This is a genomic window from Undibacterium sp. GW821-FHT07F11 (assembly GCF_059418665.1).
This window is the reverse complement of record NZ_JBWKQH010000006.1, coordinates 56670-114340: the sequence shown is the minus strand read 5'-3', so window position 1 is coordinate 114340 and position 57671 is coordinate 56670. Positions and strand designations below refer to the sequence as shown.

The following is a 57671-nucleotide window of genomic DNA, read 5'->3' as shown; positions in this document are numbered from 1 at the left end:
TGAAAATGCTGGACACAAGCACACATGCAAAATTGTTTGCAATAGCAGAAATGGCAGAAGACCTGACAGATCAAAAACTGAACATAGACTACGGTCTCGTCGCCGTGGAAATTGCCTGCCAATTGCCGCTTGGTGCAGCGCAAATCCTGTTTGCACTGGGTCGCACAGCTGGCTGGATAGCTCATGCCATGGAGCAGGTAGAAACTGGCCAGCTCATACGTCCGCGTGCCAGGTATGTTGGAAAATTCCCTGACACTGCGTCAGATTGATTCAGGTCTCTGTATCAGTTGTGTCGGCTGTATAAGCAAGGATGTCGCCAGGCTGACATGCCAGTACCTCACAAATTTTTTCCAGCGTATCAAAGCGTATTGCCTTGGCTTTACCGGTCTTTAATACGGACAGGTTTTGTGGCGTGATATCGACGAGCTCAGCAAGGGTATTCAAACGCATCTTGCGCTGAGCGAGGACGACATCCAGATTAACGGTAATGGGCATGGCGTCCTCAGATGGTCAATTCAGCTTCTTCATTGAGATCGACACCAATTTCGAGCGACCAGAGCAACAGCAGGCAGGCCCCCAGCCAGATGAGCTGGTCAAATGATTTTCCAAAAAAGTGAGCAAAGCTGCCAGTGGCTTCGTGCCCAGGATAAACGTAGCTCAATGCAATTGCAATCAACTCCACCAGAAACATGATGCCGACCAGTATCAGGTTAATGTTGAACGCTTTTTTTGCATGGAACACTGCCTTCTTGTTGAAGATTTCTCCTTCATGAAAACAGGTCAGTAATTGATTCAAGTGAACCAGTACCAGTTCTATCATGCCAAAGAAAAACAGCGAAGCAAGCACAGCTGTGACTTTTAACTCCGTACTCAAGCCCTCCCGCAGCAAGGAGAAGAAACCGTCTTCGATGGTGACTGCTTTGGCAAGGTAAGCCATTACTGTCAAATCGCCAGCAGGTGCCATCATGACGATGACAGGCAGAGCTATCGCCCCTATCGCGACGATGATCATAGTAAGCACGGTCAGAAACAGAAAATACCTGCTCAACTTGCGAATATTGGTAATCCTGGCATGTTTCTGAACTTGCATTTGCAACTCCTGATTGATTTGGTGATGTGAATTCTACGTCATAAATTTCGAAATGCAATATTTATTTATCGTTTATCGATAAATAAATGCCGTTATTTAATATCATCAAGCAGGAAACAAAAGAAAAAGGGCTGCATAAAGCAGCCCTTAACAAAAAACAGCTCAAATCACATGATTACCAGGTGTAAGCGGCCTTCGCATAGTAGTAACGGCCATTGAAACCATATGGTGAAAATGTGGAATACGGCAGCGTTCCGCCAGAATTCAAATTGCCTGCCGATGTCACCTGGTCAGGATATTTGTCAGTCAGGTTATCAACACCGGCACTGATAGTCCATTTACCCAGCTTGACGCTAGCCACCAGGTCCAGCACTGTGTTGGCGCTATAAGTCTGGTCCAGTGCGACACTGTTTTGTGGTGAGACAAAACTGCCATAGCGTGTGACCAGGCCATGGATATTCCAGTTGGCAAAGGCATAGTCAGCAGCGATACTGAATTTGTCTTTTGGTGTCGCCTCTGTGGCGCGGTTGATGGTTTGCCTGTCTATCAGCAAGAGATTGTTTTGCGTCAGAATCGCCGGATTGGCAGCGACATTTTTGACAGTTGTGTCATTGTGATTGTAGGCCACGGTAAAGCCCAGCTTGTCTGTGCCAGACAGTGGTATCTGGTAAGAGCCAACTACATCAACACCACGGGTCTTGGTATCGAGCGCATTAGTGAAGTAACGCGCTGCACCGACCAGTACACCTTGCTGCGCCAGCACACTTTGCAAAGCCGCAGGCAAGACCAGATTGCCGGAATACAGAATGCGTTTATCAATATCGATCTGGTAAGCATCTATGCTCAGGGTCGCATTCCTGCTTGGCTGTATGACTGCACCCAGGCTGTAATTGCGTGATTTTTCTGCCTGTAGCGGTACAGCACCAAGAGCCTTGGCAGCAGCCGTAGCGACGCCAAAAGTACCGGTATCCACCAGTTGCGATGTACCATTGATGGTGATCAGGTTAGTTGTCGAGATAGTGTAATTCTGTTGCGCCAGTGAAGGCGCACGGAAACCATTCGATGCCGCAGCACGCAAGGCAAATTCTTTGGTGAATTCAAAACGGCCAGACAATTTGCCAGAGGTGACACTGCCAAAATCGCTGTAGTTTTCATGTCGCAAGGCCAGCGAAGCACTCAATTGTTTGCTCAGTTCAGCTTCGACGTTGGCATAGATCGCTGTGCTATGGCGGCTGAAGCTGCCTGCATTCGAAGGCTGGAAACCAGAGAAACCCTGGGCACCGCTACCGAAATAAGAATTCGCTTCACCTGCACCAATTTCATATTGGTCGCGGCGATATTCTGCACCGACGGCCAGCGTCAGCGGATTTGCCAAGCCGGCAAATTCTATCTCCCGGGCCGCATCAAAGCTTGCCAGTGTCTGGGTATTTTTCAGCTTGCCGGCGTAAAACTTGGTCGGGCTGGTGGCACCCAGGCTCAGGTTGACGGTATTGTTGACATCCAGGCTGAATTCGCTGGAACCATAATTGACACTGGCATCCCAGCGCCAGCCATCAGTACGGCCTTTGACGCCGCCGACGACAGACACATCGGTATTTGTCCCGGCTTCATTCGGCAGGAAACCATTTGGGTACAGCGGAGTGCGCAAAGTCGTGCCTGTGGTGTAGGCCGTGCGCCAGGTCGCTGCAGCATCAGTGCTGCGGCGGCTGTAGTTGGCAAAGCCATACAATTCTATGTCTGTGGCCAATGCCAGCGAAGCATTTGCACCCAGGTTGGTTTGTTGCAGCCTGGGGTCACCCTGTATCTGATTGACTCTGCCGTACAAGGGTTCTAGCGGATTACGGAAATCAGCACCAGCGCGGTTGGTTTCATTCTGATTGCGCTGTTCTGCGGTAAAACGCGCCCAACCTTTGTCACCCAATGCCGTACCAAAATTGGCTGTGACGCTGCCCTGAGTACCATCACGTTTGCTGTATTGGCCCCCACCCAGTTGCACTTCACCACCATTCGCCCCTTTTTTAAGGATGATGTTGATGACACCGGCAATCGCATCTGAACCATATTGCGCCGCTGCACCATCACGCAAGACCTCTATCTTTTCAATCGAACTGATGGGGATGGTATTCAAATCAGCCGGTGAAGAACCCCGCCCTGCCGTACCATTCACATTCACCACAGCCGAGGTATGCCAGCGCTTGCCATTCACCAGCACCAGGGTCTGATCAGGTGACAGGCCACGCAATTGCGCCGGGCGGCTGGCAGATGTACCGTCAGCCACGGCAGGACGCGGGAAGTTCAAGGAAGGCAGCAAGCGGCTCAACACCGTTGCCAGTTCACCAGAGCCTGTGGATTGCAAATCTTTGGAAGTCAATATGTCGACCGGTGCTTCAGAATCAGACACGGTACGTTTGATGCTGCGTGTACCAGTCACAATTACGGTATCTGATTGTGGCGGGATGATTTCTTGTGCCTGTGCAGACATGGCAGATAAGGCGGCCAGCAAGGCTGTTACCAGTACGGCATTTCGTCGCTTTGGCAGAGTTGAGGCTAAGTTTGAAGTTGAATTCATTCGGTATCACTTTCCATGCTAATGAGCTTTAATTGAACCGATATTACTTCCTTGTGCATAGACGACAAACGATTGTTTTCAGCTAAAAGCATGAAAAAAACATATATAGCAAAAACTCTTCATCTCATTTGCCGCTCATCCTGCAAAACGCACAGGTATTCTTTCCAGCAAGCCGCTGCCATACACTTCATGCGATTTCATGTCGTCAAGATGGATATAACCTATGTGGCAGTGGCAAGTCGCTTTGCTGCAGCTTTCTTTCTTGAGCATACTGGCCAGCGGATCTGTAAAGATATTGCCTTTGCGGGTTTTGATGAAGTGGCAGCGGAACAGGTCACCATTACCTTCGATAGACACCACCTCGCTACCAGCCTTGCAGTCTTTACCCATGCTTTCATACCAGGGCAGGTTCAACCTGAACAGGTAATCGATATCTTCAAGGAAAGCGATTTCTTCTTCCGAGTAATAATCAACTTCACGCTTGTAGGCATTGATCCACATATACACATCCTGTGGCAGGCGCTGGCGCAGAGAAGTGATTTGAGGGAAATGCTGTTTTAAACCCACTACACCTACACTATGGCGTATCTGCAAGGCAGCCAGCTCATTGCATTTGCTGAGAAATTTTTCTTCCGTCACAAAGTCGGGATGGTAGGTAGTCCACAAAGCCGTGGTCCGGGTATTGCAGCGCGACAGCCATTGCGTATTCCAGGCCAGATTGGTTTGTGCCGCCACCTTGCTGACATGCGGCAGATGTGACAAACGTATCACCGCTTCCTGATACCATTTGCGCACCAGGGCTTCGCCGTAAGGCGTAATAAACACTTCCATGGGTTGGTCGGCGTTGCTGTTTTGTTCAACCCAGGCTACGAATCTGTCCAGGTCTTTTTTATCCAGCGCCTGCAGTTCACGGCTGTTTTTTTCTTTGGCAAACGGACAGTATTCGCAACTGTAATTGCAATCTGTCAGATGGCCGCGATAAATGACTTTCAGGCTCATTTGGTGACATACTCCTGCATCTTTTGTTTGACTGCGGGCGAAATAAACCAGTGACCGATAAGATCAGAATAAGCCATGCCTTCACCCTGCAATTGCATGCGCCCTGCAATTGCATGCGCCAGATTCATTTCCAGTAAGGTTTGCAGTTCAGGAAAATCCGCATACACATCCGTGCCATAAATTCCTTGGTAATGCGCAGCATCCAGCCCTTGCGCTTTCAGCAAAGACTTGATCAGATAACGACGCTTCCTGTCATCCTCAGACAGGCGTATACCATAACCCGCTGTCATGAAGTCGGCACGCTCCTTCGCAACGTAGTCATCGATGATCGCTGCCACATTCGGCTTTGATACCGCATATTCTGTCGAGTAATGCACATCTGTCGTGTAAGACCTTGCATTCGTGCCCAGACCAATCATGCCATCTTCCTGACATGAATATTCTGAACTCTCACGCAGGCCGGCAACTGGCTTGCGGAACAGACGCATGGAGTCTTGCACATAACCCTTGGCCTGCAAAAAGTCCCGTCCTATGCGGTAGAGTGTGCTGCGTATGTCTTCGTTTTGTATACTGATATGCTTCTTGAATAGTGAAGTCAATGGGCGCACATACAAGGGATACAGGAAGATTTCCGTCGGTTGAAACTGCACCGCTTTTTGCAGCGATGCCAGCCAGGTTTCTGCAGTTTGCCCGGGGATGCCATAAATCAGATCCAGATTAAATACCGGGAACTGATAGCTGCTTATTTTCTCCAATAGCGGTTCCATCACGGTTTCTGGCTGTACCCGGCCTACCGAACGCGCTTCCGATTCGATGAAACTTTGTATGCCTATGCTGAGTCGCTGCACGCCATGCTGCGACAGGAAAGTCAGTTTTTCATCATTGATGGTGTCCGGTGAAATTTCGAAGGAACCTGGCGTGTTTTTCAAATCTACGCCCAATGTACCGGTGTACACATTGAACAATTGCTCCAACTGGCTGACTTCCAGATGACTGGGTGTACCACCGCCTATGGCATAACCGGCAAAGTTGAAATCGCCGAGGCTATCTCTTACCACTTCAGCTTCCAGCCGGATCTTTTTCAGATACAGGCTGACCAGGTCTTCCTTGGGATGGGACACTGTAAACAAATTACAGAATGAGCATTTCATGCGGCAAAAAGGAATATGCGTATAGAGATACAGCGCATGCTTTTTCTCTGCTGCCCAGAGTTCTTTCAAATCCAGTTTTTCTTCAAAAGTTCTGTAGGCTGTTTTGTGCGGGTAAGAATACAGATAGCTTTGAAAACGATTGCTCTCTTCCAGATAACGGCGAAACGCATGAGCGATCTCTGTCATATCAGGCTCCCGCGCGTCATGTGAAAATCAGCATAGGGAATAGTCCAGACTTTTTCATGCCCCAGCCTATGCCCTGTATAACCGTCCTCACCGTAGGTTGTGCCATGATCAGAACTGATAATCACAAAAGTATCGCCCATTTGATTGAGCGCCTGAAACAAAGGTGGCAACTGACTGTCTATATAACGCAATGCCGCAGCATGGCTGGCCAGGCTATCACCAACTGAACCGGGCAGGTAATGGCAATTGGGTTGATGTAGTGCGGATAAATTCATAAATAAAAAAACTTTTTGATCAGGTTTTTGTTGCAGCAACTCTATGGCAAACTCAACTTGATGCCTGGTTGAGTCAGTATCAGTGACGCCAAACTCAGGCTGCCAATAACTTTCCTGGAACAGATTGGGCAAGACACAGGACAATGGATTTTGCTTTTTGAAAAAACCGACTCCACCTATGCAGATAGTGCGGTAGCCGATGTCAGAGAAACCGCTGACGATGTCTGGGGTATCGAAACAATAGCTGTTTGTTCCCGTGGTTTCACTGCCTGCGAATTTCAATGAAAATAAACGTTCATGCACGCCCGGTCTGGCTGGCGTAGGAAGAAAACCAGCGAAAAAAGCACAGTGCGATGCGTAGGTGAAAGAACCGGGAGCATGGCGTTCTTCCCAGCCTGATGGCAATACACTGGCAAGAAAAGGCGTGCGACCTGTCGCAAGCTCTTGTTGTGCGACGTCATAGCGCAGGGTATCAAGAGTAATGAAGAGGACATTGCTCTTGCCCACAATCTGGTTCATGTCATGCATGCCAGGGTCTCCTCCAGGTCATGGATACCGGATAACTGATGATCTGGTTTGACAGCGACGGTTTCATTTTCAGGATTGATAAAAACTGTTTTTAATTGCATGGCTATGGCAGGCTGCATATCATTGATGTAGTCGTCCCCTATCATGATTACGCTGGCATGATGTGCGCAACTCAAGGCATGTGAAAACAATCGCGTATCAGGTTTGGCATAACCCACTTCAGCAGAAATGAAGATATGTTCAAAGTAAGCGGTAAGGCCAGCCTGATGCAGTTTCCGCCTTTGCATATTTGCTGAACCATTGGAAATAATCATGAGCTGGTAATCTGCAGACAGACGTTCCAGCAACGCATTGAGCACGCTATCTGGCTTCACAAATTCTGGCAGTGACTTGTGATCTTCCCACAAGCTTTCTGTGCTGTAAGGAAGGCCAGGGAAACGCTGCAATACCTCATGACAAAAAAGCTTACGGTCTTTTCTGCCATGGCAGTCCAGTGCAATCATTTCTGCATGCACCTGCAACATATCTTGGTCAGAAAACGCATCCCGATTCCTGCTGATAAAATTTTGTATGTACGCATGAAAGGCCGCATCCCTGTCTACCAGGGTATTGTCGATATCAAAAAGCAGGCTGGCTTTTTTTGTCTTAAGCATGAGTCAGCCTCTGCCTTTCCAGCACTGCATTGATTTCTGCCAGATAAGTATTCTCAGCTTTGTGCAACAAGTTAGGCAGCAAATCACCAAAAGCATTAGCTTCCAGTAGCACGGGGCTTTTGCCATTCCTGGGTAACAGAATATCCAGGCCAGCATACAGCGAGCGCGGAAAAGCCTGCATGGTTTTTTCTACCAGGGTATCGATCTCTTGCCAGGTTGATGAGGGCAATTCCAGTTCATCCACTGCACAGCGCTGGTTACCCAGATGCAGATTGGTCATGGGACCACGACTGAGCCTGGCAATGGCATGTCTGCGCTGTCCTGCAATACCAACTGCCCGCAAATCATAAGAGCTGTCTTCATGCTTCGCTTTGGGTACCCAGCTTTCTACCATGGCACCTTGTGTAAATAAAAAATTCAAGATATTTTTTATTTCTTCCCGGGCAGTATATTTTTTGATTTTCAGTGAATTGTAATAACGGTCGCCATCCGGGCCATGCACAATCTCTACGGTAGAGTAAGCCTGTTCTTTGCCATTTCCTTTATTGTATTCGTAAGCGACGATGCCAGAGGCCGAAGAACTGGAATTCAACTTGATGAAGAAACGGCTGTAATTCTGTTTCTCTACAAAGGCAAGAAATTCGTCATAGCCGGAAAAGACCGGCAGGCTGGGCAGAGTAAGGGCTGGCAATATTTGTTTGTATAGCGGCTTGTTAAACATGCTGACGATATCGTCAGGGTGATTGAACCAGCTCAGCTTGACTGTCTGCTGCGTCATTGATTCCATCAATCTGGAAAACCCCTGGAACCAGAGTCGCGGATGATAAATCCTGCCGCATTCATCTTCCAGTCCGTTGGCATTTTCCAGTCCACCAAGGGCGAGTATTTTCTTTTCCACGGCAAAGTTTTCACCGGGTGACTCTACCCTTAACGTGTCGCCGTCCCTGAGTACATCAGATAGCTCGCACTCACCATTCAGGATACTAAGGTAAGGGACGACCAGGGCAGCATCCTGCCCTGCTTGCTGCAATGCTTCCTGAAAAAAATGTACACGCCGGTTTTCAGGATTGCCTATCAGTACAAAACGGGATTTCTGCATCTGACTTTATTCAGTGACAGCGGGATAACGCCATTCATCTTCAATATCTTGCTGGTCAGTGACATCGACGAGGATAGCTAATTTTTTGAATTCCTTGATCATGTCATTTGACAAATAATGGTAATGCAAATCCAGTTTCTTAAGTCCGCCTATCTTGGCACTGTCCAGCAATGCACGGCCACCATCGTCACTGAGCGTACCCATGGACAAGTCCAGCGTTTCCAGTTGCTCCAGCACGGATGCCTGTGCAATTTCAGTTGCTATCTCATTGGCGATTTCACTATCTACCAGACCCAGGTGTTTCAGTTTGGGGAACAAGCCTTTTTGCATGAAAGGACGCAGATCGTCGATCTTGCCATCAAAACCGTATTCATCAACGCCGATATACAGTTGCAGATATTCTAGATTAGGCAAGTGGGCAGTCGCAATTTTTTCTATGGCTTCTTTGGGGAGTCCACCACATTCTATGGTCAATGCTTTGAGATGTTCATGCTTTAGTGGCTGGGAAGACAGGATCAGGTCTTTCGAACCCTTGATATGCAAGCGTTCCAGCGCGGGGAAGGCCGCAAACAATTTGGTGTAATCTGCCTGGGTGATCCAGGATATCTCGCACTCTTCCGAATCCATGTCACCAACAAATAATTCTTTCAATTGTGGCAGTTTGCCGGGATTGGCGATCAAGAGATCCAGAGATTCTTGCGGACCTTCTTCATATGCTTCTTCCCAGGCGGCAATCACCAGTGACTCAACTTCTGTTGCCTGGCTACTGTCCAGAAAAGCGGTGACTTTTTCCAGCAAAGTCTTGCCTTCTTCTGCTTCGTCGTAACTGACGCCTATGCGTCGTGCTATTTTCTTGGCGCTGGCATCGGTTTTTTCTACATAACCTTTTTTGGTTTTTTCACTGATCAGCTTTTCCATTTCTTTTTGTGCTTTTTCTGGTGTATCAAAGCTGCTGATTTTTTCCTGGCCTGCCGTACCTATCTTGCCGTACTTCACATTCAAGGTATTCGCTTCAATTTCAACTTGCCAAAATTTGTAAGACTTGGAATCCTGGTATTCAAAATAATGTTTCATTGCCTGACGCCTTTAAAGTGTGCGGTTGGTCTCGCGAAAGAATGATCAACAAATCATTTTTCTTGTTGGGGGGCTGCAAAAATATCTTGTCTTTCATGCTAGATAATCAGGTTCACCCCGCACCTTGTCAAGCGAGAAAATCAATTGTTACATTGCACAGTTTTACTATTTGTTTTCCTATGAAGATGGACAAATTTCTCAGACACAATTATCTGGAAATATTTTTTATCAGGGCTGTCCTGACAAAGTAATTAGTTACCGCCGGTTATCGCTGCTGATAAACTAGCAAATGCATGCCTTCAAAAATATTTTTAAAGAAAATTAGGCACTTTTGAAGTAAACGTGTATATTCCGTCCTGTACTTGCATCAAGTCCTTAATTTGTTGGTCCCAATTCCGCATAGCTTTATCTCTCTGGCTGTTCTGTCTTTTTTCCACTGGTTTTATCACTTGCTTACAAGTCCATTTTGGGCGATTTTGCCCATGGTTTTATCAAAAGGAAAAAAACATGAGTACTCAAACAGGTATAGTTAAATGGTTCAACGATGCTAAGGGCTTCGGCTTTATCGCTCCTGATGCAGGTGGTGCAGATCTGTTCGCCCACTTCCAGGACATACAGTCCAGCGGTTTCAAAAGCCTGAGCGAAAACCAGCGTGTGTCTTTCGAGCGCACAGCCGGCCCTAAAGGCGACAAAGCCAGCAACATCCAGGTTCTGTCCTAATATCAGACCAAGGTCTTTATTGACCTTGTCGGGTGAATTCAATTTGCCCGGTCGCAGCGCTTTTGACTAATTTAGTAATACCGGCCAGTGACACCACGCAGATAGCATGGGTCACTGGGAATTAGTCAATCGCATGGCGACACCCTTCATCTGTCAGTGTTTATGTCTCGTACAAAATGCTGATGCGCAGAATGATACTTACCGGCTCTTGGTACCACGCAGATAGCATGGATTAAGAGAAAATGGTATTGTCGTTAAAGGATGCATAGTGCATCCTGTGAACAAGACCGCAGAGTAAGCTCAGCCTACTCCAAAGCGCCTTCATTCTCACCGGCTGGATTTGCATGCATATGCGAACCGGGAAATGGTGTAGTGAAGTGTTGAAGGATCTCATTCGTGGTACCTCCTGACATGGACCGAACTATAGCGGACCAGCAGGAACAGGCAAACACCCCCACATTGCACCGCGCAGATAGCACGGGTGATGTACCAATCAGTGACACCATGCAGATAGCATGGGTTGTTGTCAGTTTGCCGGAATGAATGGAATGCCCACCCCTGGTGGGCTTTTTGCGTTTACATCCAAAGAATTATTTCAAGAAGTCCTTCACTGCGGCTACCGTCGCTACGGGATCTTCTTCATGTGGCACATGGCCCAGTTTATCGAATATCACCAGCTTGCTGCCTGCGATATCCTGATTGAATTTGCTGGCATATTCTGGTGGTATCAGCCTGTCTTGCCCACCCCAGATAATCAGCGTGGGGACATGGATAGTTTTGATGCTGGTTGCATGTGAACCAGAACTGGTTTGCTGAAAGCGCTGGCCCAGGGCATGACGGTTACCTTCACGCAAAGTCATGGCGGTATACCTGTCCACCAGTGCTGGTGTAACTTTATCTGGATTGCCGTAGACGTTTTTCACACTGTTTTCCATCAAATGACGTGGCAAGAAATGTTCACCTATCCATGCCAGTTGCGGCATGCGGGCGATACGAAATCCCAAAGGTATGGAAGCAGCTTTAAAAGCATAACCACCAGCATCCACCAGTATCAGGCGCTCTACTCTTTGCGGTGCGGCGACAGCTACCTGCCAGGCGACTTCGCCACCAAGAGAATTGCCAGCAATGATGCAATGACTGACTTGCATGGTGTCAAGCAAATCGAGTATGAACTTTGCATAGGTAGGGCTGCGGTAATCAGCATCGGCCCTGGGGCCTGTCAAGCCAAAAGCCGGGATGTCCATGCTGATCACGCGGTGCTGGTCTTTCAGTTCTGCCACCCAGCCTTCCCAGGTATGCAGGCTGGCCGAGGTGCCATGTATCAGCACGATGGGCACGGGGTCATCACGCCTGCCTTCGTCACGTACATGGACAGCAATGCCATTGACGTTGATGAATTGCGATGGCGGCGGGGCCCAGCGAGCTTTCAATTCGTCCACGGGTTCATCTGGTGCCCAGAACATTACAAGGGCAATACCTGCCAGACCGAGCAGGGCCACGCACAGACCGGCTATGAAGAGGAAAAGTTTCAAGAAAAATCGCTTACCAGGACGCAACGAATTTTGCATATTTATTCCTCAGGGAGGTCTTACTTCAAAGCTGCTTCCAGTGCATTACCTGCAATTTGCATGAAAGCACGTACTCTTGCGGTATTGCGTAAATCCACATGCGTCAGCATCCATAAAGGGGATTGCAAGGCCGTGATTGGTTCAGACAAAGCCCGCAGGCCAGCCACGTCCCTGGCCACAAATTCTGGCAAAATGCTGATGCCCATGCCGGTCTTGATCAGGGCCGTGGCGCTGGGAAAATGATCAGCACGTGCCACCACGACCTGGGATGGTACATGGGCATCAACCCAGCGGTCATAACTCCTGTCCTGACCATCAAAACCTATCCAGGGAAACTCCCGTGTCAAAACTTCCAGAGGCAACAAAATCTTTGGTTTGAGTGCCGCCAGGCAAGGGGCTTCATGCCAGCCATACACACGTATCCTGACTTGCCCGAGCTGTCGCCCAACCAGGGTATCCGGTACGTCGGCTGACATGCGTATCGCCACGTCAGCTTCGCGCCGCGCCAGGTCCACTCTTTCGCGGGCGGTGCGCACTTCGACTTCAATCTGACTGTGTAATGCGTGAAATTTTGCCATTGCTGCGGGCAACAAATACATGGCAACTACATGCGCTGTCGTGACGCGCACGTGACCAGTGAGACGGGTATCGCCGCCCATGATTTCGCGCTCGGCCTGGGCGATCAGGGGTTCGCATTGTTCTGCTGCGTGCCGCAGGCTTTCGCCAGCTTCGGTACAGACGTAGCCCGTGCGTAAACGCTCAAACAGGCGCACTTCCATTTTTGCTTCTATGGCTTCTATGCGGCGCAATACCGTGGAGTGGGTGACTTTTAAAACACGGGCAGCAGCAGACAGGGAACTGGCACGCGCTACCGTCAGGATATAACGCAAATCATCCCAGTCAAGGCGCGTGGCAGGCTGTCCCGGCTTATCAGAAACACCAGCAGAAGGTAGGTTTTGTCTGTGCATTTTTGCGAATTAAAACTGCAAATTCGTCGATTTAATATGCACAGATTAGCACCTATACTGCGCCCATGACCAGAGCTGATTGCATCAACTGGCCAGCAATGTGGTCTATCAGAGACGGGAAAACAACATGGACAGCCTATCATTCATCATCAAACAGGCAGGGAAACTTCCCAGATTATTTGATCTGGTCAAGGCTGCGCGCGCAGCTTTTGATCAATGGATAACGGGTGTTAACAGCAGGATAGATGCGCGCCCCATGCCCCGCCAGCACAGGCTGGGATCATGGGAGCGCCCATATCAGCAAACAAGCAAACAGATACAGACAAACAAGGACGACAATTAACCCAGCTCTTTGGCAACCACTGCCACTGATCCCGCATCAGGCAAATGTGAAATTTGTGCCAGCATATGATCTTTGATGGTTTCATTGATTTCATCAAAACGCGCTGGTGTTATATTCAGACTGGCAGCAATGGCACGTACAGCTTGCGTTTCAGCATCGCTGAATGCGCCATCGGCAAAGCCTGTCATGACGCTGAGGGCAAGAACCATTTCACGTTCTTGCTCTGTCGCAAAATCACTTGCTGCCAGTGTGTAATCAGCGGATGCAGCCAATACATCATCGAAAGATGGGTGGCTTGCTGCGCTGATGCTGCCTTCATAGAAGCTTTTGATCAAAGCAACTTCTGCAGGATGGATGCCATCTGTTTTTGCTACCTGCAACATGGTTTTGCTGGCAGCGATGATGGCACTATCACTCAGGGATTGTGGGGCAAGAAATGGAAACATGGTTTTCTCCTGGATATAGATTGAATTTAAATCGCATTGCGCAAGACTTGCAATTGCTGCTGCACTTCTTGCGGTGTCATATTCTTGAAGCGGTCCGGCAACATGGAGCGGCGTGAGGTTTCAAACACGGCCAGCATTTCCATGAAGGCTATCATTTGTGTTTCTTGCGGTGGCATGAAGTCGGCCACGGCCATCTCAAAAATTGCTGAGGTAATTTCACCATCGCCACGCTTGGCAAATTCCAGCGCCAGCAAGGCTACTGCTTCCAGATCGGCATTTGAATAGCCGCGCAAGACATCAAACACAGGCAGGGTATTGGCCCAGTCTATTGAACATTTGACGTCGTAACGGCTAAGTATTGCTTTGACGATGTCAGCACGTTCAGTGGCAGTGTCGGCATAAAAGAAAGGTATCTTCCTGTCCAGACGGCCAGGGCGCTTGATATCGGTATCGAGTTTATCAGGACGGTTGGTCATGAGAATGAACAAGACCTTGCCGCGGTTCTCGGTATCAGACATGAATTCTTTGAGACGGGCAATCACGCGTGAACTGGTACCACCGTCAGAGTCATCTCCCTGCTTGCCAAAGCTGCGGTCACCTTCATCAATGACGACGGCTATCGGCCCCATGGCCTTGACGGCATTCAGCACACGCTCAAGATTGGCCTCAGTCGAACCCACCCATTTGGAGCGGAAATTTTTCAGGCTCACGCCTGACAATCCCGCTTCTTTCAAGAATGCCTTGATGACAAAGGTCTTGCCTGCGCCCATCGCACCAACTGCCAGCAAACCCATGGGTGATCTTGCCTTGTCGCCAGATTTAATGGCCTTGGCAATTTCCATCAATTCAGTCTTGATATGTTCGTTGCCACCGACAGCACTAAGGTCATGCTTGGGTTCGATAAACTCGATGAGGCCAGCGCATTCTTTTTCTATCAGCTCACGCTTGCGCTTGCGCACTATTTCCATCATTTCGGAATAGGGGTCAATATCGACATCTACCGAGAGAGTCTTGCCCGGGTCTATCAGGTGGGCGATTTCTTCCGGTGTCATGCCTGCCGTGATGGCTGATAGTTTTGCTGCCCGGTCTTCTGCATTGGCCTGGCCTTGCAAGAGACTGGCGATGAGTTTGGTACGCTCTGCTTCCCGCAGGCCTTGCGGGCCTTCAGCAGCAACGATGCTGCTCAGTTGTATCACACGCAGGCCAGCAGTTTGCTTCGCCAGCAATTTGACTTGCTGCTCTTCCATCTTGGGGGCGTAATGCCTGACCGCTGTTTCGCGCTCTGCTTCTTGCGGAATTGGCACTTCTACTGCAGCCACCTTGGGATTGGACATGATGGCCTGATTGATCTCGGCCAGTGACTCACACAACAAGATGACAACATTGTCTTTTTGCGCCAGTGCATCATCGAGTGACCAGCGATGCAGGGTGGTGAAGGCGATGCGGTCTTCCAGCGACATCATTTGCGGGTCGCCATTCGGGAAGATCGTGCCCGCATAAGGGAAGATCACGGCATTCGATGCATGTTCACGCATGCGCCGCTCTACCGATTCAAAGATGCCCGGCAAACCCTTGTCAGCCAAATAGCCGTACAAGACTTCCTTCTCCTCTGTCGTTGCGCCTTGCAGGAAACGCACGCCGCGGTCAAGGCTGATTTCCATGATGCGGTTTTTATTGTCCTTCAATAAAACCTGAGACAAGAATTCAGACATGCCATGGGCGACACCATCGACCAGGTAGCGGTCAAATACATTGCCATACAAGACGAAGACAGAAGCCTCGCCCGCCAGATATTTCTGCCTCAGCTGTTCTGCCCAGACGGGCAGAATGCGCTTGCTAGTGCCAGGTTCGCTCATGGATTTTTGCTCTATCACATTGACTACTTCATTAATCACTTCTTTGACCGCTTGATTACCTGCATCAATCACATTGTCTTGCCACCAGCGGCAGTACCTGCTGCCTGGCTAGCCCTGGCTTTTTTCATGTCTTCCAGTTGTTGCTTGGCTGTGACTGCACCGCTGCTCTGGCGGAGTTTTGCCAGACGCACGTCAAGGTCAGAGCTGCGCAATTCCTGACCAAGGTTGGCTTCAGCCACGGTGTTTTTAATATGGTCGCGCACATTGCTGAGGGCCTTGACTTCGGCATCTACAGACAAGCCTTCGAGCTGGTTCTGTATTGACACCCGAGCTTGCGCACTGTGCATCTGCGCCAGCATGCGGTCTTTTTCTGCCTTGAGTTTATCGATCTCGCCCTTGACTTGCAGCAGAGAATCCTTGGCATCATCGGCATCGGTCTGGGCAATTTTCATGTCATCTTGCAGGGCAGCGACGCTGGCATCGAGGGCATTTTTCTTTTGTATCAGCACGACTGCCAGATCGTCCTGGTTAGTGGCGATAGCGCCTTCCAGGTCGGCAGTGATGGATGCCAGTTCGGCTTGTTCAGCCTTCAAACGAGCTTCTACATCCTGCCTGCGGCGTATGATGGCGGCGGTAGCAGCCTTGAGCTTGGTGTACTTGCTGATCATGGAATCGATGGAATTCTGGTAGGCAATTTCCGGGTGGCGTTTTTCCACGTCGGTGATCCACAATGAGACGAAGCCTGACCAAAGATTGGATAAGCGGGCGATGAAATTACTGTCAGACATGATGTTCCTCTTTTAGGTAAATAATTGACCGTGAGTTGGCTGTGAATTAACCACGTTTATCGAACAATCGCTTCGAAGAAGGTTTTGTGATGTTTGGCAAAAGTCTGAAAACCCAGGTCCAGGCTGGCACGCATGGCTGCATGTTCCTTTTTCGGGCTATAGGTAAAGGCCAGTTCGGCACCCTTGGTGGCCCATTCAAAATGGTCAGCCTCGGCTGCGCCGCCATGACCACTATGTATCTGCAACCATTGATAGCATGAATGGCTTTGACCGGCGATATCCTGCTTTGCCTTTTTCAGGAACCGGGTCACTTCTTTTTGTTCTTTGCGCAGGTATTCATCTATCATCGAGAACTCGCGGTCAGCCAGGATTTCTGATCCCAGATGATAGCCTATCGCTGCCATGATGGCATCCCTGCTGTCTTCGCTGCCGTTGCCGTAGCCTTGTGCCACCTTGGCATTCAGGGTTTTCAGCCAGGCGGGCTCATTGAGCAGTTTATTCAGTTCTGCGGTAGTAGCAGCATAGCCTTGCTGTCTGGCAAAACGCAACAAGCCAGCCAGTGTCGCCTGGGCCAGGCAACGATGAGTATCGCGATGCACAGTATCGCGGTCATCAAACTCATCACGCGCGGCATCAAAGAAAAAACTCGCCACAAAGACACTGCGGTCATTCAGCAGGCGCTCTGCGATGGTCTGGTCAACAAAAGTGGTACGCGAACGCCCTATCTTGCCAGATAGCGAAGCCACGCCGGAACCAAAAAAACCATTCCAGCTGGTATAGCGTGCAAAGAAACGCAGCAGGCCCACGGCACCATCCTTACCGGCATGGCTCAGTGCGTTCTTCACGCGTGACTGCGCCAGCTCAAAGTCTGCCAGTCCTTGCAAATCTTCCTGCGTAATGATGTTGTATTCCATGATGCTCGCCTTCCCGTTTACTGTGTATTTTTCTGTGCCTGCGCTTGCACTCTTGCCCCGCCTGCGACGCGGCTTTGCCGGCGGTTTTCCAGCTCCTGCGAAATGACAGGCACGGTATCGCGCAATGCTCCTTCGAGTTCCGCTTCCAGGTCTTCTTCCAGTCCCAGCTTGGCTATCGATTCTGCCAGCTTGGAATCAACGTCAGACGAAGTCGGTGCGGTCATGATGGTCTGGTAAATCTCATCCATCTGGTCTGGCATGGAAATGATGGCAGCTTCTATCGCCGCCTTGCGACTGAGCATGCGGCGCTGTCTGGTGATGAGGGACAAATAATCATTGCGCGCCTTTTGCAATTGCAACTGATCCATGCCTGGCTTGATATCTGCCAGGTCCTGATCTATGCGCTCCAGGCGCATTTCCACTTCTCTCATATTGACCGAGTTTGCACGCTCTTCTATCACCGTCAGGGCCAGCCACATGCTGAGGTAATCGAGGGTAGCATCGTCGAGTTTTTCCACGTCATTCATGGACAGACTGGTGCGGCTGTCACTGGCATACTGATAAAGGGAGGCCACATGCTGCAGCATGCGCTGATAGGCATCCATGGAACCGAATACCTTGAAGGCGATGCCTTCGCGTTTGTGTATCTCTTCGAGGAAATGCTGCCTCGATGCCGCTCTTTCCTGTTCCCGGTATTTCTTGTCGACAGTGGCGCGGAAATTTTCTGAATACGGTATGAACATGGCGGCGATGGTTTCGCCAGCCACCAGGCCTATCAGGGGAATCAGCGCGGCATTGAAACCATAGGGTATGGATATCAATACGCTGGCGGCGACGGTACCCAGCACGGCAAAGACATTGCCCTGGCTGTACAGCATTTCCTTCACATATGAAACTTGTTTGATCTGCACGTTTTTATTTCAATTCGTTATTTCAAATGGTGACTCTGAGCGTACCGCGTCCGGCGCTTAATTTGTGGAGTTGTGAGAGCACCCGTTCCTGCATGGTAACTGCCTCGGTAGAACGTTGCCATACTGCAGAACGTGGGCGACTCTCGGTAATTTCAAAGTCGTCAGCGATCTTGGCAGGCTGGGTAGACAAGACGATGACACGGTCGCCCAGCAGCAAGGCCTCAGTCACATCATGCGTGACGAATACGATGAGGCAGGGACTGGTTTTATGCAAAGTGATCAGCAGACGCTGCATTTCTTCACGGGTTTGTGCGTCAAGCGCGCCAAAGGGTTCATCCATGAGCAGGATACGTGGGCGTAATACCAGCGCCCGCGCCAGTGCCACACGTTGATTTTGTCCGCCTGACAATTGCGCAGACGAGAGGTTTTTCTTGTCAGCCAGCCCTACTGCTTCGAGCATATCGTCTACGCGTTTTTTCCATTCAGCTTCGGGGAATTTTTTCTTCCACAAACCGAGGCGAAATGGAAATGCCACGTTTTCATAGACTGTCAGATCAGGGCGGTTTGCATAGCGCTGAAATACCATGACGGCATCGTCATGCGGGCCATCACATGCTTCGCCATTGATATGTACAGAACCGGATGTGGGTGATTGCACACCGAAAGGACGCACGCCACCCATCATGTGCAGCAAGGTACTTTTGCCACAGCCCGACGGGCCCAGCAACATATTGATGGTGGGCTTGTCAAACGACAGGCTGATGCCATCAATCACGCGCGTGACCGGACCACCTTCGTTGGTATATTCCTGCACGATTTCATTGAGTTGCAGGCTGATGTCGGTGGTCGTTGTCATGGTAGTTGCAGCACTTTTGTCTGCGCTTTTGTCCGCCATATTGTCCGTCATGGTTTCCGTCTTGGTATCTGTGCTCACTGAGAAGTTTCCCATGGATAGAGCTTTCTTTTCAACAGGCGCATCAACTGGTAAGTCACCAGTGCCAGTGCAATGATGACGATGATGCCGGCAAACACCTGGTCCATGGCGCTAAAGCGGCGTGCGTTCTGTATCAGTTGGCCCAGGCCTTCACGGGCATTGACGTATTCAGCCACGGTAATATAAGTCCACATGACCGAGATACTGACCACGACAGCGTCGGCAATACGCGGCATCGCCATGGGCAGCACGGCTTTTGTTATGCATTCCCAAGGTGTGGCACCCAGGTCACGGGCGCTGATGTAATAACTTTGTGGCACAGCCTGTATGGCATCACGCACCATGGGCACCAGGTACACCACCGCACCGATGAACAGGAAGGCGATCTTCATCACCTCACCTATGCCCAGCCACATGACGAGTATGGGCAGCAGAGCGACCACAGGGGCAGAACGGAAAGGATCTATCAGCGGTGACAGCAAGGCATTCAAACGCGGTGCAGCACCCATCATGACACCCACTGGTATGCCGATAGCAATCACCAGCAGGCCAGCCGCCAATACCCGGCCAGCCGACCACAGGGTGGCATTGAACAACATGCTGTTACCCTCATTCCATGCCAGATACAGCATGGCCTGTGCCACTGCCCAGGGCGATGGCAGCCTGGTCGGACTGACCATGCCGGATGCAGCAATCGCAGCCCACAGCACCAGTACCGTGGCGACAGATGCTATGCCCAACTGGCGTCGCAAGCCAGGCGACATGACGGCATAAGGATTCCAGAATGTCGTCATGATGCTTAACGTGAAAATACGCCAATACGGGTAGTGCGGTTCAGGGCACGGCAATCTTCCAGCGCCAGGCCATCAGCCGCAGGATTGTCTTCATTGCATAGTGGCTTGTCAGGGCCATTACCAACAATTTTAAAACGCGCCTTGGGGAATTCCCATTGTTCATTCAGATACTTCACAACCGCCGCCGCACGTGCCTGTGACAGACGCAGGTTGGAGTCCCGTGCACCAACACTATCACTATTGCCGCTGACTTCAAAATAAGCGCTGCCGTTGTTTTCTATGAAAGGCACCATTTCTGTATCGACCACACGCTGGGCTTTCTTGGTCAGTTCTGCACTGCCGGTAGTGAAACTCACGGTAACTGGCTTGGTGACGCTGGCTGCTTGTTGGGTAGCCACTTTTTGTGCAGTTTCAGTAAACTGGTATTGGGGCTTGGCTGCAGCAGTTTCTACTGCCGTGTTCTTGGCCAGCATGGCCTTGATGAAGCGGTAGTCAAAACTGTCTTGCGGATTGATGACTGGCGATTTTGGATTTGCCAGCGCACCTGCCGCACGGTAGATGGAATCAAAGCGGCGATACACACGGTCATAGTGGTTAGTACCACCAACCAGGCCCAGAATACGGGCATTGTCTTCCAGACCTGTCCATACCAGGTTACTGAACAGTGATTTGATGAAAGGCTTGCCTTCCTGCTTGGCCAGCAGTTTGAAGAATTCTTCCGTATTGACCAGGGCATCGACGGCATTATCAGGTTTGGCACGTGCCTGTGTCACACCTTCCATCCAGCCTTCAACAAACTTCTGGATGACCGGCAGGTTTTCTTCTTTTGCCAGTACGCGGCTGTCACACACCATAATGTCAAAAATCAGGTTGGTGGCAGTCTTGGTGGAATACACGACGTGGCCACCTTTGACATTGCGCAAGGCCAGTGACAGGTCAGGATCCCACAGGGCGGCAGCATCAACATTGCCTGATTCCAGTGCGGCACGTACACCCGCCGTACCTTCATCGGCATTGATGAAAACAAACTTGACGCTTTCTTTCTTGCGTGCCGTCATGGACGAATTTTCTATCGCATCAATCAGCATGCCATGCGATGGCGTGAACTGCAGCACTGCCACTGAGCGGCCAGCCAGGTCTTCTACCGTGCGTATGCCACCGTCTTTGGCGATGACGGCATCTGCACCCTGGGTATTATCGACCACCATGACAGCACGTGCATCCAGGCCGGCATTGCGCAAATTAGGTTGCTCCTGCGCCCATGAGTCAGAAGTACGCCATGCGCATTGCGCAGCACCTGATTCAAACACGGTTGCCAGCGCCGGGATGTCATCCTGAATGACGAACTGCATGTTGACGCCCTTGGCCGCATAAATGGAATTGGCCTGTGTAGTCAGGCTATTGCCATTGGCAACCAGCGCAGGCGCATAACCATGGAAGCTGACGATACTGACCTTCAGGGGGTTGCCACCAGACCCGAGTGGCCCGCTACCAGAAACTGGTGCAGGGGCAGGTTTGCCCGACGGCGTTACAGCATTCGGTTTGCCTGTTGCCGGCGCACTGGCTGTTACGGTCGCGCCAGATTTTGCGTCGGCCCGGTTGGCCCACCAGTCCTTGAGCGCCAGATTCCAGGCTGCAGAGCCTGCGGCGCCTAGGATAATCACTGCAATAAGTCCTTTTGCAAGGGGGCTAGCTGTAGCCATGGTCATTCCTTGATGATGTGTTGTTAGTCAGTGTGAGTTCAGTATCGTTTGCTCAGAACTCAGTGCGAAAATTGCGCAGGGATTTCGCGCAATCTTTCTATCTCTGTCTGCAAGCGCTTTACTTCGCGTTCACAGGTTTCCCTTGCAGTTTTCTGGCCACCTTCCAGATTAGTGATCTGTTCAGCGGTTTTTTGTATCTCGCGCTCCAGCAGCCGTTCCATTTCAGCAATCTGTTTGCGGATTTCAGTCACAGCTCTTTCTTCAGCCTGTTTCAAATCAGCGACTTCAGTAACTACCTGTTGCTGGTTGGCCGTAAGCTGGGACTCCAGTGCCTTTTGATAATCTTCCAGCGCAGCGATTTTTCTTTGTGCATCAATGACAGAATCGTCGATGGTCCAGTTATCATCCGCTGCATCCATGGCGTGCACTGCCGCCTTGCGGGTAGCCTCGTCCATGGCGCGCAGGCCATCAAGCAATCTGAGCAGTCGTTCAGCCGGAAAAGGAGAATCTGGTATCTGGGCGCTTTTAAAGATATCGTCAAAAGACTTGCCCTCGGCAACATCGGCAGCTGCGTATTCTATGGGTGGTGGCAGGTCCTGGCTGGCATTGATATTGTCTGCCACAGGCGCTTCACTTTCGGCTGCATGCCCGGTTTCCATCAGTTCTTCTGCAGGATCAGCACCATGCAACTTCATTTTTTCTTCATCAGATAGTTCGACCAGCTTGGCAGCAGCCAGAAACTTCAGGATACCTTTCACGCGAATTACCTCTTCAGAAAAATCTATGTGTGCAACAAGATACAACAGGCTGGCATAAATTGCCACTTTGATTGCATGTGTACAGCAGTTGAAAACCAGGTATTTGTCTCTGAGGGAACACAGTATTATCTGTCCATTGTGCGCGTTGAGCAGCATGTGAGGGAACAGTTGCAAATATCAATAGCTATTTAATAATATGCCTTGCCTGCAAACCTCCTTCATTTCCCAATGGCAAGTATGCTAAACCAAGTGCTTGCGCATGCGACTTAATGGTGCAACTACGCCGCCAGGCAAATCCAGCTGGAAGCGTTCAAACACCGTAAAACCACAAGCCAGATAAAGCGGCTCCCCCGGCATGGTGGCGGCCAGTTCCAGTATAGTAAAACCCGCTGCCTGTGCCTGGGCACTGCAATGCTCCAGCAAAAGACGGCCCAGGCCACGGCGCGCAGCCTTTGGCTCGACAAAAAAAGCCCGTATGCGTGCCGCATCTGTTGCGGGATCAAGCAAGTTATCCACGCCCTGCTTGGCCTGGTCGCCGCCAAACAAGGTCTTGCGCTTGCTCCAGCCGCCGCAGGCCAGCATGCTGCCCTGCTCTTCTATGACAAAATAAGTCTGGTCATGGATGAGCTGCGTATCAACACCAAACACATGCGTGAGCAAAGCATGCGCCTGCTCAGGTGTGTAAAAGGATGTGCTGAGCTGTATCGCTGACCGTGCGATCAGGGCTTGCATGGCTGCGATGTCAGTTTCTGCAGCACAGCGTATCGTCAAATTTTCATTCATCACTTTTCCTTTTCCAGACTAATGGACTGCAAGTCCGCAAGATTTGTCAAATCCCTTCATGTTAAGGTGAGCACCTCGCTGACTAGTACACACCTTCATCATGGATAAACTGGATTTGAAGAAACAACTGAAATCTGTCTATCAGGCATCGGCCGCTACCGTGAATGAGGTGGATGTCCCTGCATTTAATTTTCTCATGATAGATGGCCAGGGTGATCCAAACTTTTCAGACAGCTATGCAGCAGCCGTAGAAACCCTGTTCACAGTAGCTTACACCCTGAAGTTCATGATCAGGAAAAGCAGCGCCGCAATTGATTATGCCGTCATGCCACTTGAGGGCCTTTGGTGGGCTGATGATATGGCTGCTTTTGTAGCAGACCGCAAAAGCGAATGGCGCTGGACCATGATGATCATGCAGCCTGACTTTATCACTGCTGAGATGGTGACAGATGCCATTGCGGCAGCGGGCAAGAAAAAAACTCTGCCAGCATTGCAGCAATTACGTTTTGAAAGATTCAATGAAGGCCATTGCGCACAAATCCTGCACAAAGGCCCGTTCAGTGAAGAAGGGCCGACCATAGACCGCCTGCATCAATACATCGACGAACATGGCAAGCTGACAGGCAAGCATCACGAAATTTATCTTAGTGACATACGCAAGGCAGCAGCGGAAAACTGGAAGACCATCATCCGCCAACCCATGAAAAAATAGAACCCATCATCATTTTCAGAACAGGATAAAACCATGCAAACAAAAATCGTAGAAAAAGTTGTAGAAATAAGCAGCTTCCAGATCAGTGGCTTGCAAGTACGTACCCGCAATGCCGATGAAGCAGATAATGCCAAGGGCAAGATAGGTCCTCTGTGGGGACAATTCTTTGCCAAAAATTTGCCGGAGACCTTGCCCGCAAAAACTGGCGATGGAAAAATCTATGGTGTGTATTCAAATTATGAGAGCGATGCGAATGGCTTGTTTAATGTGACTGCCGGTGTTGCAGTCATGGCAGCTTCAGCAGAACTGGCTAACGTCAGTATTGCTGCCGGTCGTTATATGGTATTTGAATGCCAAGGTGAAATGCCTGCCGCCATCATAGAGGGCTGGGGCAAAGTTTGGTCTTATTTTGCGAATAGCACTGAACATCAGCGCCTTTACCTGACTGACTTTGAAGAGTATCAGGGAGCAACTCAAGCTGCGATCTACATCGGTATAAAATAAGCGCCACATTATTATCCTGAGGCCAGCATGTCCGCATTGTCCACCAATCCAGCCCTGCAAGTCAGTTATGAACGTCGCCTGAGCCGCGTCACCAATTACCTGCATGCGCATCTGGATGAAGACCTGGATTTGAACAAGCTGGCCGAAATCGCCTGCATGTCACCCTACCACTGGCACCGCATCTACCGTGCCATTCATGGAGAAAGCGTGGTGGCGACAGTCAAGCGCTTGCGCTTGCAAAGAGCGGCCACCTTGCTGGCGCGCAGCGACATGGCGATAGATAAAATCGCGGAATTTTCTGGTTATCCCAACCTGCAATCCTTCACCCGCATTTTTGCATCAGTCTATGGGCAACCACCTGCACGTTATCGCAAGGAAGGTAGCCATCAGCAGTTCCCGCTGCCAGATGAACTCAGCGGTGACCTGCACTTCCCGGTTAGCATCACCAACACCGCGCCTGTGCAATTGCTGAGCATAGATAATACCGGCAGTTACATGGGGATCAGCAAGACCTTCGATATCCTGACTGGCTGCGCCGCATCGCGGCAATTATTCAGGGAAGATACCCGCTGGTTCGGGATTTACTATGACGATGCCATGACTGTGGATGAAGACAAGTTGCGCTCCAAAGCCTGCATCAGTGCGCCGCAGCCCCTGCCTGAGCAGGCATTGCAAGCACCATTGTCTTTGACCGGACTGCGCGGTGGCAAATATGCAGTGCTGACCTACAAAGGCCCTTACTCTGACATGCAGCCGGTTTATCGCTGGTTCTTTGGCGTCTGGCTGCCTGCATCAGGGGAAGAAATCGACGATGCGCCGCCGTTTGAAGAGTACCTGAACAACCCGCGCGATACTGCACCCGCTGATTTATTAAGTAATATCTACATGCCCTTGCGCTGAGGTTCATCAATGTCAGTACGACAGCAGCACAGCAAAACATAAGCAATAAGTCAATTTAACCTATCATTCTGCAAATTTATAGTGCAAATTGATCATATTGCCTGCTTTTTACTAACAACACTGGCCCGCATACTCTCCATCAGAAAATCACTGGAGACAAATACATGCAAACCACAGACCAGGTGTTGATGATACGCCCTGCCAGATTCATATCGAATCCGCAAACTGCGGGCAGCAATGCCTTTCAACACGAAGAAAACCACGCCACCCAGGCGCAAGCCCATGCCTTGCAGGAATTTGATGCCTATGTTGATGCCTTAAGGCGGGCTGGCGTTGGTGTGACCGTCATCAATGACACACCACTGCCGCATACGCCGGATTCCATATTCCCGAATAACTGGATCAGTTGCCATGCTGACGGGCGGGTATTTCTTTACCCCATGGAAGCGGAAAACCGACGACAGGAAAGACGGGCCGCCGTGCTGGCAAAAATTGCCGAGAACTTCCATATTCGTGAAGTCATCGACTTCGGACATTTTGAAATTGGCGCGCTGTATCTGGAAGGTACAGGGTCCATGGTGCTCGATCATGAACATCAGCTCGCCTACATCTGCCATTCTTCTCGCAGCCACCCGGCTGTGATGCAGGAGTTCATGCGCCACACAGGCTATCGTGCCATCTGGTTCCATGCGCATGACCGCCATGCTCAGGCGATTTATCATACGAATGTCATGATGTGTGTCGGCAAATCCCTGGCGATAGTCTGCACGGAAGCGATCACTGATGTCACTGAGAGAGATACCGTCTGCGCGATATTGACTGCCTCTGGCAAACAGATGATCGCCATCAACTGGAATCAGATGGAAGCCTTTGCCGGCAATATGCTGGAACTGAAATCCATTGATGGCAAGGCAGTATTTGCCATGTCACGCCAGGCCTGGACAGCACTGACTGTGTCCCAGCAAGAAATGATTTCTGCTAATGCGAACGTAGTGCTGGCACCGATAGAAAATATAGAGCGCCTCGGTGGTGGCAGTGCGCGCTGCATGCTGGCTGAGATATTTTTACCCCAGCGTACATCCACAGCTTGCCTCACTGGATAGGACTTTACCCTCTTATACTTTGTGGGTAGATAGCAGGATGCTGGTCTCGGTATTGGCAATGCCGTCTATCTTGCGTATACGCCCCAATACCTGATCGAATAATTCCAGGTTATCGGCGCGCAGCTCTGCCGCAATATCCCAGCGGCCATTGGTCGTATGCAAGGCTGCCACGCCTGGCTCACCACGAAGAGCCTTGATAACGGCGGCAGCTTTGTTGCCCTCTACTGCTATTGTGGTCCAGGCACGGATACGGTGTGCTTCACTGGCAGGCTTGAGTTTGACGGTGTAGCCAACAATGACACCGCTTTCTTCCAGCTTGCTGATGTGGTTTTGTACCGTAGCGCGTGACAGTCGCAATATTTTCGCCAGCTCGGTCACTGAGATACGGGCATTATCTCTCAGCAAAGATAGCAATTGGCGATCAGTGTCATTCATGGTTTAGCTGCCCCTGGCAAATAAAATTTCTCTCGCAGCGCTGAAAAGGATCAGCGCTACGATGCTATTTTATATGCCCTGAGGCAGTATGAGTCAGCAATGAATGATCTTCACAGATATTCACTAAGGTGGCAGCTTAGAACCTGTTTCCGATCTCAGCCCGGCGTGTCACCTTTGCGCGTTACCCTGCCAGAACCACCTATGGACTTGCTGATTTTTGGGTCGCCATAGTAGCTGACATCACCAGAGCCGCCTATGCTGACATCCAGCTTGTCCTTTGCCCATACCTGGGCAGCGCCAGAGCCACCTATCTTGATTTTGACATTCCGGGCCTCCAGCTTGCCGACCTTGATGTCGCCAGAACCGCCGATAGTGCCTGCTACCTCGTTGACATTGCCAGCGGCCATGAAATTGCCACTGCCGCCTATGGCCACATGCAGGCTATCGGCCTGCAAAGCCTTGATCTGTATATCGCCAGAACCACCTATCCTGGCTTGCAATTCTTTGGCTGCCAGCTTGTCTGTCCAGACTTTGCCTGAACCGCTGACGGCGATCTTGTCCAGGTTTTTGTAGTACACCACGATATTCATGGTCCTGGTTTTGGGATAGGTATTTTTTTCCGCATTGCGGATTTTTAAATTACCGCCTTCAAGCACCGTTTCCACCAGTGCCTGCAAATTATCGTCAGTCTCTACCTGCACGCCTTCCTTGTCACCCTGACGCAATTCCAGTTTGGCAGGCAAGGCCAGGTCTATGCCGGAAAAACCAGTGACAGCGCGGTCTTGTTTCTGGATATTGCCTGAGCCTTCGACACCCTTGCCCCGGAACCAGCCATCTCCCCACTCAGCAGCAGCAGGTAAACTGGCCAATGCCAGTAAGGCACCCAGAACATGGCGACGGGAAATCGAATTTTTCATCACAGTCTCCTTAATAATTGTTGTCTTGAGACTATAGTGATTTAGCTAAGTTCCTGAAAAAGAAAACTATCTGCAAGGCAATAGTGATGACCATGAAAACATGCAGCAACAAGCGTAAGTATTTATTTTGGCTGCGCTTTGGCTGATTTATCGTTTTTTGCAGGTTGCGATGCCAGGGGTTTGACAGTCACTACCTTGCCCTTGCTTTTGCAAGGATGGTCTGACCAGACAACACGGCCATCAACTTCACAACGAAATACCGGCGTTTGCGCCGAGGATGAAGCTGGAAGCACAAGAGACAATGCAAGGGGAAAGAAAAGCAGGAATGATTTTTTCATGAAAAACTTAAGTGAGAAATGCGAGGCTTATTATACTCCGCAATTTTTCCCTTCTTTTTTACATTTGCATGACAGATACCTGATTTCCGGCTTGACCTGCCATTCAACATGTTCAGCCACAAATAACCGCAAACAAACTTTTCAAGAAACAATTATGATGCGTTGCACGATAAACAATTGCTCCGTCGCGGAACGTTTACCCGGCCTGGCAGTCTTACATCTTTTCCTTAGGAGACTTTGAATGAAACAATTTCTGCTCGCCATGAGCCTGATCACAGGTCTGGCTGCCAGCCAGGCAGCCCTTGCCGATGATGCCTTGAAAGCGGCCATTGCCGGACAGCAACGCACTCCGGCAAATGCAGTACGTGATGGCGCACGCCACCCCTACGAGACGCTGACTTTCTTTGGCATCAAGCCAACTATGACGGTAGTTGAACTATCACCTGGTGGTGGTTGGTACACAGAAATTCTGGCGCCGTATCTGCGCGACAATGGCAAGATGATCGCCGCCCTCGGTGACCCCGCCGTCAGCAAGGGCGCCGCCAGTTTCAAACAAAAACTGGATGCCACACCAGCAGTCTATGGCAAGGTACAAATGGGCGTGTTTACACCACCAACCAGGCTGGACTATGCCGCCAAGGGCAGCGTTGATATGGTGCTAACTTTCAGGAATATCCATAACTGGATAGGCAATGGCGAACCTGCCATGAAAGCCCTGTTCCAGAGTGCCTATGACAGCCTGAAACCAGGTGGCGTATTTGGCGTGGTTGAACATCGCCTGCCAGCCAGCAAAACCCAGGATGAAAAAGCCAGCTCAGGTTATGTACATGAAAGCTATGTCATCAAACTGGCCGAGAGCGTAGGTTTCAAACTGGCAGCAAAATCTGAAGTCAATGCCAACCCAAAAGATATGGCTGACCATGAAAACGGCGTCTGGGCTTTGCCACCTACCTTGACCAACAAGGATAAGGACAAGGCCAAGTACGAAGCAATCGGTGAAAGCGACAGGATGACACTGAAGTTCGTCAAATCTTAAGACGTTTAGCTCAACTGGTAAGTCAGGCGGTAACAGCTTATGATGGCTGTTACTGCTTTTTTATTCGGAAACAACCATGTTCAAACAATGCCTGCTGCTGTTATTGTCCGGATTCAGCCTGACTGCAATCGCCGCAGACAAATATGTGGTCGATCAGGAACATACCTTCAGCAATTTTGAATACAAGCACTGGGGCCTGTCCTTGCAGCGTGGCCGCTTCGACAAGAATAGCGGCAGCATAGAGCTGGATATGGATAACAAAACCGGCAGCCTGCAAATTGCCATAGAGGCCGACTCCATCAATACCGGTTCAGATACCTTCAACAAGATCTTGCGTTCGGAAAGTTTTTTCAATGTAGAAAAATATCCAAAGATCTCTTTTCAGTCGAACAGGATGGTCTTCAATGAAGACAAGTTGGTACAAGTGGAAGGTGATCTGACCATCAAGGATGTCACGCGCAAGGTGACAGTGGATATCACCCAGTTTGAATGCCGCTTCATGATCCTGTACCTGAAGCGCGCCTGCGGTGCGAATGGCAATACCAAGATCCTGCGCAGCGATTATGGCGTGGGCCGCTATGTGCCCTTTGTCAGCGATGAAGTGACTTTGTCATTCAGTGTCGAAGCCATCAAAGAGTAAGCAGGCATTTCAGGTGTAGCGGATAACTACCGCACCAGCCACCGCCAGCAAGATGGCAGCCAGCCTCCGGGCTGAGATCTTTTCATGCAAAACCCATGCTGCAATCGCTGTGGCAAACAGGATGGACGTTTCACGCAAGGCGGCAATGGCAGCCACAGGTGCCAGGGTCATGGCCCATAATGCCAGTCCATACGAGGCCACTGAAGCTGCACCACCAGCGATGCCCAGGAAATATTTACCCCTGATATAAGCAAAAAATGCCTGCCTGTCCCTGAGCATGACGACAGCTACCAACACTAATGCGGTCAGCAAAAAAATCCACATGGTATAGGCCGCTGGTGCACCTGACTTGCGTACACCTATGCCATCTACCACGGTATATCCGGCGATAAAGCAGGCATTCAGCAAGGCAAAACCACGGCTCGATAAGGCCTGCGTTGTACCCTGCGTTTTCGTATGTCCGGCCAGGCTTAAACCGAGTATGCCAAGCACCAGCATGCCCAGACCCAGCCAGCGTAAAGCGGGCACGGCCTCACCAATGACACTGCCGCTGACCAGCGCCACCAGCAAGGGTGCAGTACCGCGCATGATGGGATATGCCTGACTCATGTCACCATGCCGGTAAGCTGCTGCCAGCAAATAGAAATACACCACTTGCAAAGCAACCGAAGCCAGCATGAACACCCAACTGTCCACCGCAGGCTGGCGCACAAAAGGCAGGACAGCGATACAAACAAGGCCAGCACCAGAAGTCACCAATACCGTATTAAAGTATTTGTTGCTGCCAACCTTGATGACTGCATTCCAGGCGGCATGCAAAAATGCAGCGAACAAAACGACAAGCACCACTAAACCAGACATGCGGCTCCAACTCAACTCATGGGGATGACGCTCATTTTGCCACCATCAGGATTACTTGTGGCTTTTTCATGACCGACAAATTGCAATTGCTGTTTATGAGCATCCCATGTCATGGCTGTACCATCGTAGGGATTACGATACGCCTTGCCAGCATTCGCCACATAATCAGGGATATCCGCGACAGGAATTTTTTTCTCCAGTATGTCCAGCTGCAAGGCCACCAGCCGCATATAACCTTCGGCATCTATGCTTTTTTCAAGATACTGAGAGTAATAACTTGGTATCCCAATCTGCACCAGGATTTTACCCGCCGGGTTATAGACATAATGGTGAAATGAGAAGACGCCTGTTCCAAGTCGCTGCCCTTCCAGTTCTGCCAGTTGTTTTTCCACGGCAGTAATATCAGGCGATTGTTGCTTTGCGCCATTGATGAGTATGCCCCAATACTGCGCTAACAGATTATTTGTGGCATTCGACTGATAGCTGTACTTGAGCAGGGAATACGCAGGCCAGGGTACTTCTGCGGCATCGACAACTTCTGCAGATTGTTTGCTATTGCGTAAATCCTCATTAAAGCGCATACCTAACAAGGCTTCATAAGAAAAAGCTGCGGACAGACTGCGTTCAGCATCGGACATGGGGCTGACCAGTTGCTTCATACGTGCTGCATACTGCGAATTCAATACCGGATACAGTGTTGCCAACTCACTCACCGCACGCATCTGTTTGCGCAGACCAGTCAGTGCCACCATTTTGGAAATCAGACTGTAGCTATTTTTCAGCACCGATCTGGCATAGCGGTTATTGTTTTCCAGAGCTTGCAAGCCAGCGTCCAGCTTGCCATCTGCGATATCAAAAACAGCCTGTGCCGTTTGCATTTCCATGGCTTTCAGCAGTAAGCCATACAAGGGAAGTTCAGCGGTAAATGTTGGCAACAGGCGCTCTTCAAAGTCGCCCGTCTTTTGCATCATTTCATAACGTTGCAGCAGTAACTGATTACTCTTCATCTGTTCTGACACCTCGCTTCTATGTGCCAGTGTGTCCTGCACGCAATTGGTGGTGCGCTGACAATTCTTTTGATCCCAGTTGAATTTCACTACCTTTGGGGGAGTCGCATTTTGTACCGGTGCCTGATAAGTTCCCCGGTTTCTCAGATACAGGGCGCGTTCTACATTCACCTTTTCCAGCCCGGCCTTGAATACGTCGGTATCCGCAGGCGCATCCATCATTTTCAAGATATAAAAGCCATTCTGCGCATCTGCTACCTGCACCGGCTTTTCCTGCGACATAGCCTGGGCTTGAGCTGAAAGGGTCTCATCCTTCCAATTAATTACCAGAAACAAGCTGATGAGCAATACCACAATCAAGACAGTGGCGAGCATGAGCCTGACACTCCAGCGACCCAGTGTTTTCAATTTATTGCCATGGATGGGATTTACCGGTCCGGCGTTACCAGCAAGTGCATTTGACATAGATGACTTTTTAAGTAGGTTCGTCAGGATTTCATCATGGGATGCGCCTCAACTGGTGCATCATGTAATTGCAGCCTGCGTGCAGTGCAGAGCCACGTGCGGATTATCGTTATCCGGATCAACTCAGTCTACGGTTAAATTGCAAAATAAATACCGTTTTATGTTCAAAACTGACATTCCATTGCTGCCGCTTAAAACCCAGGCTATGCTGACGGCTCACTGGCTTGCTTCCTGAAGAAATGTCACCACGCTTACGTCCCGCACGGGCAGCGGACTACGCCGTCGTCGCCAACTGGATCACCGATGCCCAGGCATGTGCCCGCTGGGCCGGGCCACAATTGGTATTTCCATTTGAAGTTGCAGACCTGCCTGATCTGCTGGCAAAACCAGACTCGCAAAGCCTGGTGCTGGCTGATCACCATGACCTGCCAGTCGGCTTTGCTCAATTCTGGAAACGCGATGCACTGCGTGTGCACCTTGGTCGCATCATCGTTTCGCCAGCAACACGCGGCCTGGGTTATGGCAGACTGTTGTGTCAACAATTGATGCAGCAAGCCATCGCCGGGACTGGCATGGCTGTGGTCAGCTTGCGTGTATACCGTGATAATCCCGCGGCACTGTATTTGTATCGCCAGCTAGGTTTTGTGGCGATTGAAGCTGATTCAAATGCCGAAGTACTGGCAATGGAATACCGAGAGTCAGGCAATGTACTGTCATCGCCCGACTCCCATTGAACCGGGTTTAGCCAGCGTAAGTAAAAGCATCCACACTGGTGGTATAGCTGGAACTGGTGACGGTACTGACATACACATACTCACCCTTGGCCTGGGTAGGTGTCACAGTAATCAGCATATAGCCACGACGATAAGTGTCGATGTAAGTGATGTCATCCACCAGCGCCTTGATGGTGCCAGCCAGTGTTGCGGGTGGCACCACAGAAGGCGGGAACACCCCCTCAAAACCGGAAGAAGTGACTGACATGCCAGCAAATTCTGCACCGACCTGCGTGCCATCAGCCAGCGTCAGTTTATTGAACCAGGCGTTATGACTATCACCGGACAAGACCAGGAATTTCTTGCCTGCTGTTTTCAATTTCGCTGCTGAATTGAATACAGCATCCCGGGCGTTGGGATAACCTTCCCAGTTGTCGAAGGTATAGGAAATTTTGGGATTCTTCATCGGGTCCAGCAAATCCTTTTGCGCCTGGGTCTGCGCCGCTGCCGGGGTCGCTTTGGCAGTCAGGTAAGCAGTCACCGATTCGGCGCTCAAATTGGTTTGCAGCACAGATGCGGGCAATTGCACGCGCCCCATGACAGTCTGGTTACCCAATACCTGCCAGATCGCTTTCGACGAGCTCATTTGCGTATCCAGCCAGGCTTGCTGGGTAGTGCCCAGCAATTGCTTGTTCTTGTTGAAGGTATAGGGCAGGAACTTGGGGTCAGCCACATCACGGCCCTGCGCATCGAGCATGCGATCTGGTGCCTGTTCACGGCCTATGATGCGGGTATCGAGCATGTGCAGGGACAGCAGGTTACCGAAGTCAAAGGAACGGTAGATTTTCAGCAGATTGGCGGTATCTGGTGAGCGTATTGGCATCCATTCATGGTAGACCTGGCTGGCCGCAGCCTTGCGTGCTGCCCATGTGCCCTGCGTCGCCGGATTATGGTTTTCTGCGCTATCTATCCAGGCATTGTTGGCAAATTCATGATCGTCCCAGATGGTGATCATGGGCATGCGTGCATGCAGGGCTTTCAGATAAGGATCAGCCTTGTGCAGGGCATGGCGGGCGCGGTAGTCGGCGACTGTGACGATCTCACTGGCGGGTGCGGAAACACGGCCTGCAACTTGCGACGCAGCTGGTGGATAAACACCATCCTTGTATTCATAAATATAATCACCCAAATGCAGGGCGAATTGCGCGCCTGAAGAGATTGCGCTGTCATAGGCATTGAAATACCCGGCAGGATAATCACTGCAAGAAAACACTGCCAGCTTGACCTGATCGACATTACCAACTGGCAGGGTACGGGTGCGGCCAACAGGGGAAACACTATTATTTGGTGCCACAAAGCGATAGTAATATTCAGTATTGGCAGCCAGGCCGGTAGCATCGACCTTGGCGGTAAATCCTGAACCGGAACTTGCTGTCACCTTGCCAGAAAACAGCACGGTAGAAAAACTGGCATCTGCTGCCATTTGCCAGGTCAGGTCCACGCTGGCATCGGTCGATATCTTGGCATGTGTCCACAAGATCACACGGTCCGCCAGAGGGTCGCCACTGGCCACGCCATAATTAAAGGCTGCCATTTCGCCATTCAATACTGTGGAAGAACCGCCGCAGGCAGTCAGCACACCACCCGATGCCATGACAGCAGCGACGGAAGACATCTTGATGACAAAGCCGCGTCTGGCGATATTTGCTGGCGCTTTTGAATTTTTCTTCTGATCGTTTTGCATCTGGCTACTCCCCTGGAAAAAGAGAGATAGTAGGATTACCTTATGTCAGGGATGTGACGCTGGTGACGATTCTTTGAAGAAAGTCTAGAGCGCAGGCTCTAGCTCATCAATAAGTCTCATCACACACTTGCGGAAAACTGGGCATAATGAGTTTTTCCAATTTTCCCGATATCCCACACTGCGAGGCTCCCATGATAGAAGTTCACCATTTAAAAGAATCACGCTCACGCCGTATCACCTGGTTGCTCGAAGAGCTGGGGCTGGATTACACCGTCATTTCGTATGACCGCGACCCCAAGACCCGCCTGGCACCGCCAGAACTGCAAAAAATCCATCCACTGGGCAAAGCCCCTGTTGTGCGTGATAAAGACCAGACCCTGATAGAATCCGGCGCCATCATCGATTACCTGATACGTACCTATGGTAATGGCCGTCTTGCCCCTGCAGTGGACACGACTGACTACAACCGCTATGTGCAGTTCCTGCACTATGCCGAGGGTTCAGCCATGTTGCCGCTGCTGTTGAAACTGTATGTAAGCCGCCTGGGTGAAGCCGGTGCCCCCTTACACCCACGTATCAATGGCGAGGTGGCAAACCACTTCAGTTATCTGAATGGCGAACTGCAAGGCCGTGATTATTTTGTTGGCGACAGTCTGACAGGCGCGGACATACAATTGTCTTTCGCAGTACAATCAGCCGTGCGCGGTGCGGGCCGTGAAGCCTTTCCTAACCTGACACGCTTTGTTGATATGGTTGCGGCGCGTCCTGCCTATCAAAAAGCAGTAGAGAAATATAGTGAGTAATATTTGCAACCTGCAATTCGAGGATTAGAATTGACAGGCTAGCTTGCTTACTCTATCTTCGCACTGCGGCGTATCCTGCAAGCTGGCGCTCAAACGCAAGTCCATAGCGTCTCTGCGGGGTTACCCCGCGGGATAAAATTACCTGGTATTTCATCGCGTGAGCCTGCCTGCACTTCATGCAGGACAGCTCACACTATACGAGACTGGTTGCAGGCTCTGCGCCGCCCCCCCCTAAATTACATTCATGGACACACCCAAGCAGGTCGCCTTAGCTATCGCCGATGCCTTACTGGCAGGCGAAGTCAGCCATATCGCCCTGATAAAAAACATGAGCTGGGTGTTGGGTAAAAAATGGCCTTGGATACCGTCACTGTGCCGAAAAATTGAACTGCATGCTGGCCCGCACTTTTATCATTACAGCCGCCATGAAATGGCTACATTGATACTGGATGACCATGGTTTCAACGACGCCTGGCGAAGTAAAGACAAACCTCAAGTCAAACAATATTGCCTGCAGCCAGCCATCGCACCAGAAAAACCGGCATGGTTGCAAGCCCTTGCCTTGCCTGAATTCAGCAATGCGGCTGATTTAGCCAGACACCTGAATCTGACAGTCAGTGAACTGGCCTGGTTTGCCGACCAATGGCGGCAGGATGCGCAAGCCTCACCACAACTCGGACACTACCATTACCGCTGGCTGGAAAAAGCAACTGGCGGCTGGCGTTTACTGGAAATACCCATGTCACGCCTGCGCAATATACAAAGAAAAATCCTGCAACAGCTACTGAACCGGGTACCACCGCATGCAGCAGCGCAAGCATTCCAACTGAGCCGCTCCAGCCTCAGCCATGCAGCACAACACACGGGAAAGCGTGTCGTCGTGAGACTGGACTTGAAAGATTTTTTTACGAGTATTGCGGGTTCACGCCTGCATGCACTGTTTGCCAAACTGGGCTATCCGGAAAAAGTTGCGGGTACGCTGGCACGACTATGCAGCAACCGCACACCTACCGGTGTCGTCAAGGAAAAAACCGACGGCCCACTTGCCTCAGTCAGTTCTTCGCATCTCTTACGCAGCCTGCATCTACCGCAAGGTGCACCGACCTCGCCTGCCCTCGCCAATCTTTGTGCTTATCGTCTCGATATGCGCCTGCAAGCTTTGGCGGGCAGTATGCAGGCCAGCTATAGTCGTTATGCGGATGACTTGACATTTTCTGGCGATAAAAAATTTGAACAAAGTCTGGCACGCTTCATCCCGCAAGTGGCGGCCATTGCTGTAGAAGAAGGTTTTGTTTTGAACTACAAAAAGACCCGCATCATGCGAGCCGCGACGAGGCAGCAAGTTACGGGCATCGTCGTCAACAGCCATTGCAATATCAAGCGCACAGATTACGATGTCCTGAAAGCGATTCTGACTAACTGCCTGCGCAGTAACCCAGCTTCACAAAATCGCGAAGGACATATCGATTTTCGCGCTCATCTGGCAGGCAAGCTGGCCTATATGCACATGATCAATCCGGCACGCACGGCAAAACTGCAAACCCTCTTTGAGCAAATTAACTGGCCAGACGCACCGTTAAGAATTAACGACGGATTGCTGCCCATGCCAGCATCGCCCATCCAGCCAGAAATGCCACCCCACCTATCGGTGTAATCGCACCCAGTATGCGCACGCCAGTCAACGCCAGTGCATACAGACTACCGCTGAAAATAATGACCCCTGCCAACATGGCCCAGGCCGCCTTGCGCAACAAGGCATTATCCTGTTGCTGCAACATGATGCCCAGCACCAGCATGCCCAGACCATGCACCATCTGGTAAGTCACTGCCGTTTGCCATACCGCCAGCATGTCGGCACTCAACATCTGTTTCAAACCATGCGCACCAAAGGCACCGGCAGTGACACCTATGAACATGAGGATAGCGGCGATAGCAATGAAAGAACGTGCTTGCATGATGTGTCCAGAGATTTCAGTAAGACGCAATTGTAAGGCAAGATGAAATATGCTGATGTCAGCGCACTCATATACTCTTGAAATGGTTCGTTTTGACGAACCTGTATGTTGTTAACTAGACTGGAACTTGTTGACCATGGACAAAACCGAATTCATCTACCGCGTACAGTCAGCGTATCCGCGCATCTATCATGCCTGTCATGCGGATCACCAGCCAACGCCGGCAAGCGGAGTGGCTATATCACAACGTGATGCAACGATACTGGCGCATTTGAGTTCGATTGATGCCATGACCCAGGCGCAACTGGCCAGGCACCTGGGTATCACCAAGTCAACCATGTCGGAAGCGGTTAAATATCTGATGGCTCAGGGCTTGCTGGAAATGGAGATAGCAACAGACAGACGAGCCCATCTGTTACGGCTGACAGAAAAAGGCAGGGATGTGATGAGTAGAAGTTCAGTGCTGGAAGCAGACAAGCTGGCAGCCGTATTGGCTGAAATGACGGCAACAGAAATGGAACAGGCCATTGCCGGACTGGAATTGCTGGCGCAAGCCTGTTTCAGATTAACGATAAAAAGAGAGGATACCGAATGAAGTTTGCAATGATTGCTGTCAGCGTCATAATCGTGATCGCACTGATCGTTTTCACCCTGGGCATGCTGGCCCCCAGAGACCACAAGCTGAGCCTGACTCAGGATTACCCTGTTCCTGTCACCAGCCTGTATCAACTGGTACGCGATTATGAAGCATACCCAGGCTGGCGCACGGGTATCAAATCCATGCAAAAAGATGGGGAGCTGCGCTATATAGAAGAATCAGGTCACGGCAAAATCCCTTACCGGATTATTGAAGACAAAACCAATCTGTTGATCGTCTCGAAAATCGATGACCCCGCCTTGCCGTTTTCCGGCACCTGGACATTTGAGTTCAGTGATAAGAATGGCCATAGCCAATTGCGTATCACGGAAGCTGGCAGTGTGCCCAATCCCTTGATGCGCTTCTTTGCCACCTATGTGTTTTCGCATGAGAAAACCATGCGGACTTATCTGGACGATGTAGAAAGAAAGTTCAAACAGATAACCTGATCATTGCACCAAATAAAACAGGTCACCCATGGGCGACCTGTTTTGCCTTCTTACTACAATTCGATTAGTCCACTTTAAGCAGCTTTTTGCGCAGACTGTGCCGTATTGAATTCAGCAATCAGCGTTGCTTCCTTGGCTTTGGCTGCCTTGAAATGCCTTTCCTTGACATGACCATAACCGCGTATGTCTTCAGGGATGCTGGCGATCGCCACTGCCTTGGACAGATTGTCAGCATTCAGTAAAGGCAACAGCTTGTTCAAGGTTTGCTTGTACTCAACTGGCAAGGCACGTTCCATCTTGCGTTCTTCGGTGTAACCAAAGATATCAAATGTGCCGCCGCGCAGGGACTTGAACTTGGCCAGTATGCCAAAAGCTTTCATCATCCATGGACCAAACTGTTGCTTGATCAAATGGCCCTTGTCATCACGCTTGGCCAGCAATGGCGGTGCGAGGTGGAAGTTGATGGCATAGTCACCTTCAAACATGTCGGCAATTTTCTTTTGAAACTTGCCGTCGGTGTACAGACGTGCGACTTCATATTCGTCTTTGTACGCCATGAGTTTGAACAGGTATTTCGCTACTGCTTCTGTCAGGCGCAAAGGCTTGTTACCATCGACAAGCTTGCTTTCTGCCGCTTTGACTTGTGCAACAAACTCACTGTACTGGCTGGCGTAAGCGGCATCCTGGTAATCGGTCAGGAAAGCCACGCGCTTGTTGATGGTGTCATCCAATGTAGGTGCGCGCTTCAGTTCTATGACTTGAGCCGGAGTCACCAGTCGCTGCACCGCTGCCAGATCATGCGCAGCCAGACGGCCCCAGTTGAATGCCTGCTTGTTGAAGTCTATCGATACGCCATTGAGTTCAATCGCGCGCATCAGGGCGACTTCTTCCAGCGGCACCCAGCCTTTTTGCCAGGAATAACCAAGGATGAACATATTGGTGGCGATATTGTCACCCATCAAGGCAGTGGCTATCGAGGCTGCGTCGATCAGATCGACACGGTCAGCGCCACAGGCTTTACGGATATCACTCTCTGCCGATTCAGCCGGGAATTGCCAGTTCGGGTTCTTGATGAAAGTGGATGTAGGCGAACCATTCGCATTGATGGCGGCGTGGGTACGGCCTTCACCCATTCGTGACAGTGCATCCTTGCCTGCCGTCACGATCAGATCACAGCCTATGACCAGATCAGCCATACCTGTACCTACGCGTGTCGATTGTATGTCATCAGCATGGTCAGCCAGACGTACATGCGACATCACTGCACCGCCCTTTTGCGCCAAGCCTGTCATGTCCAGCACGGAACAGGCTTTGCCTTGCAAATGCGCAGCCATGGCCATGATCTGGCCGATGGTGATAACGCCAGTACCACCGACACCGGTAACCAGTACACCGAAAGGTGTCTTGGTATCAGGCAAGGCTGGATAAGGCAGTGTATTCACGTCGAGTGCATTGCCTGGTTCTATCTTGGTTTTTGCCGGTTTTTTGAGTTTGCCACCTTCAACGGTGACAAAGCTCGGGCAGAAACCGGTGACGCAGGAAAAATCCTTGTTGCAGGAAGACTGGTTGATCTGGCGCTTGCGACCGAATTCTGTTTCCAGCGGCTCGACTGACAGACAGTTGGATTGCACCGAGCAATCGCCACAACCTTCACACACAGCTTCATTGATGACTGCACGTTTGGCAGGGTCAGGGAAGCCAGGTTTGCCATCCTTGTCGATTTTTTTCCTGCGGCGGCGTTTTTCAGAAGCGCAGGTCTGGTCATAAATCATCGCAGAGACACCCTTGGCGACGCGCAGTTCGCGTTGCACTGCATCGAGTTCACTACGGTGACGCACCGTCACACCAGCCGCCCACGGATAATTCGCGCCATATTTTTCTGGCTCGTCAGTGACGACGATGATAGGGCCCACGCCTTCAGCAGCGATCTGGCGCGAGATCATGCCTGGGTCCAGCGGGCCATCAAACTCCTGTCCACCCGTCATGGCAACGGCATCATTGAACAGGATTTTGTAAGTGATATTAACTTCACCGGATACCGCAGCGCGTATCGCCAGCAAACCAGAGTGATAGTAAGTACCATCACCGAGATTACAGAACACATGGTTCTCGGTCGTGAATGGTGCCTGGCCTACCCAGGTCACGCCTTCTGCACCCATGTGGGTGAAGGTAGAAGTTTCTCGGTCCATCCATGTGACCATGTAATGGCAACCAATACCGGCCAGGGCACGGCTGCCTTCCGGCACTTTGGTGGAAGTATTGTGAGGGCAGCCGGAACAGAAATGCGGCACGCGGTCTTTATTAGGGTCAGGCTTGGAAACGGTATTGAGCATCGCCTCTTTGGCTTCCAGATAGGCTACGCGCTCTTTCACGCGTTGCTCTACCGGGTGACCAGCGAAGTAGCGGCTGATGCGCGAAGCAATCGCGCGGGCAATTTGCGCCGGGCTCAGTTCATAGGTCGCTGGCAGCAACCACTCACCATGGCCGGAACCATGCAGATTACTCCATTCGCCGCTGTCATCGAACTTGCCAACCACGCGTGGGCGAACTTTGTCTTCCCAGTTATACAACTCTTCTTTTAAAGCGTATTCAAGGATCTGGCGTTTTTCTTCAACCACCAGGATTTCTTCCAGGCCGGTGGCGAATTCACGCACACCTTCAGATTCCAGCGGCCAGGTCAGGCCTATCTTGTACAGGCGTATGCCTATGTCCTTGGCGACTTGCTCGTCGATACCGAGGTCGGCCAGTGCCTGACGGGTATCGAGATAGGATTTACCGGCAGTGATGATGCCTATCTTGGCAACCGGGCTATCCCAGATGATTTTATTGAGCTTGTTGGCACGCGCATAGGCCAGCGCCGCATACCATTTGTAGTTATTCATGCGGATTTCTTGCGCCAGCACCGGGTCTGGTGTGCGGATGTTCACGCCATCAGCGGGCAAGACAAAGTCGTCAGGAATAATCGGTTTTACGCGGTCCGGGTCGATATCGACCACGGCACCGGATTCCACGATATCTGTCACGCATTTCATCGACACCCACAGGCCGGTATAGCGCGACATGGCGATGCCATGCAGACCATAGTCCAGATACTCTTGCACGGTAGATGGATACAAGACCGGGATACCGCAGGCTTTGAGGATATGTTCACTCTGATGTGCAGCCGTAGACGATTTGGCGGCATGATCATCACCGGCCACGACCAGTACACCACCATGTTTTGAGGTACCCGCCAGATTCGCATGCTTGAACACGTCGCCACAACGATCGACACCCGGGCCTTTGCCGTACCACATGGCAAACACACCATCATATTTGGCACCAGGGAACATATTCACCTGTTGCGTACCCCATACAGACGTGGCCGCCAGGTCTTCATTCACGCCAGGGTGAAATTTCACATGGTGTTTGGCCAGATGTTTTTTCGCCTTGGCAGCAGTCAGATCGACATTGCCCAGAGGTGAGCCACGATAGCCACTGATATAGCCGCCGGTATTGAGGCCTGCTTTTTCATCAGCCTGACGCTGTAACATCATCAGACGTATCAGTGCCTGGGTGCCGGTCATGAAAGCGCGGCCGCGCTCCAGCGTGAATTTATCGTCCAGGGAAATATTGTTGTCGATCAGCGCCTGCTGCTCGGCTTTGAGGGGTGCGTTCATGGGGTCTCCGTGCTTTTTATCGTATGGCAATGGTGTGCGCAACAAAACAGAATCACCTTGTGAGTGAATCATATACTTATTAGAACTCATTTCACAAATAGGAGCGAAATGCTTCTATTTGTGAAATGAGTTCTTGGTAGCGTGATTTTGTAAGGGATAAGCAAGTTCAAGCTACCATGATATGGATCGCACATTAACACGCTGTACTGCCCGTCCCAATGGACAGTGGCACACAAAAAGACCAGTACAGTATGACTGACACTTTCGAAAAGTGTACTGGTCAATCTCCATTCAATCATGAATTTGCTTTTTTTGCATTTAATTTCTATCGTATCAATGACAGTAATCTGGGAGAATAGATTTAAGCAGTAACATATAAGTAGACTCACAGAAGCAGGCTCAAATAAGCAGACTCAAATAATAAACAGGACTACGTCATTGGGGTGGTTTGCGTCAGTCCGCATAGAGGCAAGGAAAATCATGTCCGGGAACAAAGCAACGCTGGTCGATAAAATCATGTATCCCTGTACAGTTTTGATGAGCAAACTCAGTTTGCGCACCAAACTGCTAGGCATATTTATTATTTTACTACTACCTTTGTTGTTTTTTGCCAGCCTTACCCTGAACCAGATACGAACAGATGCCATCAATGCCCATGCCGGTCTGACAGGCGTGGAAGCGAATGGCCTGATCATGAAAGTGATCATCCAGACACAAAAACACCGTGGCCAGGTCAACCTGAAGCTCGCCGGTGAGAAACTGGATGAAGATTTGGCAAAAACCCGGAGCGAGTTAAAAAACAGCCTGGGCCAGCTAGACCAGTTCTTGCTCAATAATCCGGACCTGGCCTTGCAGGGCTCATGGAAGGCCAGTGCTGATGAATTGCAACAACTGGTGGCTGGCCAGGTTGCTGCCAATGTTAAAGACAATGTTGCCCAGCATAGCCGCCTGATCAGGCAAAGCCTGCAATTTTCTGCCCTGCTCAGTGAAAAAACCGGCTTGCTGACAGATACGCAAAGCGCCAATTTTCTTTTGCTGGATATCTCCATACGTAAAATGCCAGTCTGGATAGAGCATCTGGCGCTGTTACGCGGGCTGGGTGCCAGCTATATAAAAACCGGGGCTATGGAATTCCCTGAAAAAGCAGGCATAGTCTCCCGGCTGGATGCCTTGCAGGCTGCCATGAACGGTGTTGCCGATCTGGATGAAGCGATGAAGCGTGCTGGTGTGAACGTGAACACGGCAGAGCAGGCGGCCTTCGAGGCATCACAGGCTTTTGCCGCGCTGGCCAGAAAAAACCTGCTGGCAGAAAGTATCAGCGGCGATGCCAATGCCTACTTTGCGCAAGGTACGCAAGCCATAGAAAAGACCCTGGCCCTGCAAACCCAGATGCAAGGCAAGCTGGCTGAGGTATTAAAAGACAGAAGCAGCCAAATGGACTTTTACCAAAGCCTGCTGAGCCTGGGCATAGGCCTTATCGTCGTCCTCAGTTGCTATCTGGCACTGGGATTTTATCGTGGCTTCATGTCCGCCCTGAACCAGGTCGGGCGCTCGGCCCATGCCGTTGCTGCAGGTGACCTGACTAACCATATACGTATTACCGGTAAGGATGAGCTGGCAAAAACCGGTAATTTGCTGGAAGCCATGAATGGCAATTTATCCAAACTGGTGGCGAATGTACGCAGCAATGCCAGCATGGTGGCGCAGTTGGGCGAGGGCCTGGCCACCAATATCAGTGATCTGACCATCAGGACCGAGCAACAGGCATCCAGCCTGGAAGAGACATCTGCCAGTGTGGATGATCTTGCAGATACCGTGAAAAAGAATGCCGACAGTGCCAGGGCAGTCGATAATCTGGCAGCAAATTTGCGCCTGATTACAGAGTCAACTGGCGATGACATGCGCGCCGCTGTTGACTCCATGAATGGCATACACCAGAGCGCCCGCAAGGTACAGGAAATTGTCAGCCTCATCGATGGCATTTCTTTCCAGACCGATATCCTGGCCCTGAATGCAGCGGTAGAAGCTTCTCGTGCCGGTGAACATGGCCGCGGTTTTGCCGTTGTCGCCAGCGAAGTGCGCAGCCTGGCACAACGCAGCGCAGATTCAGCGCGTCAGATCCGGCGTTTGATTGATGATTCTGTACACAGGGTGGATCAGGGCGTCCACCAGATCAGCAATGTCAACCAGACCCTGACAGAAATTGTAAGTGGCATCCGTGACCTGGCAAATAACATCAATGCTATTTCTGTCGCCTCCAGTGAACAAAGCAATGGTTTGTCGCAAATTTCAGAAGCCTTGCGCCATCTGGATGGCATCACGCAAAGCAATGCACAGATGGCAGAACAGGCAAAACATGCCTCTATCAGCCTGGAAGACAAGGCTCATGCCCTGACCAGAGCCGCATCAGCCTTCAAATTATTGCAGGGTACGGCAGATGAAGCTTATGCGCTGGTCAAGAAAGCCGTGGCTGTTTATCACTCCAGGGGCAGGCCAGCCCTGCAAATCATCACGGCCAATGCCGATAAACTGTATGCCGACCGTGACATGTATGTATTTGCCTTTGACCGCAATGGTCAATACCTGGCTTTTGCCGGCAATGCAGCCAAACTCAAGGTCAACCTGTTTCATGTCGATGGCCTGGATGGCCGCAAGCTGGTACGTGATGCGTTTGCCTTGCCGGAATCTGGCGGCTGGGTCAATTACACTATCGTCAACCCGGTCTCGAAAAAGACTGAGGCCAAAACCTCTTATATAGAAGCAGTGGAAGACAATCTGGTGCTGGGTTGTGGTGTCTATCAAGTGGAGTGAAGCTTCAGGTGCCATGGTATGTCACGACTGAGGATATAATCACAGCATGAAACTCAAATTCACCAAAATGCATGGTGCGGGTAATGATTTTGTCGTTATCGATGCGATTAACCAGCACATCAATTTCACCCCTGCGCAGTGGCGGCTGATTGCTGACCGCCGTTTTGGCATAGGCGCAGACCAGATCCTGGTGGTAGAACGCCCTGAAAGCCAGGATGTAGACTTCCGCTACCGCATCTATAACGCTGATGGTGGCGAAGTCGAACAATGTGGCAATGGCTCACGCGCCTTTGTCCAGTTCGTCATAGAAAAAGGCCTGACCAGCAAATCGACCATACGGGTACAGACCATGTCCGGCATCATAGAGCCGCGCATGGGGGAAGATGGCAAAATCACGGTCAATATGGGTGCGCCAATACTGGATGCAGCCCAGGTGCCATTCAATACCGAAGGTCTGGAATCCAGACCTGAAGGGAATGACAGCTTGTGGCCACTGGACATCAATGGCAGGCAGGTATGGATTTCTGCCGTTTCCATGGGTAATCCGCATGCGGTGCAGGTGGTTGCCTCGGTAGATGACTTCCCGGTCGCTGTTGATGGCCCCTTGATAGAACATCATGCGCGCTTTCCACGCAGGGTAAACGCTGGCTTCATGGAAGTGGTGAACCGCCAGCATGTGCGCCTGCGCGTGTTTGAACGTGGCGCAGGAGAAACCCTGGCCTGTGGCACCGGTGCCTGTGCTGCCGCTGTGGCGGGCCTGCGCCGTGGCTTGCTTGAAAGCCCGGTACGTGTCAGCATGCGCGGTGGTGAACTCTCCATCGCCTGGGATGGCGAAGGCCAGCCAGTATTTCTCAGCGGTCCGGCAGTGACCGTCTTTGAAGGCGAAATTAATATAACAGAAACATAATGAATTCAACTGATATCGCCACCTACCTGATACAGCATCCGCATTTTTTTGAAGAACATGCAGAATTGCTGGGCTCGATCAAACTGACCAGTCCTGTCATGGGACGTGCCATTTCCTTGCAGGAAAGGCAGATGGAAGTCGTCCGCGAAAAATATCGCGGCCTGGAATTGCGCATGGCAGACTTGCTGCGCATCGCAGAAGAAAACCATGACATCAGCCAAAAGTTCCAGACCTGGACGCGCGCCCTGCTACTGGCCCGCAATGATGTCGACCTGCCCCATGTGCTGACCCAGGGTTTGCAGGATATCTTCAATTTGCCTCACGCTACCCTGCGCTTGTGGGATGTGGCAGAAGATTATGCCCACACCTGGTTTGCCAGCACCACCAGCGATGATGCACAGTTGTTTGCCAAGGGCCTGACCACGCCTTATTGCGGCAAGAACCATGATTTTGAAGCCGCAGGATGGATAGAAACTGATCAGCCGGTCGAATCACTGGCCATGCTGCCTTTGCGTTTATCTGGCACTGGCCCGACTTTTGGCTTGCTGGTACTGGGCTCGCCCGATCCCAATCGCTACACCAAGGACATGGCAACTGATTTCCTCAGCAAGATTGCGGACACCAGCAGCGCCGCTTTAAGTTGCCTGGTGGATATCTAAGGCCGTTCAGCCGCAAGAGGTCTACATGAATGCGCAAGATGAGTACCTGAGCCTGTATCTGGAAGTCTTGCGCAGTCAAAGGCAATTGTCACAGCACACGCTGGACAGTTACCTGCTGGATTTGCGCGAGCTCATCAAACTCGCTGACCAGTCCGGGAAAACCGATCTGGCCAGCCTGACTACCCATCACATACGCCGCTTCGCTGCCCAAATGCATGCAGGTGGACAAAACGCCCGCAGCATTGCCCGCAAACTGTCGAGCTGGCGTGGCTTTTACCGCTGGCTGACAGAAGAACGTGATCTGGCCGCCAACCCGGTTGAAGGTGTGCGTTCCCCCAAGAAAAGCAAACCCTTGCCCAAAGCTCTGGGGGCAGATGATGCGGTGCGCCTGGTGGCGCATAAAGGTGGTGATCAGCCAACCGCCCGCGCCAACCGGGCCATGTTTGAACTCTTGTATTCCAGCGGCTTGCGGGTGTCTGAACTGGCCAGCCTGGATGTGGCAGCGGTCACAGAGCCTGGTTATAGCTCGGCTGGCTGGGTCGATATGCAAGAAGCCGAAGTCCGCGTCACTGGTAAAGGCGGCAAGCAACGCATAGTTCCGGTGGGCAAACCCGCGCTGGATGCATTGCATGACTGGCTGGCGATAAGGGCGACATTGGTCAAGGCTGACCCGCACCCGCTGTTTTTAACAGAACGCGGCACCCGCATTTCCGTTCGCCTGATACAACTGCGCCTGAAGACGCATGCACAAAGCCTGGATATACCGGCCAATGTGCATCCACACATGTTGCGGCACTCATTTGCCTCACATGTCTTGCAATCTTCTGGCGACTTGCGTGCCGTTCAGGAAATGCTGGGTCACAGCTCTATTGCGGCAACCCAGGTTTACACTTCTCTGGATTTCCAGCATCTGGCCAAGGTCTATGACCAGACGCATCCCCGCGCCAAGAAATAAGCTGTAATTAGCTTAGCGTAATACCATTTCTACACGTCTGTTTTTGGCGCGGCCAGCATCTGCTGCATTGGAAGCACGCGGTGCGAGTGGGCCGACTCCTTTGGCGATCAGACGGGCATCGGCAATGCCATAGCCTTTGAGAGCATCGACCACTGCCTGGGCACGCTTGCCTGACAGTGTCATATTGTAGTCAAGCACGCCCTGGGTGTCGGTATGGCCGACGATATAGACAGCGGCGGTATTGGCTTTCAGGTATTTCACCATTTCATCTAGCTGGGGTTTGGATTCTGGCTTGATGACGGCTTTGTCTGTATCAAAATACAGGCCGTAAAAACTGACTGCACCATTGGCTGCCAGTTCCTTGCTGATGGCATCGGCATCGACAGTGATGATCTTTTGCTCCATGGCTTTTGGTTCCAGCACTTCCACCAGCACGGATACGCGGTCGCTCAGGCTGTCGGTGATATCGCCCATGCTGCCGCCAGAATTCAATGCGGCATACACGCCCACATAGGTAGTGGCAGCACCCGCCCCTTTTTGCAACAGGGCATAACGGATATCCTTGGCACCATCAAACACTGCCTGAACAAAACGGTTGCGGTCATTATCGTAACCCTCACCCTGCACCTGGGTGCGCTTGTCATTCCAGTGATATTTCAAGACCTTGAAGGAGGGACCGCAGCTATCGTTATCACACTGGAATACCGGCTTAAAACCCTTGCTGGCGAGGTTGTCAGTGAAATTGCGGAACACTTCCAGCGATGAGCGCCCTTTGGGTGCCAGATACACAGTACGCGTCAATGCCCCTTCTGCTTTTTGTATTTTGGAAAATTTCTTGTTGCTGCTGTAGTCAGGCTCAGTCGCCGCACCAGCCGGGAAGGAAATCTCGTCAAATGCTTTTTGTGTCTGCAGCAAGATGCTGGAGCCCTGGTAACGCCCGGTCAGGGGATGGTCCTTGGCATTTGGTGCGTCTGTCTTGAATATTTTTTCGTAAGCGGGATCCGCCGCAGCAAGGACCAATGAACTAATCAACAGGGACAGGATGAGCAGAGATGATTTCAGCGCATTGTGCATGATGTGCCAGGCTCCTGGAAAATGTGGTTTTCAACAATAGCTTGTTAATGTAGCACAGGATATTTTTGGAAAGTGGGTAGTGATACTTAGAACTCATTTACAAGCTTGTTTACAGCCTGGCTCCTGAAAAGAAAAAAGCAGCGATCCCGCTGCTTTTCTCTTACCTCAACACATTAAACCACTATTTAGCCAGCTTGACACTGCTGACATCAGCAGTCAGGTAACCAACCGCAGACGCGAAACGGTCTTTGTAGTTAGCACGTACCAATGGGTCCAGCGTAGGCTTGACGATGGAGTGGATAGCCAGCCAGTCACCTGCGTGCTGGAAGTTGCTGGTGATATATGTCCAGCCATTCAGATCATCCACTACTGACAAGCCTGTCGCTTCAGCACCGGAAGGCATGGAAGCGATGCGTGACAATTTCTTGGTATCGACGTTATAAGCCCACAGGAAGTTATTCACGTGATAGCCACTGTCTTCACCGATGAACAGGGTGCGCAGTTTTTCTGAGAATTTCAGATTATCAGGTGCGCCGATCTTGTCTGGATTTGCTGTATTGCCGAGTGCATCAGCAGTGATATCTTCACCGATCAGCAGGGTTTTGGTTACTGTAGGTACCCATTCACTATTGATGGCAGCACCGGCAGTATCTTTCTGGCCGCCGGCCAGGGTGTGGGCCAATACTGCACCGGCATTCACGGCTTTTTCCAGCGTCACACCAAAGGCTTCATTCCAGGCTGCATTGCCACGTACCATGGAACTTTGCATGTTTTGCAAAGCCGAGTAAGCGATCTTGTCCTTGGCATTGACTGTCGTACCTTCGAGCTTGGTCAGGGCCATGCTGCCACCCATCAATGCTGCATAACGATGGGTTTCCAGGAAGGCTGCTGCTTTGTCCATACCCGGCTTGATCTTGATCCATTGCACTTTGCCGCTGTAGTAAATCTTGGTGAAGGTCGCATCCTTAGGATCGGCTGTTGCCACTTCCATGATGTCAGCAGGCTTCAGGGTATTTGCCAGGGTTTCGATTTCTGCGCTGGTGGCAGAACCGAGCTTGATCCAGGTCAGTTGCGCACCGGCAGCGGCTGGGTCGATAGAAAAACCAGCACCGATCTTGGCAACATACAGGGAACCGGAAGACAGGTCTTTTTCTTTGTCTGCCACGAAAATGAAGATGGCACCGTTGGTGGCATCATCACCCATCAGTGCAGTACGGTTGTCAGGCATGACTTGTACCAGTTCATGTGACAGACGGCCCATGCAGTAATGTTTTTTGGCTGTACCAGTACCGTCAGGATTGACAGTGATTTCTGGCATGTGGCCGTAGTGGTAAGGATTGGCCTTGTTTTCATCGCCAAACAGGTTTGCACTATAGGCTTTGAACTGGGTATTGGTGGAGATGGTGAACGCATCCGGCTCATATTCTTCACTCGACAAATGGGTGCCCCATGGGGACAAACTCGCACCGCAAGTGATCCACAAGCCATTGACCTTGGACATATCAACATTGTGGTATTTCACCAGAGACAATTTGCCGGTAGCCTGGTCTTGATCCAGCGTCAATACGGCGATAGGGGAGGGTAGTTTGCCGTACATATCGGTCGTACCATCTTGCGCCCAGGTGGTGTATTCAAATTGCACGACAGCGAATACTGCCTTGCCTTTAATTCCTGTGACTGTAGGGTTTGCTACTGCCAGCAAAGATGTACCGTCTGGAGAATCAGAGAAGAACTGGCGTTCTTTGCCAGCCACTGTCTTGTCGATGATAGGCTTGTTATTGATATCGTAGTAGCCGCCCGCCAGAATAGTGCCGCCGCTGCCATTTGGCACCAGGTCACCAGTCAGGAAGAAAGGCTGGTAAGCCAGTTTGAAAGTTTGCGAGCTATTGTCGCTGAAGTTGACACTCAGTGTCGAACCCACGGTCGTAGTCGCCATTGCAGCGGCGTTAGCCAGCGAAGGTGCTGGCATCGCGGTAAATTCGGCACCGATAAAATTCGCAGCGACTGGCGTTACAGTTGCTGGAACTGTTGCACTTGAGCTACCGCCACATGCACTCAGCAATGAGGCCGTGGAAAATGCACCCAGCGGCAGCAAAGGAGCGCCAGCGAGGAATTTAAGTGCCTGACGGCGACCGGCTTGAGGTTGATCTGACATGATTCGAATTCCAAAAGTTGATTGCGACAAAATGAGCCAACCGGAGACTGAAAGGTCGCCAATTGCGCGCCTGAATTTGCGATTAAAACCTTGCTATGAGTATGGGCAAGTTCGGGCAGGAGTATAAGAAGTGAATATGACAGGCAAGTGAAACGCAGGATTTTTTCTGAGCAAACCCAAAAAGTCATGAATCACATACTTTTGCAACTCAATTGCATTTTTGAGGCATAATGAGAACATACAGGCAGTGCACAGCATGATCCTGTGCCTGCCGGCAAACGATGGACTTACTATGAAATCACCCTCTACCAGAGCCAAACCGGCCACAACTGCCCATCATCAGGGAGCAGCCTCAATCCTGCTGTCAGGAGCTGGCGTGCGCGTGACCGAAGCGCGCCTGAATGTCTTGTCTGAACTCTTGTCCAGCCAGCGCGCCTTGTCACATCTGGAAGTACAGGACGCCTTGCCAGAAATGGACAGGGTCACCTTGTACCGCGCACTGGATTGCCTGACCGATGCCGGGCTGGCACATAAAATTTCTGGCGACGACAGGGTGTTTCGTTATAGCACTGGCAGTGAAACTGCAGGCAACAAGAATCATCCGGCACAGCATCAGCACGGACATTTCAAATGCACACGCTGTGCCAGGGTATTTTGCCTTGACGATGCAAAACAACCGGCTGGTTTGCGTGAGCAATTGCAGGCCACCTTGCAGACCACACTGGGACGCGGCTTTCAAAGTCACGACATAGAGCTGACCATCAAGGGCTGGTGCGCCGACTGCGCTAAATAAGCGAGCTTACGCAAATCCGTACATCAAAGTATTAGAGAAAAAATCATGGCATTAATCCCTACCACTATCCTCACCGGCTTTCTTGGTGCAGGTAAAACCACACTGCTAAATCGCATTCTGCAAGAAGATCACGGTCATAAGATTGCTGTCATCGAAAATGAATTTGGCCAGGAAAACATAGACAATGAAATCCTGGTGCAGGACAGCAATGAGCAAATCGTGGAAATGAATAATGGCTGCGTCTGTTGCACGGTACGCGGTGACCTCATCGTTGCGCTGAGCAAGCTGATGCAGCAAAAGAATGAAGGCAAACTGAGTTTTGACCGCGTCATCATAGAAACCACAGGCCTGGCCAACCCTGGCCCGGTAGCGCAGACTTTTTTTGTCGATGAAGAAGTCGGCACTTATTACATGCTAGACGCGGTTGTTACGGTAGTCGATGCCCGCCACGGCATGCAGCAACTGGATGAACATGAAGAAGCCCAGCGCCAGGTTGGCTTTGCCGACAAGATACTATTGTCGAAAACTGATCTGGTCGATGCAGAAGCAGTGAAGACATTGCGTGCCCGCCTGGCGCGCATGAATCCGCGTGCACCGATCACTGCCGTCGATTTTGGCAAGATTGCCATCAGTGAAGTGCTGGACCTGAAAGGCTTCAACCTGAATGCCAAGCTGGATCTCGACCCCGACTTCCTGCGTGCTGAAGAAGCGGAGCATGAACATGATCATGATCATGAGGCTTGCACTGAAGATTGCACCCATGAACACCACCATCACGAAGAGCATGGTGAGCACGGTGACCATGCTCCACACGTACACAATCATCATCACGCCCATCATTCCGACGATATCGCCGCCTTCGTCTTCAAAAGCACGCGCCCCTTCAATACCGGGCAACTTGACGAATTTCTCGGTGGACTGGTGCAAGTCTTTGGGCCACGCATGTTGCGCTATAAAGGCGTATTACTGATGGAAGGAGCAGACCGCAAGGTCATCTTCCAGGGCGTGCATCAAATCATGGGAACTGATATCGGTGCCAAGTGGGGAGAAAATGAGTTGCGCGAAAGCAAGATGGTATTTATTGGCAAAAATCTACCTAAAGACATATTTATTGAAGGTTTGGAGCATTGTTTGGTATAAACTAGCGGGCTATTGAAGTCAGACGTTGTCTGTCGTGCAAGTGGCATTCATGCAAATGTCATTTACTTTATCAATAAGGGGAGGATAATTGTCTGGGGCAAATGTTGTTTCAGATTTGTTCTATGTATTAACCCGTCGTATCGAAAGTTAGCGAAGTGGCAACTAAATCACCTAAATCGACTGCTACAGTCAGCGCACCTGAAGCTCTGCTCACAGAGGAAGAAATCCTCAAGATGGGCGAGAAGGACTATATGAACGCTGCACAACTGGCATTTTTCAAGGCCCGTTTGCAGCAGCTTGAGAAGGATTTATTGAAGAACGCCGACGAAACTACCGAGCATCTTCGTGAAACCGTATTAGTACCAGATCCGGCAGACCGTGCCACGATAGAGGAAGAACATGCGCTGGAATTGCGCACCCGCGATCGTGAACGCAAATTGCTGAAAAAAGTACAGCAATCCATCAATAGTATTGATGAAGGCGATTACGGCTGGTGCGAAGAAACCGGTGAACCAATTGGCGTACCACGCCTGCTGGCGCGTCCGACAGCGACCCTGTCACTGGAAGCACAGCAAAGACGTGAAATGAAGCAAAAGCTGTACGGCGACTGAGTATTAGTCCTTATTAGCTTCTCGTTAGCTAATATTTATAGCGCTTCTGATTTGCAAAAGCGTGCGGTGGCAACTGCGCGCTTTTTTATTTGAATTGAATGCAACCATGTTGCAAGACATTGAACTTTTATTGGATAATTCTTTCCAAGCCATGCTGCTGAAAGACATGCGGCTGTCATAATGGCAATGTACTGTCGGTTTTTTGCTACATATTTTCAAGTATTTTTGAACCTGAATTTGACCCGGTATCAACTGGAAATTTAATCCAAGATGTTACGCAACTCCCAGATCAACATGAAAAACAGCAAGCGATGGTTGCTGTGTGTCCTGTTGCCTGCACTGTTATTTACACAGTGGCTGGGGCTGGCGCATCGCATCTCACATGCGGGCGGGATTGCTAACCAGTCATCCTCCAGTGTTGTGCAGCAAACTGCGCAACTGGGTTCTTTACTGTTCGGTAGCCAGGATGAGAATAGCAATACCCTGCATTCCTGTGCCTTATATGATGCCGTCAGTGCCGCTGAATTTCTGCAGCATGTGCCGGACGCCATCAGGTTCTTGTCCGGCAAGGCCATCGTCAGCCTGAACCCGGCCATACTGAGCTGGCATGCCCTGCTGCAAGTCCCTTTTTCCTCCCGCGCCCCGCCTTCCCTGTTTGCCTGATCAGCACCAGAACATCCTGATGGATGCTTCTGGCTATTTGATTTTCAGATGCAGCTTTGCGTCTGAATTGTCGCCGTTCTTTGCATCAATTCGCAAACAGGAAATAACATGGTTTTTCAACGCACTCTGATCGCCAGCGCAGTGCTGGTACTTTTGACGCCTATTACTCAGCTTGTCCAGGCACAATCCCAAACTGATTCTGCAAACGGTACCATCAATACCGTTACCGTCACTTCAAATCCCATCAGCTCTGACGAGAATATGCAAGTGCTTACTCCAGCCAAAATATTGTCAGGACAAGAACTCAGAGCCAAGGTCGGCACTTCACTGGGCGATACCTTGGGAGCCGAACTCGGCGTATCCGCATCCGGTTTTGGTGCTGGCGCATCGCGCCCCATCATCCGTGGCCTGGAAGGCCCGCGCGTCAAGATCCTGCAAAATGGCATGGGTGTAGCTGACGTTTCCAGCCTGTCAAATGATCATGCCGTCGCCAGTGAAAGTGCAACTGCGCAACAGATAGAAGTCTTGCGCGGTCCAGCGGCCTTGCTATACGGCAGCGGTGCCATTGGTGGTCTGGTGAATGTCATCGACAACCGCATACCAACTATCCTTAACGGGAAAATGACAGGCGAAGGCGAAGTACGTCTGGGCAGCGTGAATCAGGAAAAGAGTCTGTCGTTCTCGCTTGATGGCTCCAGCGGCGTGATTGGTCTGCATGCAGACGGTGCCAGCCGTGAAACGGGCAACTATAAGATACCTGGCAATATCTCTTTGAGTGACCCCGCTTCAGGTGGTGGCCGCGTGCCGTCCAGCTTCACACGCGAATCTTCGCTGGCTTTGGGTGCGTCTGTCATACAGTCCTGGGGTTATGTAGGTGCCGCAGTACAAACCCTGAATGACCACTATGGCATACCAACGGCAGAACGCTCTTTCATCGACTTGAAGCAAAACCGCCTCGACATTGATGGTTTGCTCAATTCGCCATTGAACGGTTTCGATACGCTCAAATACAAATTCAGTGCCACCGACTATAAGCACACAGAAAAAGCCGAGGACGGTACGCCCGTCACCGACTTCAAGAACCAGATGCTGGAAAGCCGCATCCTCCTGTCCCATCCGTCCTGGGCTGGCTGGCAAGGTAGCTGGGGTCTGCAGACCGAGCAGGTGAAATTCTCTGCCCTGTCGGCTGAGACAGGTCGTGCCGACACGGTACCGAGCACAAAATCCAACTCTGTCGCCTTGTTCTTTGTCGAGCAAAAGCAGATTGCCGATGTCATGGCCAGCACAGGCATGCGTTTTGAAAATGTGAAGCGCACACCAGATGCCATTACTGGCCTGAAAGCGCGTGAATTCAATTTATTCTCGGCTTCTGTCGGTGGTTTATGGCAATTCGACAAATCTTATGGCGCAGGCCTGAGCCTGTCATGGGCGCAACGTGCCCCGGCGACAGAAGAATTGTATTCAGCCGGGCCGCATGAATCGACGGCTACTTTTGATATCGGCAATGCTGATATGAAGAAAGAAGCTTCGCGCAATCTGGAATTCAGCCTGCAAAAAACCCATGGTCTGCTGCGCTGGAAGATCAATGCCTTCCTGAATAAGGTTAACAATTACATCTACGGCCATACCAATGGTATCAAGGTAGATGAAGCAGGGGTCCCTGATGCTGACGCAGAATTTACCTTGCGCAACTGGTCACAGGCATCTGCCACCATACGTGGTGGTGAGGCCGAGATCAGTTACAACCTGCTGGGTGAAGGCTGGTCGGGCCGTGCCTTTGCCGATTACTCACGCGGCAGCCTGGACAATATGGGCAACTTGCCGCTGCAACCAGCGACACGTGCCGGCTTTGATATCGGCTATCGCTCTGGTGGCTGGCGTGCTGGCGTAGATGTCTTGCATGCCTTGCGTCAGGACAGGCTGGCCAGTTTTGAAGGTTTTGTTACACCGGCTTATACCAAGGTCGATACCAGCCTGACTTACACCCATCCTTATCAGAATATGCAGCTGACCTGGTTCTTGATGGCGAAGAATTTGCTGAACCAGGATATCCGTCTTTCTACTTCAGTTTTGAAAGAAACCCTGCCACAACCCGGCAGAAATGTCATGGCAGGATTGCGCGTCAGCTTTTAATGTTAAAAAATCAGCTAAGAATTGCAAGAAAAATGTAAGCAGATGTAATTGACGTTTAGGTTATTAATTCATAAGCTGTTGGTATGGGAGGCGGCATCCGCCCCCATTTCCTGCAAAAAAGCTGCTTTTTTGCAAGGTTTTCGACGATCTTGCGTAGCAATTAAAAGAACATTTCAAGAAAAACTGTCTGGAGCAGTTGAGCCCAGTCAACCATTGGAACGGAAATCAGAATATACTAAGCACTCGTCAAATTCGCTACCGGGTGGTCAGCGCTTCTATTTTTATTTGGGAATATAGTGGGGATTTTTTCTCTTTTCGGTAAAAAAGGTGTCAAGCAAGAAGATCGCTCCACCGAGAAATCTTCTTCGAGAAAGACGCGCTCCAAGAATGGTAATACCGTCATTGGCGGTTTCCAGGACAGTGAGGTTTTTAGCAATTCGATTATTGCTCAGCGTCATATTGCCCGCGCCACCGAGAGAAAAATTGACGCCATAGAATTTGAAATGTCGCGTGACATCGTCAAGACCCGTCCACCGACCATTACCAAAACCGACCTTGGTGCACCAACCGAACCGCTGGAAAGAAAAGCGCCGCCGGTAGAATTCCAGACCACGTTGCCTATGATGATGCCCACAGATTATCTGTTGGGGCAAAATTCAGAAATGTCGGCATCTGCCCTCGCCTATAGCGAAACCGTGCCTGTATTGGAAGAAGCAGCCATCCTGTTTGCCAGTGGCCAGAATGAAGTCGCCGAGCAAATGCTGGCTTCTGCCGTGCATAACCACGAGCTTGGCGGTGCCACCGAAATTGGCTGGCAAATGCTGTTTGACCTGTATCGCATCACGAACGACCAGCACAAGTTTGAAAGCCTGTCGCTCGATTACGCCAATAAATTTGAAACCTCGCCACCACTGTGGCCAGAAAACCAGACCAGCAACGACAATGATGCCGAAGCTCAGGGCGATACCACGGTAGCGAATGTCAGCTTCCCCGCCAAGCTCGATAGCGGCACCATCAAATCACTGGAAAAATTGCAGATAGCTGCGGGCAAGAGCAAAAGCCTGCGTCTGGATTTTTCACGCGTCAAGGAAGTAGACGCCATAGGTTGTGGCTTGTTATTGCGCGCCCTTAAGGGTTTGAAAAAATCCGGCCATGACTTGTTACTGGTGGGTGCCAAAGACCTGGCGGATAAAATCCGCAGCATCTTGCTGGTAGGCCGTCGTGATGAAACTGAAGCGCCATGGCTGTTGTTGCTGGAAATCCTGCAATTACTGCATTTTGAGCAAGCCTTCGAAGAAGTCAGTATGGATTACTGCATTACTTTCGAAGTGTCGCCTCCTTCATTTGAAGCACCAAAGAACAATGTCACCAGCGCCATGCCTGAAGCCCCGGCGCAGGAAGAAGCCTCTGACCGCTATATGATGCCGAAAGTAGTCGAAGGTAAGACAGAATTTCTGATTTCCAATATTGCCATGCAGGCAGAACAGCACAATCCGCTGATCCTTGATTGCACCCGTCTGGAACGGGTGGAATTCGGTGCCTCTGCGCAATTACTGAACGGCCTGGCACCTATCGCCAGCAAAGCCGGCATGAATATACGCTTTGAAGGCGTTAATTACCTGGTCATGATGTTATTCAATGCCATGGGCCTGAAAAACATCGCCAGCATCATCCCCCGCAAGCACTAAACTGTATCGAGGTGGGCTTTTGCCCGCCCTCGTGGTGATACTTATGATGGTATTTATGCACCCGGTTTGTCCACGCTTGCAATTCAGAAAAAAC

At 50.8% G+C, this 57671-nt stretch carries 56 protein-coding genes (1 of these 56 only partly in view); 25 read left to right on the top strand and 31 right to left on the bottom strand.

Annotated elements, in window-relative coordinates:
- Positions 1 to 269 carry the final stretch of a citrate synthase family protein gene (locus AC07OI_RS16140; protein ID WP_495257916.1) on the top strand. 949 nt of this gene lie to the left of the window's left edge, so 269 of the gene's 1218 nt are visible here — the last part of the coding sequence; its start codon lies off the left edge, out of view; the stop codon is at positions 267 to 269.
- A 1-nt stretch (position 270) separates the two neighbouring features.
- Here AC07OI_RS16140 and AC07OI_RS16135 read toward each other — a convergent pair whose 3' ends face one another.
- From AC07OI_RS16135 to AC07OI_RS16095, 9 genes are all read right to left on the bottom strand, one after another.
- A complete protein-coding gene (locus AC07OI_RS16135) occupies positions 271 to 495 on the bottom strand; it encodes a helix-turn-helix domain-containing protein (RefSeq protein ID WP_492704683.1) in 225 nt (74 codons plus the stop codon).
- 7 nt (positions 496 to 502) lie between these two features.
- Positions 503 to 1090: a DUF2975 domain-containing protein gene (locus tag AC07OI_RS16130; RefSeq protein WP_492704682.1), complete on the bottom strand. Its 588-nt coding sequence runs from the start codon at positions 1088 to 1090 to the stop codon at positions 503 to 505.
- Between the two features lie 175 nt (positions 1091 to 1265).
- Positions 1266 to 3659 (bottom strand): TonB-dependent receptor plug domain-containing protein, encoded by a 2394-nt coding sequence (locus tag AC07OI_RS16125; RefSeq protein ID WP_495257915.1) that lies wholly within the window; start codon positions 3657 to 3659, stop codon positions 1266 to 1268.
- Between the two features lie 135 nt (positions 3660 to 3794).
- Positions 3795 to 4658: an STM4011 family radical SAM protein gene (locus AC07OI_RS16120; RefSeq protein ID WP_495257914.1), complete on the bottom strand. Its 864-nt coding sequence runs from the start codon at positions 4656 to 4658 to the stop codon at positions 3795 to 3797.
- Complete coding sequence (locus tag AC07OI_RS16115; protein ID WP_495257913.1) at positions 4655 to 5995, bottom strand: STM4012 family radical SAM protein; 1341 nt, start codon at positions 5993 to 5995, stop codon at positions 4655 to 4657. The genes AC07OI_RS16120 and AC07OI_RS16115 overlap by 4 nt, the downstream gene beginning before the upstream one ends.
- Complete coding sequence (locus AC07OI_RS16110) at positions 5992 to 6798, bottom strand: STM4013/SEN3800 family hydrolase (RefSeq protein ID WP_495257912.1); 807 nt, start codon at positions 6796 to 6798, stop codon at positions 5992 to 5994. Before AC07OI_RS16110 ends, AC07OI_RS16115 begins: the two co-directional genes overlap by 4 nt.
- Entirely contained in the window at positions 6786 to 7451 is a 666-nt protein-coding gene (locus tag AC07OI_RS16105) for an HAD family hydrolase (protein ID WP_495257911.1), read from the bottom strand. Before AC07OI_RS16105 ends, AC07OI_RS16110 begins: the two co-directional genes overlap by 13 nt.
- Positions 7444 to 8550 carry an STM4014 family protein gene (locus AC07OI_RS16100; RefSeq protein ID WP_495257910.1) on the bottom strand — a complete coding sequence of 369 codons (1107 nt, stop codon included), beginning with the start codon at positions 8548 to 8550 and terminating at the stop codon, positions 7444 to 7446. Before AC07OI_RS16100 ends, AC07OI_RS16105 begins: the two co-directional genes overlap by 8 nt.
- 6 nt (positions 8551 to 8556) lie before the next feature.
- A complete protein-coding gene (locus tag AC07OI_RS16095) occupies positions 8557 to 9624 on the bottom strand; it encodes an STM4015 family protein (protein WP_495257909.1) in 1068 nt (355 codons plus the stop codon).
- Between the two features lie 507 nt (positions 9625 to 10131).
- Between AC07OI_RS16095 and AC07OI_RS16090 the strand changes: the two genes are divergently transcribed.
- Both AC07OI_RS16090 and AC07OI_RS16085 read left to right on the top strand, forming a co-directional pair.
- Positions 10132 to 10344: a cold-shock protein gene (locus tag AC07OI_RS16090; RefSeq protein ID WP_162043691.1), complete on the top strand. Its 213-nt coding sequence runs from the start codon at positions 10132 to 10134 to the stop codon at positions 10342 to 10344.
- Positions 10345 to 10755: 411 nt separating this feature from the next.
- Entirely contained in the window at positions 10756 to 10887 is a 132-nt protein-coding gene (locus AC07OI_RS16085) for a hypothetical protein (protein ID WP_492704674.1), read from the top strand.
- 47 nt (positions 10888 to 10934) lie between these two features.
- On the opposite strand, the gene AC07OI_RS16080 is transcribed toward AC07OI_RS16085, so the two are convergent.
- Together AC07OI_RS16080 and AC07OI_RS16075 are read right to left on the bottom strand one after the other, a co-directional pair.
- Entirely contained in the window at positions 10935 to 11912 is a 978-nt protein-coding gene (locus AC07OI_RS16080) for an alpha/beta fold hydrolase (RefSeq protein WP_495257908.1), read from the bottom strand.
- Between the two features lie 20 nt (positions 11913 to 11932).
- A complete protein-coding gene (locus AC07OI_RS16075; protein ID WP_495257907.1) occupies positions 11933 to 12880 on the bottom strand; it encodes a LysR family transcriptional regulator in 948 nt (315 codons plus the stop codon).
- Between the two features lie 127 nt (positions 12881 to 13007).
- Here AC07OI_RS16075 and AC07OI_RS16070 point away from each other — a divergent pair, with 127 nt between their 5' ends.
- Positions 13008 to 13223, top strand: a complete 216-nt coding sequence (locus AC07OI_RS16070) for a hypothetical protein (RefSeq protein ID WP_492704671.1) — start codon at positions 13008 to 13010, stop codon at positions 13221 to 13223.
- On the opposite strand, the gene AC07OI_RS16065 is transcribed toward AC07OI_RS16070, so the two are convergent.
- The 10 genes from AC07OI_RS16065 to AC07OI_RS16020 form a co-directional block, all read right to left on the bottom strand.
- Complete coding sequence (locus AC07OI_RS16065) at positions 13220 to 13669, bottom strand: tellurite resistance TerB family protein (protein WP_492704670.1); 450 nt, start codon at positions 13667 to 13669, stop codon at positions 13220 to 13222. The two genes, AC07OI_RS16070 and AC07OI_RS16065, sit on opposite strands and share 4 nt — an antisense overlap.
- A gap of 26 nt (positions 13670 to 13695) precedes the next feature.
- Positions 13696 to 15597: an ATP-binding protein gene (locus tag AC07OI_RS16060; RefSeq protein ID WP_495257906.1), complete on the bottom strand. Its 1902-nt coding sequence runs from the start codon at positions 15595 to 15597 to the stop codon at positions 13696 to 13698.
- Positions 15594 to 16313: a PspA/IM30 family protein gene (locus AC07OI_RS16055; RefSeq protein WP_492704668.1), complete on the bottom strand. Its 720-nt coding sequence runs from the start codon at positions 16311 to 16313 to the stop codon at positions 15594 to 15596. The genes AC07OI_RS16060 and AC07OI_RS16055 overlap by 4 nt, the downstream gene beginning before the upstream one ends.
- Positions 16314 to 16369: 56 nt before the next feature.
- Complete coding sequence (locus AC07OI_RS16050; RefSeq protein ID WP_495257905.1) at positions 16370 to 17227, bottom strand: hypothetical protein; 858 nt, start codon at positions 17225 to 17227, stop codon at positions 16370 to 16372.
- Positions 17228 to 17244: 17 nt separating this feature from the next.
- Positions 17245 to 18138 (bottom strand): hypothetical protein, encoded by an 894-nt coding sequence (locus AC07OI_RS16045; RefSeq protein WP_495257904.1) that lies wholly within the window; start codon positions 18136 to 18138, stop codon positions 17245 to 17247.
- Positions 18139 to 18160: 22 nt separating this feature from the next.
- Positions 18161 to 19072 (bottom strand): ABC transporter ATP-binding protein, encoded by a 912-nt coding sequence (locus AC07OI_RS16040; RefSeq protein ID WP_495257903.1) that lies wholly within the window; start codon positions 19070 to 19072, stop codon positions 18161 to 18163.
- Positions 19069 to 19866, bottom strand: a complete 798-nt coding sequence (locus AC07OI_RS16035; protein WP_492704664.1) for an ABC transporter permease — start codon at positions 19864 to 19866, stop codon at positions 19069 to 19071. Before AC07OI_RS16035 ends, AC07OI_RS16040 begins: the two co-directional genes overlap by 4 nt.
- Before the next feature lie 5 nt (positions 19867 to 19871).
- Positions 19872 to 21569: an OmpA family protein gene (locus AC07OI_RS16030; protein WP_495257902.1), complete on the bottom strand. Its 1698-nt coding sequence runs from the start codon at positions 21567 to 21569 to the stop codon at positions 19872 to 19874.
- A gap of 59 nt (positions 21570 to 21628) precedes the next feature.
- Positions 21629 to 22327, bottom strand: a complete 699-nt coding sequence (locus AC07OI_RS16025) for a hypothetical protein (RefSeq protein WP_492704662.1) — start codon at positions 22325 to 22327, stop codon at positions 21629 to 21631.
- A 240-nt stretch (positions 22328 to 22567) separates the two neighbouring features.
- The gene (locus tag AC07OI_RS16020; RefSeq protein WP_495257901.1) at positions 22568 to 23110 is read right to left on the bottom strand and encodes a GNAT family N-acetyltransferase; all 543 of its coding nucleotides are present in this window, start codon (positions 23108 to 23110) and stop codon (positions 22568 to 22570) included.
- 100 nt (positions 23111 to 23210) lie between these two features.
- Here AC07OI_RS16020 and AC07OI_RS16015 point away from each other — a divergent pair, with 100 nt between their 5' ends.
- The 4 genes from AC07OI_RS16015 (at position 23211) to ctlX (ending at position 26329) form a co-directional block, all read left to right on the top strand.
- Positions 23211 to 23822: a GyrI-like domain-containing protein gene (locus AC07OI_RS16015; protein WP_495257900.1), complete on the top strand. Its 612-nt coding sequence runs from the start codon at positions 23211 to 23213 to the stop codon at positions 23820 to 23822.
- 33 nt (positions 23823 to 23855) lie between these two features.
- Positions 23856 to 24326 carry a GyrI-like domain-containing protein gene (locus AC07OI_RS16010; protein ID WP_495257899.1) on the top strand — a complete coding sequence of 157 codons (471 nt, stop codon included), beginning with the start codon at positions 23856 to 23858 and terminating at the stop codon, positions 24324 to 24326.
- A gap of 27 nt (positions 24327 to 24353) precedes the next feature.
- Positions 24354 to 25226: an AraC family transcriptional regulator gene (locus AC07OI_RS16005; protein WP_495257898.1), complete on the top strand. Its 873-nt coding sequence runs from the start codon at positions 24354 to 24356 to the stop codon at positions 25224 to 25226.
- Positions 25227 to 25390: 164 nt separating this feature from the next.
- Positions 25391 to 26329, top strand: a complete 939-nt coding sequence (gene ctlX / locus AC07OI_RS16000) for a citrulline utilization hydrolase CtlX (RefSeq protein ID WP_495257897.1) — start codon at positions 25391 to 25393, stop codon at positions 26327 to 26329.
- Between the two features lie 12 nt (positions 26330 to 26341).
- On the opposite strand, the gene AC07OI_RS15995 is transcribed toward ctlX, so the two are convergent.
- From AC07OI_RS15995 to AC07OI_RS15985, 3 genes are all read right to left on the bottom strand, one after another.
- A complete protein-coding gene (locus AC07OI_RS15995) occupies positions 26342 to 26764 on the bottom strand; it encodes an Lrp/AsnC family transcriptional regulator (protein WP_492704656.1) in 423 nt (140 codons plus the stop codon).
- Positions 26765 to 26919: 155 nt separating this feature from the next.
- The gene (locus AC07OI_RS15990) at positions 26920 to 27681 is read right to left on the bottom strand and encodes a head GIN domain-containing protein (protein WP_495257896.1); all 762 of its coding nucleotides are present in this window, start codon (positions 27679 to 27681) and stop codon (positions 26920 to 26922) included.
- A gap of 122 nt (positions 27682 to 27803) precedes the next feature.
- Positions 27804 to 28019 carry a DUF4124 domain-containing protein gene (locus AC07OI_RS15985; protein ID WP_495257894.1) on the bottom strand — a complete coding sequence of 72 codons (216 nt, stop codon included), beginning with the start codon at positions 28017 to 28019 and terminating at the stop codon, positions 27804 to 27806.
- A 241-nt stretch (positions 28020 to 28260) separates the two neighbouring features.
- On the opposite strand from AC07OI_RS15985, the gene AC07OI_RS15980 reads away from it, so the two are divergent.
- Complete coding sequence (locus tag AC07OI_RS15980; protein ID WP_495257893.1) at positions 28261 to 29055, top strand: class I SAM-dependent methyltransferase; 795 nt, start codon at positions 28261 to 28263, stop codon at positions 29053 to 29055.
- 76 nt (positions 29056 to 29131) lie between these two features.
- Entirely contained in the window at positions 29132 to 29695 is a 564-nt protein-coding gene (locus tag AC07OI_RS15975; RefSeq protein WP_492704652.1) for a YceI family protein, read from the top strand.
- Positions 29696 to 29704: 9 nt separating this feature from the next.
- On the opposite strand, the gene AC07OI_RS15970 is transcribed toward AC07OI_RS15975, so the two are convergent.
- Together AC07OI_RS15970 and AC07OI_RS15965 are read right to left on the bottom strand one after the other, a co-directional pair.
- Entirely contained in the window at positions 29705 to 30556 is an 852-nt protein-coding gene (locus AC07OI_RS15970) for an EamA family transporter (RefSeq protein ID WP_495257892.1), read from the bottom strand.
- A gap of 11 nt (positions 30557 to 30567) precedes the next feature.
- Complete coding sequence (locus AC07OI_RS15965) at positions 30568 to 32028, bottom strand: hypothetical protein (protein WP_495257891.1); 1461 nt, start codon at positions 32026 to 32028, stop codon at positions 30568 to 30570.
- 239 nt (positions 32029 to 32267) lie between these two features.
- Here AC07OI_RS15965 and AC07OI_RS15960 point away from each other — a divergent pair, with 239 nt between their 5' ends.
- Positions 32268 to 32762 (top strand): GNAT family N-acetyltransferase, encoded by a 495-nt coding sequence (locus AC07OI_RS15960; RefSeq protein ID WP_495257890.1) that lies wholly within the window; start codon positions 32268 to 32270, stop codon positions 32760 to 32762.
- A 7-nt stretch (positions 32763 to 32769) separates the two neighbouring features.
- On the opposite strand, the gene AC07OI_RS15955 is transcribed toward AC07OI_RS15960, so the two are convergent.
- Positions 32770 to 34485, bottom strand: coding sequence for an alkaline phosphatase D family protein (locus AC07OI_RS15955; protein WP_495257889.1), 1716 nt, complete (start codon positions 34483 to 34485; stop codon positions 32770 to 32772).
- Positions 34486 to 34631: 146 nt separating this feature from the next.
- On the opposite strand from AC07OI_RS15955, the gene AC07OI_RS15950 reads away from it, so the two are divergent.
- Together AC07OI_RS15950 and AC07OI_RS15945 are read left to right on the top strand one after the other, a co-directional pair.
- Entirely contained in the window at positions 34632 to 35288 is a 657-nt protein-coding gene (locus AC07OI_RS15950; RefSeq protein ID WP_492704647.1) for a glutathione S-transferase family protein, read from the top strand.
- 244 nt (positions 35289 to 35532) lie between these two features.
- Complete coding sequence (locus AC07OI_RS15945) at positions 35533 to 36942, top strand: reverse transcriptase family protein (RefSeq protein ID WP_495257888.1); 1410 nt, start codon at positions 35533 to 35535, stop codon at positions 36940 to 36942.
- Here AC07OI_RS15945 and AC07OI_RS15940 read toward each other — a convergent pair.
- Positions 36872 to 37243 carry a DUF423 domain-containing protein gene (locus tag AC07OI_RS15940; protein WP_492704645.1) on the bottom strand — a complete coding sequence of 124 codons (372 nt, stop codon included), beginning with the start codon at positions 37241 to 37243 and terminating at the stop codon, positions 36872 to 36874. The two genes, AC07OI_RS15945 and AC07OI_RS15940, sit on opposite strands and share 71 nt — an antisense overlap.
- Before the next feature lie 136 nt (positions 37244 to 37379).
- On the opposite strand from AC07OI_RS15940, the gene AC07OI_RS15935 reads away from it, so the two are divergent.
- A complete protein-coding gene (locus tag AC07OI_RS15935) occupies positions 37380 to 37838 on the top strand; it encodes a MarR family winged helix-turn-helix transcriptional regulator (RefSeq protein WP_495257887.1) in 459 nt (152 codons plus the stop codon).
- A complete protein-coding gene (locus tag AC07OI_RS15930) occupies positions 37835 to 38329 on the top strand; it encodes a hypothetical protein (RefSeq protein WP_492704643.1) in 495 nt (164 codons plus the stop codon). The genes AC07OI_RS15935 and AC07OI_RS15930 overlap by 4 nt, the downstream gene beginning before the upstream one ends.
- 74 nt (positions 38330 to 38403) lie before the next feature.
- Here the strand turns inward: AC07OI_RS15930 and AC07OI_RS15925 are convergent, their stop codons facing one another.
- Entirely contained in the window at positions 38404 to 41988 is a 3585-nt protein-coding gene (locus AC07OI_RS15925; RefSeq protein WP_495257886.1) for an indolepyruvate ferredoxin oxidoreductase family protein, read from the bottom strand.
- 480 nt (positions 41989 to 42468) lie between these two features.
- Between AC07OI_RS15925 and AC07OI_RS15920 the strand changes: the two genes are divergently transcribed.
- Genes AC07OI_RS15920 through xerC form a run of 4 tightly spaced genes read left to right on the top strand, consistent with a single transcriptional unit; the run spans position 42469 to position 47320 of the window.
- Positions 42469 to 44799 (top strand): methyl-accepting chemotaxis protein, encoded by a 2331-nt coding sequence (locus AC07OI_RS15920; protein ID WP_495257885.1) that lies wholly within the window; start codon positions 42469 to 42471, stop codon positions 44797 to 44799.
- 46 nt (positions 44800 to 44845) lie between these two features.
- Positions 44846 to 45706, top strand: a complete 861-nt coding sequence (dapF, locus tag AC07OI_RS15915) for a diaminopimelate epimerase (protein ID WP_495257884.1) — start codon at positions 44846 to 44848, stop codon at positions 45704 to 45706.
- The gene (locus AC07OI_RS15910) at positions 45706 to 46365 is read left to right on the top strand and encodes a DUF484 family protein (RefSeq protein ID WP_492704639.1); all 660 of its coding nucleotides are present in this window, start codon (positions 45706 to 45708) and stop codon (positions 46363 to 46365) included. The genes dapF and AC07OI_RS15910 overlap by 1 nt, the downstream gene beginning before the upstream one ends.
- Positions 46366 to 46390: 25 nt before the next feature.
- On the top strand, positions 46391 to 47320 hold the full coding sequence (xerC, locus tag AC07OI_RS15905; RefSeq protein ID WP_495257883.1) for a tyrosine recombinase XerC: 930 nt from the start codon (positions 46391 to 46393) through the stop codon (positions 47318 to 47320).
- A 12-nt stretch (positions 47321 to 47332) separates the two neighbouring features.
- On the opposite strand, the gene AC07OI_RS15900 is transcribed toward xerC, so the two are convergent.
- Both AC07OI_RS15900 and AC07OI_RS15895 read right to left on the bottom strand, forming a co-directional pair.
- Entirely contained in the window at positions 47333 to 48394 is a 1062-nt protein-coding gene (locus tag AC07OI_RS15900; protein ID WP_495257882.1) for an OmpA family protein, read from the bottom strand.
- A 181-nt stretch (positions 48395 to 48575) separates the two neighbouring features.
- On the bottom strand, positions 48576 to 50549 hold the full coding sequence (locus AC07OI_RS15895; RefSeq protein ID WP_495257881.1) for a PhoX family protein: 1974 nt from the start codon (positions 50547 to 50549) through the stop codon (positions 48576 to 48578).
- A 292-nt stretch (positions 50550 to 50841) separates the two neighbouring features.
- Here AC07OI_RS15895 and AC07OI_RS15890 point away from each other — a divergent pair, with 292 nt between their 5' ends.
- The 6 genes from AC07OI_RS15890 (at position 50842) to AC07OI_RS15865 (ending at position 57577) form a co-directional block, all read left to right on the top strand.
- Complete coding sequence (locus AC07OI_RS15890; RefSeq protein WP_495257880.1) at positions 50842 to 51342, top strand: Fur family transcriptional regulator; 501 nt, start codon at positions 50842 to 50844, stop codon at positions 51340 to 51342.
- Positions 51343 to 51387: 45 nt separating this feature from the next.
- A complete protein-coding gene (locus tag AC07OI_RS15885; RefSeq protein ID WP_495257879.1) occupies positions 51388 to 52482 on the top strand; it encodes a CobW family GTP-binding protein in 1095 nt (364 codons plus the stop codon).
- A gap of 206 nt (positions 52483 to 52688) precedes the next feature.
- Entirely contained in the window at positions 52689 to 53093 is a 405-nt protein-coding gene (gene dksA / locus AC07OI_RS15880) for an RNA polymerase-binding protein DksA (protein WP_110256573.1), read from the top strand.
- A 270-nt stretch (positions 53094 to 53363) separates the two neighbouring features.
- Positions 53364 to 53756, top strand: a complete 393-nt coding sequence (locus AC07OI_RS15875; protein WP_492704633.1) for a hypothetical protein — start codon at positions 53364 to 53366, stop codon at positions 53754 to 53756.
- 108 nt (positions 53757 to 53864) lie between these two features.
- The gene (locus AC07OI_RS15870; RefSeq protein WP_495257878.1) at positions 53865 to 55889 is read left to right on the top strand and encodes a TonB-dependent receptor; all 2025 of its coding nucleotides are present in this window, start codon (positions 53865 to 53867) and stop codon (positions 55887 to 55889) included.
- A gap of 296 nt (positions 55890 to 56185) precedes the next feature.
- Entirely contained in the window at positions 56186 to 57577 is a 1392-nt protein-coding gene (locus tag AC07OI_RS15865) for an STAS domain-containing protein (protein ID WP_492704631.1), read from the top strand.
- The last annotated feature ends 94 nt before the right edge of the window (positions 57578 to 57671 follow it).

Excerpts from the sequence above, each read along its gene's own strand:
- AC07OI_RS15975 (WP_492704652.1), top strand. The coding sequence starts at position 29,132 with ATGTTCAAACAATGCCTGCTGCTGTTATTGTCCGGATTCAGCCTGACT.
- AC07OI_RS16110 (WP_495257912.1), bottom strand. The coding sequence starts at position 6,798 with ATGCATGACATGAACCAGATTGTGGGCAAGAGCAATGTCCTCTTCATT.
- AC07OI_RS15900 (WP_495257882.1), bottom strand. The coding sequence starts at position 48,394 with ATGCACAATGCGCTGAAATCATCTCTGCTCATCCTGTCCCTGTTGATT.
- AC07OI_RS16125 (WP_495257915.1), bottom strand. The coding sequence starts at position 3,659 with ATGAATTCAACTTCAAACTTAGCCTCAACTCTGCCAAAGCGACGAAAT.
- AC07OI_RS15980 (WP_495257893.1), top strand. The coding sequence starts at position 28,261 with ATGAAACAATTTCTGCTCGCCATGAGCCTGATCACAGGTCTGGCTGCC.
- AC07OI_RS16095 (WP_495257909.1), bottom strand. The coding sequence starts at position 9,624 with ATGAAACATTATTTTGAATACCAGGATTCCAAGTCTTACAAATTTTGG.
- AC07OI_RS16100 (WP_495257910.1), bottom strand. The coding sequence starts at position 8,550 with ATGCAGAAATCCCGTTTTGTACTGATAGGCAATCCTGAAAACCGGCGT.
- AC07OI_RS16075 (WP_495257907.1), bottom strand. The coding sequence starts at position 12,880 with ATGCACAGACAAAACCTACCTTCTGCTGGTGTTTCTGATAAGCCGGGA.
- AC07OI_RS15985 (WP_495257894.1), bottom strand. The coding sequence starts at position 28,019 with ATGAAAAAATCATTCCTGCTTTTCTTTCCCCTTGCATTGTCTCTTGTG.
- AC07OI_RS16050 (WP_495257905.1), bottom strand. The coding sequence starts at position 17,227 with ATGGAATACAACATCATTACGCAGGAAGATTTGCAAGGACTGGCAGAC.
- AC07OI_RS16085 (WP_492704674.1), top strand. The coding sequence starts at position 10,756 with ATGGACCGAACTATAGCGGACCAGCAGGAACAGGCAAACACCCCCACA.
- AC07OI_RS16005 (WP_495257898.1), top strand. The coding sequence starts at position 24,354 with ATGTCCGCATTGTCCACCAATCCAGCCCTGCAAGTCAGTTATGAACGT.
- AC07OI_RS16080 (WP_495257908.1), bottom strand. The coding sequence starts at position 11,912 with ATGCAAAATTCGTTGCGTCCTGGTAAGCGATTTTTCTTGAAACTTTTC.
- AC07OI_RS15955 (WP_495257889.1), bottom strand. The coding sequence starts at position 34,485 with ATGCAAAACGATCAGAAGAAAAATTCAAAAGCGCCAGCAAATATCGCC.
- AC07OI_RS15890 (WP_495257880.1), top strand. The coding sequence starts at position 50,842 with ATGAAATCACCCTCTACCAGAGCCAAACCGGCCACAACTGCCCATCAT.
- AC07OI_RS16135 (WP_492704683.1), bottom strand. The coding sequence starts at position 495 with ATGCCCATTACCGTTAATCTGGATGTCGTCCTCGCTCAGCGCAAGATG.
- AC07OI_RS16020 (WP_495257901.1), bottom strand. The coding sequence starts at position 23,110 with ATGAATGAAAATTTGACGATACGCTGTGCTGCAGAAACTGACATCGCA.
- AC07OI_RS15945 (WP_495257888.1), top strand. The coding sequence starts at position 35,533 with ATGGACACACCCAAGCAGGTCGCCTTAGCTATCGCCGATGCCTTACTG.
- xerC (WP_495257883.1), top strand. The coding sequence starts at position 46,391 with ATGAATGCGCAAGATGAGTACCTGAGCCTGTATCTGGAAGTCTTGCGC.
- AC07OI_RS16090 (WP_162043691.1), top strand. The coding sequence starts at position 10,132 with ATGAGTACTCAAACAGGTATAGTTAAATGGTTCAACGATGCTAAGGGC.
- AC07OI_RS15875 (WP_492704633.1), top strand. The coding sequence starts at position 53,364 with ATGTTACGCAACTCCCAGATCAACATGAAAAACAGCAAGCGATGGTTG.
- AC07OI_RS16010 (WP_495257899.1), top strand. The coding sequence starts at position 23,856 with ATGCAAACAAAAATCGTAGAAAAAGTTGTAGAAATAAGCAGCTTCCAG.
- AC07OI_RS15950 (WP_492704647.1), top strand. The coding sequence starts at position 34,632 with ATGAGTTTTTCCAATTTTCCCGATATCCCACACTGCGAGGCTCCCATG.
- AC07OI_RS15895 (WP_495257881.1), bottom strand. The coding sequence starts at position 50,549 with ATGTCAGATCAACCTCAAGCCGGTCGCCGTCAGGCACTTAAATTCCTC.
- AC07OI_RS15995 (WP_492704656.1), bottom strand. The coding sequence starts at position 26,764 with ATGAATGACACTGATCGCCAATTGCTATCTTTGCTGAGAGATAATGCC.
- AC07OI_RS15930 (WP_492704643.1), top strand. The coding sequence starts at position 37,835 with ATGAAGTTTGCAATGATTGCTGTCAGCGTCATAATCGTGATCGCACTG.
- AC07OI_RS15965 (WP_495257891.1), bottom strand. The coding sequence starts at position 32,028 with ATGTCAAATGCACTTGCTGGTAACGCCGGACCGGTAAATCCCATCCAT.
- AC07OI_RS16015 (WP_495257900.1), top strand. The coding sequence starts at position 23,211 with ATGGATAAACTGGATTTGAAGAAACAACTGAAATCTGTCTATCAGGCA.
- AC07OI_RS16030 (WP_495257902.1), bottom strand. The coding sequence starts at position 21,569 with ATGGCTACAGCTAGCCCCCTTGCAAAAGGACTTATTGCAGTGATTATC.
- AC07OI_RS15925 (WP_495257886.1), bottom strand. The coding sequence starts at position 41,988 with ATGAACGCACCCCTCAAAGCCGAGCAGCAGGCGCTGATCGACAACAAT.
- AC07OI_RS15935 (WP_495257887.1), top strand. The coding sequence starts at position 37,380 with ATGGACAAAACCGAATTCATCTACCGCGTACAGTCAGCGTATCCGCGC.
- AC07OI_RS16120 (WP_495257914.1), bottom strand. The coding sequence starts at position 4,658 with ATGAGCCTGAAAGTCATTTATCGCGGCCATCTGACAGATTGCAATTAC.
- AC07OI_RS15970 (WP_495257892.1), bottom strand. The coding sequence starts at position 30,556 with ATGTCTGGTTTAGTGGTGCTTGTCGTTTTGTTCGCTGCATTTTTGCAT.
- AC07OI_RS16070 (WP_492704671.1), top strand. The coding sequence starts at position 13,008 with ATGGACAGCCTATCATTCATCATCAAACAGGCAGGGAAACTTCCCAGA.
- AC07OI_RS15990 (WP_495257896.1), bottom strand. The coding sequence starts at position 27,681 with ATGAAAAATTCGATTTCCCGTCGCCATGTTCTGGGTGCCTTACTGGCA.
- AC07OI_RS16035 (WP_492704664.1), bottom strand. The coding sequence starts at position 19,866 with ATGACGACATTCTGGAATCCTTATGCCGTCATGTCGCCTGGCTTGCGA.
- AC07OI_RS16065 (WP_492704670.1), bottom strand. The coding sequence starts at position 13,669 with ATGTTTCCATTTCTTGCCCCACAATCCCTGAGTGATAGTGCCATCATC.
- AC07OI_RS15920 (WP_495257885.1), top strand. The coding sequence starts at position 42,469 with ATGTCCGGGAACAAAGCAACGCTGGTCGATAAAATCATGTATCCCTGT.
- AC07OI_RS15870 (WP_495257878.1), top strand. The coding sequence starts at position 53,865 with ATGGTTTTTCAACGCACTCTGATCGCCAGCGCAGTGCTGGTACTTTTG.
- dapF (WP_495257884.1), top strand. The coding sequence starts at position 44,846 with ATGAAACTCAAATTCACCAAAATGCATGGTGCGGGTAATGATTTTGTC.
- AC07OI_RS15960 (WP_495257890.1), top strand. The coding sequence starts at position 32,268 with ATGTCACCACGCTTACGTCCCGCACGGGCAGCGGACTACGCCGTCGTC.
- AC07OI_RS16055 (WP_492704668.1), bottom strand. The coding sequence starts at position 16,313 with ATGTCTGACAGTAATTTCATCGCCCGCTTATCCAATCTTTGGTCAGGC.
- AC07OI_RS16115 (WP_495257913.1), bottom strand. The coding sequence starts at position 5,995 with ATGACAGAGATCGCTCATGCGTTTCGCCGTTATCTGGAAGAGAGCAAT.
- AC07OI_RS15885 (WP_495257879.1), top strand. The coding sequence starts at position 51,388 with ATGGCATTAATCCCTACCACTATCCTCACCGGCTTTCTTGGTGCAGGT.
- AC07OI_RS15940 (WP_492704645.1), bottom strand. The coding sequence starts at position 37,243 with ATGCAAGCACGTTCTTTCATTGCTATCGCCGCTATCCTCATGTTCATA.
- ctlX (WP_495257897.1), top strand. The coding sequence starts at position 25,391 with ATGCAAACCACAGACCAGGTGTTGATGATACGCCCTGCCAGATTCATA.
- AC07OI_RS16130 (WP_492704682.1), bottom strand. The coding sequence starts at position 1,090 with ATGCAAGTTCAGAAACATGCCAGGATTACCAATATTCGCAAGTTGAGC.
- AC07OI_RS16105 (WP_495257911.1), bottom strand. The coding sequence starts at position 7,451 with ATGCTTAAGACAAAAAAAGCCAGCCTGCTTTTTGATATCGACAATACC.
- AC07OI_RS15910 (WP_492704639.1), top strand. The coding sequence starts at position 45,706 with ATGAATTCAACTGATATCGCCACCTACCTGATACAGCATCCGCATTTT.